This is a genomic window from Stenotrophomonas sp. MMGLT7 (genome assembly GCF_021168555.1).
Taxonomy (GTDB): Bacteria; Pseudomonadota; Gammaproteobacteria; order Xanthomonadales; family Xanthomonadaceae; genus MMGLT7.
Map to the genome: position 1 here is coordinate 1 of NZ_JAJOZS010000019.1, position 44,574 is coordinate 44,574.

34 protein-coding genes, 1 tRNA gene and 2 pseudogenes are annotated in these 44,574 nt (G+C 71.3%); 18 read left to right on the plus strand and 19 right to left on the minus strand.

All coding sequences use genetic code 11. The features are described from left to right. The first annotated feature begins 442 nt into the window (after positions 1–442). Positions 443–1,630, plus strand: a complete 1,188-nt coding sequence (locus LRX76_RS17265; RefSeq protein WP_231806870.1) for a benzoate/H(+) symporter BenE family transporter — start codon at positions 443–445, stop codon at positions 1,628–1,630. Between the two features lie 258 nt (positions 1,631–1,888). Here the strand turns inward: LRX76_RS17265 and LRX76_RS17270 are convergent, their stop codons facing one another. The 8 genes from LRX76_RS17270 to folE form a co-directional block, all read right to left on the minus strand. Next, complete coding sequence (locus tag LRX76_RS17270) at positions 1,889–4,081, minus strand: lytic murein transglycosylase (protein ID WP_231806871.1); 2,193 nt, start codon at positions 4,079–4,081, stop codon at positions 1,889–1,891. Continuing rightward, positions 4,071–4,322 carry an SHOCT domain-containing protein gene (locus LRX76_RS17275; RefSeq protein WP_231806872.1) on the minus strand — a complete coding sequence of 84 codons (252 nt, stop codon included), beginning with the start codon at positions 4,320–4,322 and terminating at the stop codon, positions 4,071–4,073. The genes LRX76_RS17270 and LRX76_RS17275 overlap by 11 nt, the downstream gene beginning before the upstream one ends. A gap of 95 nt (positions 4,323–4,417) precedes the next feature. Beyond that, positions 4,418–4,810, minus strand: a complete 393-nt coding sequence (locus tag LRX76_RS17280; RefSeq protein WP_231806873.1) for a YchJ family metal-binding protein — start codon at positions 4,808–4,810, stop codon at positions 4,418–4,420. 97 nt (positions 4,811–4,907) lie between these two features. After that, positions 4,908–6,095 (minus strand): DUF3322 and DUF2220 domain-containing protein, encoded by a 1,188-nt coding sequence (locus LRX76_RS17285; protein ID WP_231806874.1) that lies wholly within the window; start codon positions 6,093–6,095, stop codon positions 4,908–4,910. Between the two features lie 5 nt (positions 6,096–6,100). Beyond that, on the minus strand, positions 6,101–9,481 hold the full coding sequence (locus LRX76_RS17290) for an SbcC/MukB-like Walker B domain-containing protein (protein ID WP_231806875.1): 3,381 nt from the start codon (positions 9,479–9,481) through the stop codon (positions 6,101–6,103). A 328-nt stretch (positions 9,482–9,809) separates the two neighbouring features. Continuing rightward, positions 9,810–10,541, minus strand: coding sequence for a DUF4194 domain-containing protein (locus LRX76_RS17295; protein ID WP_231806876.1), 732 nt, complete (start codon positions 10,539–10,541; stop codon positions 9,810–9,812). Then, on the minus strand, positions 10,528–11,997 hold the full coding sequence (locus LRX76_RS17300; RefSeq protein WP_231806877.1) for a DUF3375 domain-containing protein: 1,470 nt from the start codon (positions 11,995–11,997) through the stop codon (positions 10,528–10,530). Before LRX76_RS17300 ends, LRX76_RS17295 begins: the two co-directional genes overlap by 14 nt. Positions 11,998–12,011: 14 nt before the next feature. Beyond that, positions 12,012–12,617 (minus strand): GTP cyclohydrolase I FolE, encoded by a 606-nt coding sequence (gene folE / locus LRX76_RS17305; RefSeq protein WP_231806878.1) that lies wholly within the window; start codon positions 12,615–12,617, stop codon positions 12,012–12,014. A 96-nt stretch (positions 12,618–12,713) separates the two neighbouring features. Here folE and LRX76_RS17310 point away from each other — a divergent pair, with 96 nt between their 5' ends. From LRX76_RS17310 to LRX76_RS17330, 5 genes are all read left to right on the plus strand, one after another. Continuing rightward, positions 12,714–13,157 (plus strand): MarR family transcriptional regulator, encoded by a 444-nt coding sequence (locus tag LRX76_RS17310; protein ID WP_231806879.1) that lies wholly within the window; start codon positions 12,714–12,716, stop codon positions 13,155–13,157. Between the two features lie 127 nt (positions 13,158–13,284). Beyond that, positions 13,285–13,494, plus strand: coding sequence for a DUF1656 domain-containing protein (locus tag LRX76_RS17315; RefSeq protein WP_231806880.1), 210 nt, complete (start codon positions 13,285–13,287; stop codon positions 13,492–13,494). Further along, positions 13,491–14,444: an HlyD family secretion protein gene (locus LRX76_RS17320; protein WP_231806881.1), complete on the plus strand. Its 954-nt coding sequence runs from the start codon at positions 13,491–13,493 to the stop codon at positions 14,442–14,444. The genes LRX76_RS17315 and LRX76_RS17320 overlap by 4 nt, the downstream gene beginning before the upstream one ends. Then, positions 14,441–15,880: an efflux transporter outer membrane subunit gene (locus tag LRX76_RS17325; RefSeq protein WP_231806882.1), complete on the plus strand. Its 1,440-nt coding sequence runs from the start codon at positions 14,441–14,443 to the stop codon at positions 15,878–15,880. Before LRX76_RS17320 ends, LRX76_RS17325 begins: the two co-directional genes overlap by 4 nt. A gap of 16 nt (positions 15,881–15,896) precedes the next feature. Continuing rightward, positions 15,897–17,942 carry an FUSC family protein gene (locus LRX76_RS17330; RefSeq protein ID WP_231806883.1) on the plus strand — a complete coding sequence of 682 codons (2,046 nt, stop codon included), beginning with the start codon at positions 15,897–15,899 and terminating at the stop codon, positions 17,940–17,942. A 117-nt stretch (positions 17,943–18,059) separates the two neighbouring features. Here LRX76_RS17330 and LRX76_RS17335 read toward each other — a convergent pair whose 3' ends face one another. Then, complete coding sequence (locus LRX76_RS17335) at positions 18,060–18,512, minus strand: DUF2501 domain-containing protein (protein ID WP_231806884.1); 453 nt, start codon at positions 18,510–18,512, stop codon at positions 18,060–18,062. A 323-nt stretch (positions 18,513–18,835) separates the two neighbouring features. On the opposite strand from LRX76_RS17335, the gene LRX76_RS17340 reads away from it, so the two are divergent. From LRX76_RS17340 to LRX76_RS17355, 4 genes are all read left to right on the plus strand, one after another. After that, entirely contained in the window at positions 18,836–20,914 is a 2,079-nt protein-coding gene (locus LRX76_RS17340) for a TonB-dependent receptor (RefSeq protein WP_231806885.1), read from the plus strand. Positions 20,915–20,984: 70 nt separating this feature from the next. Further along, positions 20,985–22,283, plus strand: coding sequence for a class I SAM-dependent methyltransferase (locus tag LRX76_RS17345; protein ID WP_231806886.1), 1,299 nt, complete (start codon positions 20,985–20,987; stop codon positions 22,281–22,283). Between the two features lie 324 nt (positions 22,284–22,607). Next, entirely contained in the window at positions 22,608–22,814 is a 207-nt protein-coding gene (locus LRX76_RS17350) for a hypothetical protein (protein WP_231806887.1), read from the plus strand. After that, positions 22,801–23,862 carry a type II toxin-antitoxin system RelE/ParE family toxin gene (locus tag LRX76_RS17355; RefSeq protein WP_231806888.1) on the plus strand — a complete coding sequence of 354 codons (1,062 nt, stop codon included), beginning with the start codon at positions 22,801–22,803 and terminating at the stop codon, positions 23,860–23,862. Before LRX76_RS17350 ends, LRX76_RS17355 begins: the two co-directional genes overlap by 14 nt. Before the next feature lie 111 nt (positions 23,863–23,973). On the opposite strand, the gene LRX76_RS17360 is transcribed toward LRX76_RS17355, so the two are convergent. Beyond that, complete coding sequence (locus tag LRX76_RS17360) at positions 23,974–24,867, minus strand: SDR family oxidoreductase (RefSeq protein ID WP_231806889.1); 894 nt, start codon at positions 24,865–24,867, stop codon at positions 23,974–23,976. A 77-nt stretch (positions 24,868–24,944) separates the two neighbouring features. On the opposite strand from LRX76_RS17360, the gene LRX76_RS17365 reads away from it, so the two are divergent. Further along, the gene (locus tag LRX76_RS17365; RefSeq protein ID WP_231806890.1) at positions 24,945–25,508 is read left to right on the plus strand and encodes a TetR family transcriptional regulator; all 564 of its coding nucleotides are present in this window, start codon (positions 24,945–24,947) and stop codon (positions 25,506–25,508) included. Positions 25,509–25,517: 9 nt separating this feature from the next. Beyond that, positions 25,518–25,781 (plus strand): annotated as a pseudogene (locus LRX76_RS17370) (AraC family transcriptional regulator); the annotation flags it as partial. 218 nt (positions 25,782–25,999) lie between these two features. On the opposite strand, the pseudogene LRX76_RS17375 reads toward LRX76_RS17370, so the two are convergent. Both LRX76_RS17375 and LRX76_RS17380 read right to left on the minus strand, forming a co-directional pair. Beyond that, positions 26,000–26,330: pseudogene (locus LRX76_RS17375) on the minus strand (IS481 family transposase); the annotation flags it as partial. A 60-nt stretch (positions 26,331–26,390) separates the two neighbouring features. Then, a complete protein-coding gene (locus tag LRX76_RS17380) occupies positions 26,391–27,998 on the minus strand; it encodes a glycoside hydrolase family 32 protein (protein ID WP_231806892.1) in 1,608 nt (535 codons plus the stop codon). A gap of 233 nt (positions 27,999–28,231) precedes the next feature. Between LRX76_RS17380 and LRX76_RS17385 the strand changes: the two genes are divergently transcribed. Then, positions 28,232–29,845, plus strand: coding sequence for a glycoside hydrolase family 68 protein (locus LRX76_RS17385; RefSeq protein ID WP_231806893.1), 1,614 nt, complete (start codon positions 28,232–28,234; stop codon positions 29,843–29,845). A 322-nt stretch (positions 29,846–30,167) separates the two neighbouring features. On the opposite strand, the gene LRX76_RS17390 is transcribed toward LRX76_RS17385, so the two are convergent. The 5 genes from LRX76_RS17390 to LRX76_RS17410 form a co-directional block, all read right to left on the minus strand. Further along, on the minus strand, positions 30,168–33,425 hold the full coding sequence (locus LRX76_RS17390) for an error-prone DNA polymerase (RefSeq protein ID WP_231806894.1): 3,258 nt from the start codon (positions 33,423–33,425) through the stop codon (positions 30,168–30,170). Further along, positions 33,422–34,840: a DNA polymerase Y family protein gene (locus tag LRX76_RS17395; protein WP_231806895.1), complete on the minus strand. Its 1,419-nt coding sequence runs from the start codon at positions 34,838–34,840 to the stop codon at positions 33,422–33,424. The genes LRX76_RS17390 and LRX76_RS17395 overlap by 4 nt, the downstream gene beginning before the upstream one ends. Before the next feature lie 9 nt (positions 34,841–34,849). Beyond that, positions 34,850–35,464 carry a translesion DNA synthesis-associated protein ImuA gene (gene imuA, locus LRX76_RS17400; protein WP_231806896.1) on the minus strand — a complete coding sequence of 205 codons (615 nt, stop codon included), beginning with the start codon at positions 35,462–35,464 and terminating at the stop codon, positions 34,850–34,852. A 163-nt stretch (positions 35,465–35,627) separates the two neighbouring features. Continuing rightward, entirely contained in the window at positions 35,628–36,230 is a 603-nt protein-coding gene (gene lexA, locus LRX76_RS17405; protein ID WP_231806897.1) for a transcriptional repressor LexA, read from the minus strand. A gap of 398 nt (positions 36,231–36,628) precedes the next feature. Then, a tRNA-Arg gene (locus tag LRX76_RS17410) sits at positions 36,629–36,705 on the minus strand. A gap of 101 nt (positions 36,706–36,806) precedes the next feature. Here LRX76_RS17410 and ubiA point away from each other — a divergent pair. Together ubiA and LRX76_RS17420 are read left to right on the plus strand one after the other, a co-directional pair. Continuing rightward, positions 36,807–37,700: a 4-hydroxybenzoate octaprenyltransferase gene (gene ubiA / locus LRX76_RS17415; RefSeq protein ID WP_231806898.1), complete on the plus strand. Its 894-nt coding sequence runs from the start codon at positions 36,807–36,809 to the stop codon at positions 37,698–37,700. 186 nt (positions 37,701–37,886) lie between these two features. Then, positions 37,887–39,281, plus strand: coding sequence for a TIGR00366 family protein (locus LRX76_RS17420; RefSeq protein WP_231806904.1), 1,395 nt, complete (start codon positions 37,887–37,889; stop codon positions 39,279–39,281). 55 nt (positions 39,282–39,336) lie between these two features. Here the strand turns inward: LRX76_RS17420 and LRX76_RS17425 are convergent, their stop codons facing one another. Next, positions 39,337–39,888, minus strand: a complete 552-nt coding sequence (locus LRX76_RS17425; protein ID WP_231806899.1) for a DUF308 domain-containing protein — start codon at positions 39,886–39,888, stop codon at positions 39,337–39,339. A 236-nt stretch (positions 39,889–40,124) separates the two neighbouring features. Further along, positions 40,125–40,826 carry a ComF family protein gene (locus LRX76_RS17430; protein WP_231806900.1) on the minus strand — a complete coding sequence of 234 codons (702 nt, stop codon included), beginning with the start codon at positions 40,824–40,826 and terminating at the stop codon, positions 40,125–40,127. 79 nt (positions 40,827–40,905) lie between these two features. Between LRX76_RS17430 and bioB the strand changes: the two genes are divergently transcribed. The 3 genes from bioB (at position 40,906) to bioH (ending at position 44,482) form a co-directional block, all read left to right on the plus strand. After that, positions 40,906–41,937, plus strand: coding sequence for a biotin synthase BioB (gene bioB / locus LRX76_RS17435; protein ID WP_231806901.1), 1,032 nt, complete (start codon positions 40,906–40,908; stop codon positions 41,935–41,937). A 323-nt stretch (positions 41,938–42,260) separates the two neighbouring features. Next, positions 42,261–43,469, plus strand: a complete 1,209-nt coding sequence (gene bioF, locus LRX76_RS17440) for an 8-amino-7-oxononanoate synthase (protein ID WP_231806902.1) — start codon at positions 42,261–42,263, stop codon at positions 43,467–43,469. Positions 43,470–43,705: 236 nt separating this feature from the next. Then, positions 43,706–44,482 carry a pimeloyl-ACP methyl ester esterase BioH gene (bioH, locus tag LRX76_RS17445; protein ID WP_231806903.1) on the plus strand — a complete coding sequence of 259 codons (777 nt, stop codon included), beginning with the start codon at positions 43,706–43,708 and terminating at the stop codon, positions 44,480–44,482. Positions 44,483–44,574 lie beyond the last annotated feature (92 nt).

The following is a 44,574-nucleotide window of genomic DNA, read 5'->3' on the forward strand; positions in this document are numbered from 1 at the left end:
TCGAAGCGAGCCGCCCATAATAGCGGACTTTTCCGTTTCGTCAACACCTCGTTTCGAGGTATTTCCAAAATCCCTTCGCCGTACAACCCGTAGGCCTTCCGTCGAAGCGAGCCGCCCATTATAGCCGGCTTTTCCTGCCCGTCAATACCCGATCAACTGGGTGGTGACGCTTGCCAGCTCCGTCGCGGTGCCTTGCGGCGCGCAGCTCGTTGGCGAGGCCGCGCAGTCTATACCCTTGGCTGAATACGTCAACACTTTTTTCACGGCGGCCTCATTTGCCCCTGCAATCGGCGTGCGCACGCCACGCCGCGTTCGCCCCGCTCATGCGGCGCGGACACCGATGCGCGGGTGACCCGACGCCGGTCCAACCAAGGGGCAGCGGGCGCGACGCGCGCCTGGGTTCGGCGAGAATGCCGGACGCGACTCCCACACGAGGACATCCATGTCTGCTTCTCCTGCGCGCCCTTCGCTGCTGCACGACTTCTCGCTGCCCGCGGTGATCGCGGGCTTCGTCACGGTGCTGGTGGGCTTTGCCAGTTCTGCGGTGATCGTGTTCGAGGCGGCCCGGACGATGGGCGCTTCGCAGGCGCAGATCGGCTCGTGGATGTGGGCGCTGGGCATCGGCATGGGGGTGACCTGCATCGGGTTGTCGCTGCGCTACCGGGTGCCGGTGGTGACGGCGTGGTCGACGCCGGGCGCGGCGATGCTGATCGGCAGCGGCAGCGCCGGCATTGCGCTGTCCGATGCGATCGGTGCGTTCGTGCTGGCGGCCGTGCTCGGCGCGCTGGCCGGCTTCTCCGGCATCTTCGAGAAGGCGATACGGCGCATTCCGGTATCGCTGGCCTCGGGCATGCTGGCCGGCGTGCTGCTGCGCTTCGGGCTGGACGTGTTCGTGTCGATGCAGACGCAGCTGGGCATGGCGCTAGCGATGTTCGCGACCTACCTGGGCTGCCGCCGGCTGCTGCCGCGCTATGCGGTGATCGCGACGCTGGCGGTGGGCATCGCCATCGCCGCGGGCAGGGGGCTGATGCACTTCGAGGGCGTGAACCTGCGGCTGGCCGCGCCGGTGTGGGTGACGCCGACGCTGTCGTGGCAGGCGCTGTTCGGCATCGCGCTGCCGCTGTTCCTGGTGACGATGGCCTCGCAGAACCTGCCGGGCGTGGCGGTGATCCGCGCCAGCGGCTACGACACGCCGGTGTCGCCGACGATCGGCTGGATCGGCGTGGTGAACACGCTGCTGGCGCCGTTCGGCGCCTATGCGCTGAACCTGGCGGCGATCACCGCGGCGATCTGCATGGGCCGCGAGGCCAGCGAGGACCCGGCGCGGCGCTACGTGGCCGCGGTCAGTGCCGGGGGGTTCTACCTGGTGGTGGGGCTGTTCGGGGCGACGGTGGCGGCGGTGTTCGCGGCGTTCCCGCGCGAGCTGGTGATGGCGATCGCCGGCATCGCGCTGCTGGGCACGATCGGCAACAGCCTGGCGACGGCGCTGAAGGAGGAACGCGAGCGCGAGCCGGCGCTGATCGCGTTCCTGGTGACCGCCTCGGGGCTGACGCTGGGCGGGGTCGGTTCGGCGTTCTGGGGCCTGCTGGCCGGTTCGCTGACGCTGCTGATCTGGCGGCAGCGGCGCTAGAGATTTTCGGGCCACGTGGACCCCGTCTCGCCGTTCACGCACATGCGGGAGTCCTGCGGCCTTGCCACAACCCGGACGAAAGGCACTGGGTCCCCGCCTACGCGGGGACGACGAACTGAAGCTTCCCGAGCGTAAGCACCGCCGCTTCGGCTGACGTCTGTTCGGCCTGCGTTCCTCGGAATATGGTGTGCCTGCGCAGCGACAACCGCATTCCAGGCATTGCCAGCAAGATGCCCTACGGTGCTCGCCAAAATTGGATCAGCGCAGCGGCAGGACCTCGAAGCTCTGCCTGAGCACATGCGTCTTGCCGGGTGCGAGCACCACCACGTCGGGCCCGGCGTTGGCCGCTTCCAGGCAAACGTAGTGACGCCAGCCGTCGCCGACGTCGGCCATGCCGCGGCCGCCCTGCTCGCCCGGGTTCCAGGCCACCAGCGATCGGCTGCCCTCGGTGACGATGCGGATGCGGCGGCCGAGCACCGGGTCGACGAGCGTGTAGTCGCCGCCGGCCGCGGTGTAGATGCGGTCGCTGCGGCCGGGATCGCGCGGGTCGCGCAGGCTCCAGTCGCCATTTTGGCGATGGGCGCTGGCGTAGTTCTCGAACTTGTCCAGGTAGTCGAGCCCGTCCAGGCCGGTGGCGCTGGCCTGCAGGGCGTCGCCGACCCGGAAGTAGTTGTGCAATGCCTGGGTGAAGGTGACTTCGGTGGCGCCCTCGTTGCGGGTTTCCAGCCGCTGTTCGAGGGTGCGGCCGATGCGCACGGTCATGCGCAGCGACAGCGCGATCTGGTCGAGCGGCGGCGGCGCCAGCACTAGGGTGACGGTGCCGTCGCCATCGCGCCGCGCATCGAGCAGGCGCCACGGCAGCGTGCGCACGAAGCCGTGCGCGGGGACATCCTCGCCCTGTCCCTGGCGGCCGAAGTAGGGCCAGCACACGGGGGTGCCGCCGCGGATCGGCGTGGGCGGCTGCTTGGCCAATGGCGACAGCCACAGCACGTCCTCGCCGCCGGCCGGCACGAACGACAGCAGCTGGCCGCCGAACAGGCTGATGGCGGCGGTGGAGTACGGCGTGCTGACCAGCAGCGAGGGGAAACCGTGGAAATCGCCTGTGGCCAGGCCTTCGATGTCGGGCATCTTGCTGTTCCGTGGAACGGTGGACTGGAGAAGCGCGGGATGGTTGCCGGGCAGCTTGAAGCGCGTGGGCACAGGAAGCGCCGGTGGCGTAGTGGCCGGCGCATCGCGCAGGGCCTGGAGGATGCGGCGGCCGGCGCGGCCGTCGGCCGGCTGCAGGCCCAGGCGCTGCTGCTCGGCCTGGATCGCGCGGCGGCTGGCGCTGCCGATGAGGCCGTCGGCCTGGCCGATGTCGTAGCCGCGGGCGAGCAGCAGGGTCTGCAGTTCGCGGCGCTCGGCGCGGCCGAGGCCGGGATCGTCGGTGGGCCACGGCGTGGCCAGCCCGCCGCCGCCGCGCAGGCGGTCGGACAGGGTGGCGATCGCCAGCGCGTAGCTCTCGGCGGCGTTGTAGGCGTAGATGGCGTCGTAGTTGCGGAACACCAGCAGCGCCGGGCCGGAGGCGCCGGCCGGGAGCAGCAGTGCGGCGGCGGCATCCGCCGGCAGCGACGACGGCGCGACCGGGCTGCCGTCCAGCTGGCGCACGCCGCGCGCGTTCCATTCGGACAGCGGCCGGCGCTGCGTGCGCCCGGCCAGCGCCGGATCGAAACCGGCCGGCAGTTTCACCTCCACGCCCCACGGCTGGCCGCTGCGCCAGCCGGCGCGCTTGAGGTAGTTGGCGGTGGAGGCGAGCGCGTCGGGAATGCTGGCGACCAGGTCGCGACGGCCGTCGCCGTCGCCATCCACGGCGATGCGGGCGTAGGTCGAGGGCATGAACTGGGTATGGCCGAACGCGCCGGCCCAGGAGCCGGTAAGGCCGTCGGCCTGCACGTCGCCGGACTGCAGCAGCTTGAGCAGGGCGATGAACTCGCCGCGGAAGAACGGCTGGCGGCGGCCGGCGCACGAGAGCGTGGCCAGCGAGGTCAGCAGCGGGCGCTTGCCGAACACGCGGCCGTAGTCGCTCTCCACGCCCCATACCGCGACCACGGTGGCCGGATCCACGCCGTACTCCGAGGCGACGCGCTGCAGCAGTTCGCGGTGACGGGCGAGCATGGCGCGGCCGTCGGCCACGCGCTCCTCGTCGACCAGCGCGGCCAGGTAGTCCCAGATCGGGGTGGTGAACTCCGGCTGGGCGTCGAGCAGCGGCAGCACCCCGGGATCCGGCTGCAGGCCTGCGGTGAAGCGCTGGAAACCGTCGGCGGTCACGCCCTGCGCCGCGGCGGCCTGGCGCAGCCCGGACAGGCAGCGCTCGAAACCGGCGTCCTGCGCCAGCGCCGGCATCGCGCACGCGAGCAGCGGCAACAGCCAGGGCCGCCATCGGCGCGCAGCTGCGTGCGCCCTATCCCGCATCGACGATCTCGGCCCGCCGCGACGCGTACTCGTCGGCGTCGATCAGGCCCTGGTCGCGCAGTTCGGACAGCTGCCTGAGCCGCTCCGCGACGGCGCCCCGTTCCCCCTCCCGCGCACGCCGGCGCCAGAGCAGCCAGGCCGCCAGCGCCACCAGCAATGCCGGCACCAGCACCATCGCGATGGGCCACAGCACCACCATGAGCTGCGGCAGCACGACCTGTGGGGCATCCGGGCTTTGCATGGACGTTTCTCAGCATTCCGGCGAGGGTTCGCCGCCTCCGATGTTAGAGCACCCGGCCGCGGGCGTCGCCCGCCGGCGATACCGGCCGGCGATGCTCAGCGTGCGTCGAGGTAGTACCAGCGCCCGTCCTCGCGGACGAAGCGGCTGTGCTCGACCATGCGCACGGCGCGGCCGCCGCCGATGCGGTAGCGCGCGACGAACACCACCTCGGCGGCATCGGCACCGGTCTGCGATGCCTGCTGCACGTCCAGCCCCAGCCACACCGTGCGGCCGCCGGGCGCATCGTCCAGGCTCAGTTCGGCCGGGCGGGTGGAGGGATGCCAGCTGGCCAGCAGGTAGTCGGCGTCGTGGCGCACGTAGGCGCTGTAGCGCGAACGCATCAGCGCCTCGGCATCGGGCGCCGGCTCGCCGGCGTGGTAGCGGCCGCAGCAGCGGGCGTAGTCGCGCGGCAGGCCGCAGGGGCAGGGATCGGTCGGACGTGGCTTCATCGGGGTATTGTCGCCGCCGCGGCGGGCCCATGTCGCGCCGTTCCTCGGGTGAAGGATATCGGTGTGCTGCATCGACCTCACACGATCGGCCATCGCGCTACCCGGCAGCGATCACTGCCGTCTGGATCCGCGGCCAGGCATCGTCCCAGGCGATTCTCTCCTGTTCCAACCGCAGGTTCAGGCCGAAACGGTGCCGTTTGAGCGCATCGTACAGGTGCTGTTCTTCGGCATTCAGCCCCGACAGACGCTGCGCGCGGTGCTGGCGCGGTTCGCTGCCGCACAGTGCGCGGTAGCGCAGCAAGGTGGCCTCGTCCATGAGCACGGTGCGCGCCCGCGGGGCGTACTGGCGCAGGCGGTGGAGGATAACCAGGCCGTGCGTGTCCAGGTCGCCCCAGTACAGCAGCGGCAGCTCGCGCAGCCAGCCGATGCGTTCGATGCAGTCCACCGCGTAGCCGCGCGCCATCAGCAACACCGTACCCGGCAGGTCGTCGAACGCCAGGCCGGTCTCCAGGTTCTCCACCATCACCACCCGGCGTGCCGGCAGGCGCAGCGCCGCGAGTTGCCCGATCGGCGCGGAGATGTCCTCCAGCCCGCCGACGGCGGCGCGCAGCGCCGGGTCGAGCAGGCGCAGGCGCAAGCGCCCGGGGGCGCGGCGCAGGCCGGAGAGGCGCTCGAAACCGCTGCCCGGCGGCAGTCCGCGCAGGGCCGCCAGCCAGTCGGCCAGCACCTGCCGGCGCGGCTCGATCCACTTGCTGTCGATGCCGGCGATCGGCAGCTGGCGCAGGAACAGGTCGCTGCGGGGATGCCGCTGCAGCCAGTCCAGCACCGCCATCAGGCGCAAATGATCGTCCTCGGGCAGGTCGGCGAGCAGGTCGAAATGGCGCGGCAACCGCGCATGCAGCGCGACGGCCTCGGGCCAGCGCCGCCGCAGTTCGCCGCTGCGCCGGCAGGCCTGGCGCCAGCGTGCGCCTTCGCCGAGCAGATCGGCCACGGTATCGGCATCGGGCAGCTGCCAGTTCTGCGGCAGGCGCTGCTCGCCGAGCCGCGACCAGCGCAGGGTGCGCGGCTGCACCGTCCCCGGCCGCGCCTCGTCCTGCCAGGCGCGCAGCCACTGGCCGAAGCGTGTCCATGCCTGCTCGGCCTGCTCCTGGGTGGGCGGCCTGAGAGGAATCGGCAGCGGCCACTCGCCGCCGCCGAGCAGCCAGTCGCCGCGCCGACGCCGCCAGATGCCGCGCAGTACCGCCAATGCATCGTCCGGCAGCAGCATCGGCGCGGCGGCGGCCATCGCGATCAGTCCCGCGTGGCCGGCCGGCTGCGCTCGGGCAGCTTGAGCCGCCGGCCTTGCTCGTCGTACTCGATCATCAGCACGCCCGAGTCGTGGCGGCCGCTGATCTCGACGAAGCAGGCGCCGCCGATGAACGGCTCCAGCGTCATCACCGACTTGAGCGGGGTGGCCACCACCATCTGGAAGCCGAAGTTCTCGAAGATGTTCATCGCCAGCGCGGTGAACTCGTTGTCGGCCTTGTCGAAGGCCTCGTCCAGCACCACCGCGCAGTACTGCGGCAGTTCGCCGTCCTCGCCGCCGAGCTGGTAGCGCAGGGCCGCGGCCAGGCAGGTGGTGGCCAGCTTCTGCCGCTGGCCGCCGGACTTGCCGGCACCGCTGCGGTAGATCTCGACCTGTTCGCCGCTGGCGGCGTCGAGTTCGACGCCGACGAACTCCACGTGCAGGCGCACGTCCAGCACCAATTCGCGCCAGCGGCGGTCCTCGCCCTCCTGCGAGCCGAGCCGGCGCACCAGCTCGCGCAGCACCGCGAACTGCGCCTCGGCGACGTCGCGCTGTTCGGTCTGGTGGTGGCCGAGCACGTCGCGCAGGTGCTGGTGGAACTCCACCACCTCCGGCAGGCGGCGGTCGGACAACTCGATGCTGAGCACGGTGCCGCGGTTGAACGGCACCTGCTCGAGGCTGGCGTTGACCTCGTCCAGGCGCTGGGCGATGGACTTGCGCGCCTCGGCGGTATGGCGCTGCAGCGCCAGCAGGTTGTTCTTGCTCTGGCTCTGCAGCAGTTCGAAGAAGCGCGCCTCGTGCTGCGGCAGGCCATCGCGCTCCAGCCGTTCCAGGCGGGCGAGGAAGTCGTCGGCCGCCGGCAGGCTGACGGTGAAGTCGCCGCTGTCCTGCGGCCACTGCTGGCAGTAGCGGCGGAAGCAGCCGAGCAGCAGCTGTTCGAGCCGGTTGTGCTCGGCCTGGGTCTCGGACAGTTGCTCGGTGATGGTCCGGGTGACCTCGCGGAAATGCGCCTCCAGGTTGTCCAGGCCGAGCGGGCCCAGCGCCGCCAGGCGTTCGCCCAGGCCCTGCGCCTGCAGCGGGGTGATCGCGCGGTCGGCGGCATCGGCGCAGCCCTCGCGCTGCCGTTCCAGGCGCTCGCGGTCGCGGGCGAGGATGCCGCGCTCGCGGCGCACGTCCTCGTAGGTGCGCCGGGCCTGCTCGACGTCGGCGCGGGCGCGCTCGATCGCCTCGCCGAGCTGGCGCAGGTTGGCGTCGCCGTCGCGCAGCTGGCGCAAGGCGGCGGCGATGTCGTCCAGCCGCTGCAGGCGCGCGGATACGTCGATCTCGTCCCAGTCCAGGTTGGCCAGGGTGTTGCCGGCCAGGCGCCGCGCGCCGTCCTGCTCGCGGGCGGCGCGCAGCGCGGCGATGTCGGCGTCGCAGCCGGCGATGCGCTGCGCCAGCTCGATGCCCTCGCGCTCGTACAGCGCCAGCTTGTCGCGGTTGTCGAAGCCCAGCAGCCAGCGCTTGCGGTCGCCGATGGCGTGGCGGTCGTCCTTCTCGTAGCGTTCGCCCGGGTGCTTGACCTGGCCCTCGCGGGTGATGCCGCGCTCGGCGCTGCGCAACGCCTTGGCGCTGTCCACGCACTCGTAGTCGAAGCGCCGCGCCAGCTCGCGGCGCAGCCAGCCGGCGAAGGCGTGCTCGCGCAGTTCGAGCTTGTGCGGCAGCGAACGCGGCGAGGCTTGGCGCATGGCCAGGGCGTCGTCGTTGCGGCGCACGCGGTAGTAGACCAGGCGCATGCCCAGGTGGCTGCGGTTGACCCAGTCGGCGACCTCGGCGTAGTGGCGCTCGTCCACCAGCAGCGCCTGCGCGAAGCCGTGCAGCACGCGTTCGATGGCGCCACGCCAGGCCTGCTCGCCGTCGCGCACCTGCAGCAGTTCGCCGACGAACGGCAACGCCGCCGCGGCCACGCCGGTCTCGGCGGCGATGCGCGCGCGCAGTGCCTGCAGCGGTGCCGGGATGCTGGACGGGTTGCGCTGCAGCGCCTCGATCTCGGCGCGCACCTCGGCGAAGCGCTTCTCGTCCTCGCGCCTGCCGGCCATGCGCTCGGCGATGGCCTCGTCGCGCTCGGCGGCAGCGCGCTGGCCGTCCTCGAGCAGCCGCTGCGCCTGCTCCACCTGCGCGGCGAAGCCGTGGGCGTTGTCGGCCAGTACCAGGCCGAGCTGGCGCGCGGCCTGCTCGGCCTGCGCGCGCTTGGCGAGGCGGCGATCGCGCTCGGTCTCGACGCGGGCGCGTTCGCGCTCCAGTTCGTCGATGCGCTCGCCGCCCTGCTCGCGGCGCGCGCGTTCCAGTTCGGCCAGCCGGGCTTCGTGGTTGTCCAGGTGGTTGCGGCGCTGGCCTTCCTCGCCGGCCAGGCCGCGGTCCTCGGTATCGATCTCGCGCAGGCGTGCGTCGAGCAGCTGCAGCCGAAGCTGCTCGCGGTAGCCGTCCAGGCCCAGCCGCAGCTCCTGCAGCTCGCCGCGCTGGCGCCACAGCGCCACCAGCTCGGCGTGGTAGCCGCGCGCGGGCAACAGCGTCTCCACCTGGCGCCGCGCGGTGACCACCGCCTGGTGGGCGCCGTCGAGCTCGGCGAAATCGGCCACCAGCCGCTCGGCGGCATCGAAGGTCTTCGGCTCGTCGAGCATGAAGCCGCGCAGGAAGGCGTTCAGATCGCCCAGGTTCTTGGCCGACTGGGTCTTGTGCAGCAGCCGCAGCGCCATCTCGTTGCCGATGCCGAGCAGGTGGCGGAAGCGCTCGGCATAGCCGGCGAAGCTGTCGAAGTGCTGCACGCCCTCGCCCAGGCGCTGCTTGAGCTTGCGCAGGTCCAGGTCGAAGCCGGACAGCTCGGTGGCGATGTCGAAGTTGCGCTCGGCGACCATGTAGTGCTTGCGCACGTCGGCGGCGACGGTGCCGCTGCCGGCGATCCAGAACAGCCGCACCAGGCTGACCACGCGGCCCTCGTCGCTGCGGTACTCCAGCACCAGGGCGCTCCAGGTGGCGCCCTTGCGCAGGTACTGGGTGGCGATCTCGCCCGATTCGCTGTCGTGCTGGTCGGCCCAGGCACCGCGCACGTAGGACACCAGGTTGCGGTCGCGGCCGCTGCGCTCGGCCTCGCGCGCGGCGGCGTTGAAGTCGACCAGGCTGGGCGGCACCAGCAGTGCCGACATGGCGTCGAGCAGGGTGGACTTGCCCGAGCCGGAACGGCCGACGAACAGGAAGCCGCGCGCGGCGATCGGCACCTCGGTCAGGCCGGAGAAGGTGCCCCAGTTGTGCACCTGCAGCCGGCGCATGCGCATCTGCCGCGCGCGCGGGTCCGGCAGTTCGTCGGCGAACAGGGCGGTGGACTTGGCGGTGGCGCGGGTGGGTTTCATGCGGGAGGGTGCGGGCGCGGGACTGGACGTCGGTGGTTGCGGGGGATGGGGGGTACTGCGGGCATCGGCAGGTATGCAGCCGTCGTCCCTGGGCAGGCCTGTTTCTTCAGCACATCTGAAGTTCCCCGGATCCCCTTCTCCCACTTGCGGGGGAAGGTGCCCGAAGGGCGGATGGGGGCTGCCTGGAGCATGGGAAAACGACAGCAACAGCAAAAGCCCCCCATCCGGCGCTGCGCGCCACCTTCCCCCGCAAGCGGGAGAAGGGAGTTGCCTGTTGCTTTCTCGCGGTGAAGAGACAGGCGTGCGGGGGGGACGACTGATTCGGGTTTCATGGCGCGGCCTCCGCTTCATCCCCGCCCTCGTCCTGCTCGCGCAGCTGGCGGTAGACCTGTGCCAGCGCGGCCACGTCCTCGGCCGAGAACAGCAGCTTGAGCGCCGGCGAGACCTCGTAGCGCTCGTCCTCGCCGCGCAGGCGGGAGAGGACGTGGTTGTCCTTCATCTTCTGCACCGCGGCGGCGACGCGGCGCACGAAGCCGGCGCGGTCGGTGGACAGGTTCTTCTCGTACACCGCCAGCGCCTCGGTCAGCTGCGCTTCCTCGACCACCGCGCGCAGGCCGCGGGCGTCGGCCTCGGCCAGTTGCTGGCGCAGGTACAGCAGCAGCACCGAGTCGATGAAGGTCAGCGGCGCGGTGCGCAGCAGCACCGGCGTCTCCAGTTCGCCGGTGTCGGCCTGGCGGGTGAAGGCGATGCCGGCCTCGCGGTCGAGCACCAGCTCCAGGAACAGCTCGGACAAGGCGCTGCGGATCGCCGCCTCGCTGCGCAGCAGCGCCGGCCACAGGCGGCCGTGGCGCTGGGCGTCGATGCTGGGGCCGGCCAGCAGCTGGCACAGCGCGCGCCGCGCCTCGACCGGCAGGCGGCCGCTGTCGCCGGGAAACAGGGCGGTGGCCGCATCGATGGATGCATCGTCATCCGAGGCGAGGCCGGCGTCGAATTCCGGTTCGTCGAATGCAGGCGACGGATCGCGCTCGTGCCCGGGTCCGCTCCATTCAGGCAAGTTCATCGCGTTTCTCCTGGGTGAACCAGACCAGCGGGATACGCGCGCGGCGCAGCTGGCCGTCGCCGCCGCGCCACTGCGCCAGTTCGTATTCGTCGGCGGCGACGATGCCGTGGCGGGTGCCCAGCGACAGGTAGCCGATCACGCTGCCCAGGCCCTGCGGTGCGGCGCGCTGCTGCAGCGCCTGGGCGATGGACAGCCGCGGCTGCGCCTCGAGCAGTTCGTACAGGTCGCGGCGCAGGCCGCGGAAGTCGATCTCCGAGGCCGCCACCAGCTCGCCGACGCTGTCCAGCGAGATCGCCGCGGTATCGTTGCGGACGATGCCGCCGTCCACCCGCTGCTGGCGCGGATCGTGCAGCCGCCACTGCGACAGCGAGCGCAGCCGGCTGGTGCTGAGCATCAGCTCGCGGCCGATGCCGCGCTGCGCCGGCAACCGGTCGCGCAGCTGCAGCGCCTCGGCCTGGGCCTGCTTGAGCAGCTGGTTGAGCCGGCGCTGCTCCAGGTAGCCGCGGCTCTGCACGAAGCCGCGCAGGCTGCGGGCGAAGTGCTGCAGCACGTCGTGGACCTGGCCGCCGCGCTCGAGCATGGTGGCGGTGAGCCCGCGCAGGAAGCCGCGCTCGCGGCGGTCGAGCCGGCGGGCGAAGCCGCGCGCCAGCACCGTCTCCAGCGCGGCGTCGAGCTGCGCGCTCTGCTCGGCGTCGTTGAGCAGCGCCCAGAACGCCTGGAAGCTGCGCCCGGCGTCGCTGTCGCCGATCACGTCCACGCCGGCGAACAGCCGCGCCAGCACCTCGCCGCGCTCGCCCTCGTCGTCGATGATGCGCTCGCGGAACTCGCGGTTCAGCCGCTCGAAGTCGTCGCGCACGCGGCGGAAGTCCTCGGTCAGCTCGTCGGCCAGGGCGATCACCTGGCGGGCGCGTTCCAGCGCGCGCTTGCCGTCCAGCGCGGCGACCCTGCCGGCGGCCACGCGGGCGATCTCGGCATCGATGCGGTCGCGCTCGTCGCGCAGCGCCGACAGCCGCGCGTCGGGATCGGACTCGGTCAGCGCGGCCAGCTGCGACAGCTGCTGGATCACCAGCGCCAGGCGGCTCTCGGTGGCCGCGCTGCGCGCCTGCTCCAGGCCGTTGACGAAGCGGATCGCCTGCGTGGCCTGGGTGGACAGCTCGTATTCCTCCTGCGCCGCGCCCTCGGGCAGGCGCCGCTCCAGCCAGCCCTGCGCCAGCCAGTGGGCGACGTAGGCCTGGGCGGTGCGCGGCAGCTCGCGCAGCAGCTGGTCGGCGTTGAGCTCGTCGAGCATCTGCTGCAGGCGCGCGTGCAGCACCGCCGCCGGCAGCCGCCGCTCGCCCTCCAGCAGCAGCGTGTGCAGCAGGCCCGCCACCTCGGGTGCCTGGTCGGCGGCCAGCAGCTTCCACAGCGGCTGCTCGCGCAGCAGGCGGTAGCGGGCGATGCGGGCGCGGTGCTTCATAGGCGAAGCGCGCTTCAGCGGCGGTGGTTGCCGGCCTCGATGAAGCGCAGGAACTCGTGGCGGGTGCGCGCGTCCTGGCGGAAGCTGCCGAGCATCTTGGAGGTCACCATGCTGACCCCGCGCTTGTGGATGCCGCGGGTGGTCATGCACTCGTGCGCGCCCTCGACCACCACGCCTACGCCCAGCGGCTGCAGCACGTCCTGGATGCACTGGGCGATCTGCGCGGTCATCTTCTCCTGCACCTGGAAGCGGCGCGCGTAGGCCTCCACCACCCGCGCCAGCTTGCTGATGCCGACCACCTTGCCGTCGGGCAGGTAGCCGACGTGGACCTTGCCCAGGATCGGCGCCATGTGGTGCTCGCAGTGGCTTTCGTACTCGATGTCGCGCAGCACGATCAGCTCGTCGTAGCCGGCCACCTCCTCGAAGGTGCGCTCCAGGTACTCGCGCGGATCCTCGCGGTAGCCGCTGAACCAGTCGCCGTAGGCCTCGGCCACGCGCCGCGGGGTGTCGAGCAGGCCCTCGCGCGCCGGGTCCTCGCCGGCCCAGCGCAGCAGCGTGCGCACGGCATCTTCGGCCTGGGCCTGGGTGACGGGGGAGTTGGAGGAATCGTGCTGGCTCATGTTCGCGGAAAACGGACCCGTACAGGGGGCTGCATGGTACTCGCTCCCTTTCCGCTAATTGCTTAGCCAGGAAATTAGTAGTAACCTAACTAAATGATGGATCAGCCACAGACCCGCCTGCTCAACCTCACCTCCGGGCTGTTCCCGGCGGCGCGGCAATGGCAGCGCCTGGCCGGCGCGCGCCTGGCCGGCTACGGCATCAGCAGCGGCTGCGTCGGCCCGCTGCTGATGATCGGCCGCTCCGGCGGCGGCATCCGCCAGGTGGCGCTTGCCCAGCAGCTGGGCATGGAAGGCCCCTCGCTGGTACGCCTGCTCGACAAGCTGGCCACCAGCGAATTGATCCGCCGCGAATGCGACGCCAGCGACCGCCGCGCGAACCTGCTGTGGCTGACCGACAAGGGCCAGGCGCTGTTCGTGCAGCTGGAACAGGAATTGATCGCGCTGCGCGCCGAAGTGCTGTCCGGCTTGCCGGACAAGGACATCGAGGCGGTGCTGCGGGTCTACCAGATGCTCGCGGAGGCTGTGTCCCGGCTCCCCTGATCCACCGCGCTCCCAGTCCGGCGACGGGCCGCCATGGCGGCCCGTCTCCCGTTACGGGTGCCTCCCACCCGCGGCCACCGGCCGCGAACCGGCAGGCACTCGCCCCACCCCAGCCAAAGCCATCGCCATGTTCGGAGAATTCAACCTCTACGGGGTCTTCATCCCCACCCTGCTGCTGCTGATGCTCATCGCCTACCTGCTGATGAGCGGACTGCAACTGCTGTTGTCGCGCGCGGGCGCCTACCGCCACGTGTGGCACCCGCCGCTGTTCAACCTGGCGGTCTACGTGCTGCTGCTGGGCGGCCTGTTCGCATTGATGCAGGAGCTGCGCGCATGAACCGCCTCGCCCGCCATGCCCTGCCGGTCGCCCTGACCCTGCTCGCGGTCATCGCCGCCGCGTTCGTGCTGAGCCATCTCTGGCATTACTACATGGATGCGCCGTGGACGCGCGACGCCCACATCAACGCAGACGTGGTGCAGGTGGCGGCTGACGTCTCCGGCCTGGTCACCGAGGTGAAGGCCCACGACAACGAGCCGGTCAAGCGCGGCCAGCCGCTGTTCGTGGTCGATCCGGCGCGCTACCGCATCGCCCTGGAGCAGGCGCAGGCGGCGCTGGCCGAGCGCCGCGCCGCCGTGGCCGAGGCCGAATCCTCGGCGGCGCAGCTGCGCCGGGAGATCGCCCGCGACCGCAGCCTGCAGGACCTGGTGGCGGCCGAGGACGCCGAGGTGCGCCGCGCCAGGCTGCAGGCCGCCGAGTCCACGCTGCAGGCGGCGCGCTCGGCGGTGCAGACCGCGCAGGCGGCGGTGGACCTGGCCGCGCTCAACCTGCAGCGCACCGTGGTGCTGAGCCCGGCCGACGGCACTCTCACCGACCGCATCGTGCGCAATGGCGACTACGTGACCGCCGGCAAGCCGGTCACCGCCGTGCTCGACGCCGGCTCGTACCGGGTGGACGGCTACTTCGAGGAGACCCGCCTGCGCCGCGTGCGCCCCGGCCAGCGCGTGGAGATCCACCTGATGGGCGACGACCGCCCGCTGCAGGGCCACGTGGCCAGCATCGCCGCCGGCATCGAGGACCGCTACCGCAGCAACGGCGACAGCCTGCTGCCGAACGTGACCCCGGCCTTCGACTGGGTGCGGCTGGCCCAGCGCATCCCGGTGCGCATCGCCATCGACACGATGCCCGCCGACGTGCGCCTGATCGCCGGGCGCACCGCCACGGTCAGCATCCGCGACGACGGCGCCGGCGACACCCGCGGCGACGCGGACCAGGCGGCGCGGCCATGACCGCCCGCCTTCCGCGAATCGCGCTGGTGCTGGCACTGGGCGCGCTGAGCGCCTGCGCCACGGTCGGCCCGGACTACCGGCTGCCGGACGCGGCGGCGGCCAATCGCAGCGAGGCCCAGGGCGCCTTCCTCGACACCGGCAACGCCGAGGTCGCGCCCGGCCAGCCGCTGCCCGAGCGCTGGTGGTCGCTGTACCAGGACCCGCTGCTCGACCGCCTGGTCGAGCAGGCCCTGGGCGCCAACGCCGGCCTGCGCGCGGCCAGCGCCAACCTGGAACGCGCCACCGCGGTGTACGAGCAGGCGATGGACGCCGGCGGCTTCGACTACGAGGTCGAGGCCGAAGCGCAGCGCGCGCAGGTCTCGGCCGAATCGTTCCTGCTCAGCGAGAAGCTGCCGGTATTCAACCTCGGCAGTGGCGGGCTGAAGATCTCCTACGACTTCGACCTGTTCGGCAAGCTGCGCCGGGCCAGCGAGGCCGCCCGCGCCGACGCGCAGGCGACCCAGGCGGCACTGGACCTGGCCCGGGTGAGCGTGGCCGCGCAGGTGGCCGGCAGCTACCTGGAGATCTGCAACGCAAACCACGAGCTGGCCATCGCCCGGCATTCGGTGGAGCTGCAGCAGCATGGCCAGCAGGTCGCCCAACGCCTGTTCGACGCCGGCCGCGGCACGCGCGTGGACGTGACCCGGGCGCAGGCCCAGGTCGCCGCGCTGCAAGCGGCGCTGCCGCCGCTGCAGGCGCACAAGCGCGCGGCCGAGTACTCGCTGGCGGCGCTGCTGGGCAACACCCCGGGGCAGTTGCCCGAGGGGGTGGACGACTGCGCCCAGGCACCGCAGCCGAGCCGGCCGATCCCGCTCGGCGACGGCCGCGCGCTGCTGGCGCGCCGGCCCGACGTGCGCGCGGCCGAACGCACGCTGGCGGCCGCCACCGCCCGCATCGGCGTGGCCACCGCCGAGCTGTACCCGGACATCCGCCTCGGTGCCTCGGCCGGCGCCGCCGGCCTGCTCGAGGACTTCGGCCAGCCGGCGACCCAACAATGGTCGGTCGGCCCGCTGATCTCCTGGTCGATCCCGTCCGCCGGTGCCCGCGCCCGCGTACACGCCAGCGAGGCCGGGGCGCAGGCGGCGCTGGCCCACTTCGACCAGACCGTGCTCGACGCGCTGCGCGAGACCCAGACCGTGCTCGACGGCTACGCCCAGGACCTGCAGCGGCTGCAGGCGCTGCGTGCCTCGCGCGATGCCGCGCAACTGGCCGCCGAGCAGAACCGGCGCCTGTACCAGGGCGGCCGCGCGCCGTACCTGGCCAGCCTGGACGCGGACCGCACCCAGGCCGGCTCGGACGCGCAGGTGGCTGCGGCGCAGGCCCAGGTCTCGCAGGACCAGGTGAAGCTGTTCCTCGCCCTGGGCGGCGGCTGGCAGCAGGCCGCGGCCACGCCGTGAGCGCAGGAGCACCGCGATGCTGCTGACCGACAAGCGCGCCTGGCTGTTCTCGGCCAAGCTGTACGTGGCCGCGGTGGCCACGCTGGGCATCAGCCTGCTCGGCAACCTGTCGCGCCCGTACTGGGCCATGGCCACCGTGTACGTGGTCTCGCAGCCGGTGCTGGGCATGACCCGCGCGCGCGGCATCTACCGCATCCTCGGCACGCTGCTGGCGGCCGCGGCGGTGGTGTTCGCGATGAACTACGTGCAGACCCCGCTGCTGATGAGCGCGATGCTGGCGATCTGGCTCAGCGGCTGCCTGTTCGTCGCGCTGCTGCACCGCGGGCCGTCCGGCTACACCTTCATGCTGGCCAGCTACACCGCCGCGTTCATCGGCTTCCAGGCCGTCGCCACGCCCGACCAGATCTTCGACATCGCGGTGGCGCGCAGCGAGGAGATCATCCTCGGCTCGCTGTGCGCGGTGATCGTGGCCTCGCTGGTGTTCCCGGCCTCGGCCAAGCCGGCGATCAACAGCCGCATCGGCAGCTGGATGGACGATGCCGCACTGTGGGCGCAGCAGGTGCTGGTGGGCCGCAAGGGCCAGGACGGCAACACCTCGCGGCGCTCGCTGCTGGCCGCCGACCTGGCCCAGTTCGACGCGCTGATCACCATGGCCCGCTACGACGATCCGCGCCATGCCGAGGCGCACGTGCAGATGCAGGAACTGCGCATGCGCATGCTGGCGCTGCTGCCGGTGCTGGGCTGGATCGGCGACCGCCTGGGCAACCTGCGTGCGCACCGGGCCGACCACGCCGGGCAGGGCCAGCTGCTGCAGGACATCGCCGACTGGATCGGGCACAAGGACGCGCCCGATGCGGCCGCGGTCGCGCAGCTGCGGGCGCGCCTGCGCGCCCTGCGCCCGGAGCCCTCCTCGGACATCGACACCCTGCTGGCCAACAGCCTGCTGCTGCGCCTGGACGAGCTGGTCGAGCTGTGGAGCGACTGCCGCACGCTGCAGCACGCCATCGCCCAGGGGCATTCGGGCAGCCGTCCGCGCAACTTCTTCCGCATCGACCTGGGCCGCATGAACGTGCTGCGCGAGCGCCACGTCGATTTCCCGATGATCGGCTTTGCCGCGCTCAGCGCCGGCGCCAGCCTGTTCTGCTACTGCGTGCTGTGGATCGGCATCGGCTGGCCGGGCGGCGCATACGGGGCGATGCTCGGCGCGGTGGTGTCCGCGTTCTTCGCCGCCCAGGACGACCCGGTGCCGAGCATGCTGCGGATGTTCGCGTCCACGCTGGTCTCGCTGGTGCTGGTGGCCTTCTACGAATTCGGCGTGCTGCCGGCGGTGCACGATTTCGGCTCGCTGGTGCTGGTGCTGGCACCGGCCTTCCTGCTGCTGGGACGGCTGGTCTACGATCCCAAGACGATGCCGTTCGCGCTGCCGATGACGGTCAACCTGGCCACCCTGCTCAACCTGCGCAACACCTACAACGGCGACGTCCAGTCCTTCCTCAATTCCAGCGTGTCGATCGTGATCGGCGTCGGCTTCGCCATCGTCATGACCCGGCTGTTCCGCTCGGTGGGCGCGGAATGGAGCGCGCGCCGGCTGGTGCGGCGGGCGTGGACGGTGATCGCCGAGGCCGCCGCCGGGCACGGCCTGCAGGACCGCGAACTGTTCACCGCGCGCATGCTCGACCTGCTCGGCCAGCTGGCCCCGCGCATGGCCGCGGTGTCGGCCAGCAGCGGCCTGGCCGCCGTGGACCTGCTCGACGAGATCCGCGTCGGCCTGAACGTGATGGAGTTGCGCCGTGCCCGCCGCCTGCTGCCGGCCGCCAACGGCACGGTGATCGACCGCTTGCTCGAACAGGTCTCGGCGCACTACCGGCAACAGGCCGCGCAGGCGAGCAGGCTGCCGATCGCCGAGACCCTGCGCCGGGACCTGGATGCCTCGTTGGCGCGGGTGCGCTCGCTGCCGGCCGGGCAGGGCCGCGACGAAGGCCTGCTCGGCCTGGTCGGACTGCGCCAGTCACTCGCCGGCGCACCGGCAACGGAGCTGGACCCGGCGGCCAGCACCTCCTGAGCCCGGCCGGCACGGCCGCGCAGGCGCCGGGGCTCTTCGTTACCGGGATTCATCGAATCCGGCAGGGCGCCGGATCGGTCTTGTCGTCTGCATGCCACGCGCGCCGCGGCGGCCGGGTCACACCAGCGAGGACGCGTGCTCGAGCACGTAGTCGCAGGCCTTGTCCTTGACCTTGCCGGACACCGAATCCAGGTTGAAGGACTTGCCGTCCCCGCCCTGCAGCACGCCTTGCAGGCCGCTCTGGTAGCCGGTGTCCTGCTGCGCCTCGCCGGTGCCGCCCACGCCATACCTGGACAGCAGCTTGTCCTTGACCGAGGCCACCGCGTCGCCGGACAGGTACTTGCGCTTGACGCAGTACTCGAGCACGCCGGCCGCGTTGCCGGCGCTGTCGCCGCTGATGGCGGGCAGCGACAGCCCGCCCAGCGCCCCCAGCCCGGCGCCCTGGCTGCCGGACTGGCCGGTCGCCTGCGAGCCGTTGCCCAGGGAATCCTTCAACCCCTTCAGGTCGATCGCGGATGCGGAAGCGGCCAGGCCCAGCAGGGCGAAGGCGATCGGGATGCGTGGATGCATGCAGTGTTCTCCTGGTGGACGGCGGGAACCCCTGGTCCCGGATGGATCATGGCCACCATGACATATGTGGCACGGGGCCAGGTACCGCGCGCGGCGATCGCTTACCTGTAGAGCTGCGGCCGGGAGGCAATCGGCAAGCTTGGCCGGCCTTTCATTAATTTGCCGTGTTGTTACCGATAAAGATTCGTATTAACATTTATGACCGAGTCAGCCAGCCGGCGCTCGCCCGGGCATCGCCAGCGAGCATCCCAATCCAGCAACCCGTCACGTACTCCAGCCGTCGCCAGAGTGCCTAGCTTCCTCACACACTCCGGAGACATTACGTGTCCAGCGCAACCCCCTATTCCCGTCGCGTCCCTGCCTCCAGCCTGCTGGCTTCGGCCATCGCGCTGACCCTGTCCGTCCCGGCCCTTGCCCAGGACCGCGGCGACAGGTCCGCCACCACGCTGGATACCGTGACCGTCACCGCCGCCGGCTACGAACAGAACATCAAGGAAGCGCCGGCGACCATCACCGTGATCTCCGCCGAGGAGATCAAGAAGAAGTCCTATACCGACATCACCGACGTGCTCAAGAACGTGCCGGGCGTCCACGTCCAGGGCGGCGGCGTCGAGCAGTCGATCATGATCCGCGGCATGAGCGCGGACTACACCCTGTTCCTGATCGACGGCAGGCCGATGCAGGACAACCAGGCGTTCGGCCTCAACGGCGCCCAGGCCGGCACCCCGATCAACTTCCTGCCGCCGCTGGAATCCATCGAGCGCGTCGAGGTGATCCGCGGCCCGGCATCGTCGCTGTACGGTTCGGACGCGATGGGCGGCGTGATCAACATCATCACCAAGAAGGTGGTGAACGAGATCGGCGGCAGCATCACGTCGGAATACATCAAGTCCGGCCCCGGCAACGAAGTCACCAACGACGGCTTCCAGACCAGCATGGCATTGAACCTGCCGATGGTGGAGGACGTGCTGTCGATGCAGCTCACCGGGGCGTTCCGCAACCAGGACGAGGCCGATTTCGTCGGCGGCGGGGACAGCGCCGCGGCCGATCCCGAGTTCAAGCGCAAGAACCTCGGCGCCAAGATCAGCTGGAAGCTCGACGACAGCAATTCCTTCACCTTCGGCGGCGGCCGCACCACGCAGGAGCGCTGGCACAGCCCCGGCAGGAGCCTGGCCATCGACGAGGAGGCCACCTACAGCAAGTCGCTGCGCGACAACTACTTCGTCACCCACGACGGCCGCTACGACCAGCTGTCGTGGAGCACCTACCTGGACTACGACACCTCGGAGAATCCGACCCGGGTGAACGCCACCACCGGCAACGGCATCGACTTCGATACCTTCAACGCCAACACGCAGGCGACCTGGTTCCTGGACAGGCACACGCTGGTCGCCGGCGCCACCTACAAGAAGGAAAAGCTCGAGGACGGCGCCACCAACGGCATCAACCTGCCCGGGATCGTGGTCCCCACCGACGTCGTCAAGATGGAGCGCTCGCAGTACTCGGTGTTCGCCGAGGACAACTGGCACCTGACCGACGCCCTCTCGCTGCTGCTCAGCGGCCGCTACGACGACAGCGACGACTTCGGCAGCCAGTTCAGCCCGAAGGTCTATGCGGTCTACAACATGACCGACAGCCTGACCATCAAGGGCGGCGTCACCTCCGGCTACAAGACCCCCAGCCTGCGCATGGCCGCGACCGATTTCGGCAGCACCTCGATGGGCGGCGTGATCATCGGCAACCCGGCGCTCAAGCCGGAAACCACCCTGAACTATGAGGTCGGGCTGAGCTACACCAACGACCCGGGCGGCATTTCCGGCAGCCTGACGGTGTACAAGACCGACTTCGAGGACAAGATCCTGCGCACCGGCCGCGTCTGCCTGCAGAACGTGGAGTGCGTCTACAAGGGCGTGACGTACCCGGCCCACCAGTACGGCTACACCTCCTACGAGAACATCGACACCGCCAAGCTGAAGGGCCTGGAGTTCACCCTGGACTGGAAGATCCTGGACACCCTGACCTACCGGCACAGCTACACCTATGCCGAGACCGAGCAGACCTCCGGCACCTACAAGGGCAGCCCGCTCAACGACATTCCCGAGCACATGTTCAACGCCCTGCTGGACTGGCAGACCACCGACAAGCTGGGGCTGTGGGCACAGGGCAACTATCGCGGCAAGACCTCCGGGCGTTCCGTGGCGGCCAGCGGTTCCGGCACCAACGACGTCAAGTATCCGGCCTACACCTTCTTCGACGTGGGCATGGTCTATGCCGCTTCGGACAAGCTCAGGCTCAAGCTGGGGCTGTACAACGTGGCCAACAAGACGGTCACGCCCGAGGACGGCTTTGCCTACGTGCTGGACGGCCGCCGCTACAGTGCGTCGATCAGCCTGGACTTCTGACAGCCGGCGCGTACGCGGTCCGGCGGGCGCCTGCCCGCCGGGCCACGACGCGTCGCGCGCCGGGTAACGCATGGCCACCAACAGGACCGACGGCTACACCACCGACGTCAGCTACCCTGCATTCTTCTACAAGGAGATGCAGCCGCTATGGCTCACCTCCGTGGCGCGCCTGCTGGGCCTTGCCGCGCCCGACCCGGCCCTGCCGTTCACCTTCTGCGAACTGGGCTGCGGGATCGGCATCAACCTGCTGGTGGCCGCCGCCAGCCACCCGGACGCGCGTTTCGTCGGCGTCGATTTCAACCCGGCGCACCTGCAGACCGCCCGCGATGCGGCACGTGCCGGCGGCCTGGAGAACATCGAGTTCGTCCATTCCGGCTTCGCGGATTTTTCCAGCAGCAACCGCACACAGTTCGATTTCATCGCCACGCACGGCGTGTGGTCGTGGATCGCGCCGGCGCACCGGGCCAGCCTGCTGGCCTGCGTGGCCGCCAGCCTGAAGCCCGGCGGGCTCTTCTACCTGCACTACATGTGCCATCCCGGCTCCACCGACATGCTGGCGGTGCAGCACTTCCTCAACGTGTTCTCCCATCACGTCCCGGGCACGTCGGCCCAGCAGGCGCGGACCGGGCTGGAGCTGTTGCGCCAGCTCGGCGAGGCGGGCCTGTTCGTCGACAAGCCGGCGGTGCTGGCGCGGCTGCGCAAGCTGGGCGAGCTGGACCCGAGCCACCTGGCGCACGAATTCCTCACCGACCACTGGCATCCGCAGCATTCGGTGGAGGTGCACCGGCAGGTGGGCGCGGCCGGCCTGAGCTACCTGGGCAGCGCCGACGTATTCAACAACCTCGATCCCCAGCTTTCCATCCCCGGCAGGCTGCAGGGCGTGGTCAACCGGATCGCCGCGCCCGCCCTGGCCGAGACGGTCAAGGACATGGCCCGCAACAGCCACCAGCGCATGGACCTGTTCCAGCGCGAGCCCCGGCCCCTGGGCCGGGAAGCACGCCTGGCGCAGCTGGACGCGATCGTGTTCAAGCTGCTGCCCGGTGCACCGACGCAGGGGCCGTTCTCGTTCGCCACGCCGATCGGAAACATCGAGGGACCGGCGGAAATCCTCGCCCCGCTGCTGCAGCGGCTGGCGGCAGGCCCGGCCTCCTTCGCCGAGCTGGCGCGACTGCCGGCCCTGGCGGGACAACCGGGGCTGTTGCTGCAGTCGCTGCAGCTGCTGATGTTCCGCGAGATCGTCCACCCCGTGAAGCCGGTGCCGACGCCCGGCAACCCCCATGCGCAGAAGCTGGCGCAATGGTTCGAACGGCACGGGATCTCCCTGCGCCTGGTGGACGAATGCGCCACGGCGGTCGGAAACCCGTCATGAGGCCGCTGCCGGCTTCGTTGCCGCGGCAAGCCGGATGCGCCTGCCGCCGGGTGCCGCTGCGCGAACGCGCGGCGCCTGCCGGCGCTGCAGGACACGAGCGATTCCAGACGACCTGACCGGCGTCGAACGCCAGTCCGCATCGAACCCTGCCTCGTCCGCGCGAAGGCGGGAACCGGGCGACTTGCAGGGCAGCCGCGCCGCTTTCGCGGGCACGGCGCATGGACGATCGGGAGCAGGTACGGCCGCCCCTCGACGACGAGCGGGTTAACTGAAGCCGGTGCCATACCCGCTAGACTTGAGGGCAGTGATCCACGAAGCCGTGCCATGCCCCCCATCAAGCAAGAAGCGCACACGCTGATCGACGCGCTGCCCGAGGCCGCCGGCTGGGACGACGTGGCACGCGTCGTCGACGATGCCCGGTTCCGCGAAGCGGTCCGGGAAGGGATTGAGGCCGCGGACGGGGGCGCATTCGCCGGCCCGGAGCGGGTGAAGGCGATGTTCGCCAGATGGGGCATCGATGTTGCGGCGTGAGTGGACCGTCGCGGCCGCCCACCAGTTCGAACACGCCCAGGATCGCTACCACACCCTCAATACGGCCGCGGCCGCGGCGATGGCCCGGCGGGTCCTGCAGGCGACACGCAAGCTGGGCGATCAGCCCGGGCTGGGTCGACAGGGCCGGGTGCCGGGGACGCGGGAATGGATGGTCGGCCAGACGCCGTACCTGCTCGTGTACCGCGTGCAGGGCGATGTGCTGCAGCTGCTGCACGTCCACGTCCAGGACTGGGTGTACACGGCCGAGCCCACGATCGAACGCCTGGAGCCGTGGCTCGCCGCGCTGATCAGCCTGCTGCTGCACCTGCTGATGGTGTTCGCCCTGCTGTTCGCCTCCAAGCCCACCATCAGCACGCCGCAGGGCACCGCCAGCGGCGGCAGGATGAAGGTGGATTTCATCGGCGAGACGTCCCAGCCCGAGCAGCCCGCGCCGCCGAGTCCGCCGCCAACACCCGCGGCCTCGCCCGTGCAGTCCACGCTGGTCGAGCAGGCCAAGAACCCGCTGCCGCCCGACGCGGCGCCGAGGCCCGACCGCGTGACGCCGCCGCGCCCCACCCGGCCCCAGCAACGCCCGAGCACGCCACAGCCGCCCGCACCCGCCCCGCGCCGCCCCGAGACCTGGACCGGCCGGCCACCGGGCATGATCGAGCAAGACATCGGCGCCGCGGACGACGGCCTGGCCGACACCTCCACCATCAGCCAGGGCTACCGCAACGACCGCAGATCCGGCGAGCCCAGCATGGAAGTGGGCGGCTACCAGGTCTACTACGACCTGCGCAGCCAGACCCAGCTGCGCGCATGGAAGGAGCAGGGCATGGAGGAGATCGCCATCATCCTGCCCGGCACCCAGTACCGCATGGTCTGCCCGCTGCAGATCGCACTGGACCGCGGCTCCGGCAGCTGCCGCCTGCTGCCGCCGGACTCGCCGGAACTGCAGGCCATCGGCGATGCCCGCGAGGTCATCAACATGATGGAGGTCTACCGGCGCGGCGAGCCGGTCTGGCGCGGACCGGGGCCGTACCGGTAAGCCCGCCGGGCGAAACGGGGAGCGGAACGAGTGCCCCTCGGACATCGGGCAGTTGAGGGCCGGGATGGCCCGCTTCGCCCCCTGCCCCCTGCACGGCCGACCACTGCGGACTCAGGTGCCGGGATAGTGGCCCGCGGCGATGTCCTCCAGTAGCGTCGCCTGCCGCGGCTCCCAGCCCAGCAGCGCACGCGTGCGTGCGCTGGAGGCCGGCGCGTCGGCGGCGAAGAACATGCCCAGCCAGCCGAAGTGCAGCTGCGCGCGTTCGGGCGGGATCGATTCCACCGGCACGTCGAGGAAGCGGCCCAGCGCGGCCGCGATGTCGCGCGTGGCGATGCCCTCTTCGGCCACCGCGTGCAGCACGCTGCCCGGCGTCGCGGTGTCGATGGCCAGCTGCACCAGCTTGCCGGCGTCGAGACGATGCACCGCCGGCCAGCGGTTGCGGCCCTCGCCGATGTAGCCCGAGACGCCCTTCTCGCGCGCGATGCGCGCCAGCACCGCGACGAAGCCGTGGTCGCCGCCGGCGCCGTGCACCGTCGGCGCGAAACGCACCACCATCGAGCGGATGCCGCGCTCGGCCAGGCCCAGCGTGTAGGCCGCGTTGGCGTTGCGCGGATGGCTCTGCGCGCCCGGCATGTCCTGCTCGGTGCCCACGCGCCCGGCCGCCAGCCCGAGGGTGCCGCCGGCGATCAGCAGCGGGCCGCCCGTGCCCTGCAGCACGTCGGCGAACGCCTCGATGGCGGCGCGGTCGGTCTGCGCCGCGGCGGCCATCTGCGAGAAGTCGTGGTTGTAGCCCAGATGCACGACGCCCTCGGCCTGCGCCGCGGCACTGCGCAGGCTGGCCGGATCGTCCAGGCTGCCGCGCACCGCCTCGGCGCCCAGCGCGACGATCCGCTCGGCGGACGCGTCGCTGCGGGCCAGGCCGAGCACGTGGTGCCCGGCGGCAATGAGTTCCTTGACGCTGGCCGAGCCGATCCAGCCCGAGGCGCCGGTGACGAGAATGCGCATGACTGCTCCAGTTATGTCATCGAGTGACTTCACTATACGCCTATGATGTCACTCAGTGTCAACACCAAAGGAAACGCATGGCTCGCTGGAAGCCCGATGCCGAAAGCCGCTTCCGCGCCGCGGCGCTCGAACTGTTCGCGGAGATCGGCTACGAGCAGACCACCGTGGCCGCCATCGCCGAGCGTGCGGGGCTGACCGCGCGCACGTTCTTCCGCTATTTCAGCGACAAGCGCGAAGTCCTGTTCAACGGTTCCGAACGGCTGCAGCGGACGATGGTCGACGCGCTGGCCCAGGCCCCGGCCGAGGCGTCGGCGGTGGAGGCGGTCGCCACCGCCCTGGTCCGCGCCGGCGACTTCTTCGACGACGAACACCGCCCCTACGCGCGCCTGCGCAGCACGGTGATTGCAGCCAACGCGGAGCTGCGCGAGCGCGAGTTGATCAAGATGGCCACGCTGTCGGCCGCGCTCGCGCAGGCGCTGCGCGAACGCGGCGTCGGCGAACCGGACGCGAGTCTCGTCGCGGAAGTAGGCATCGCCGTGTTCCGGATCGCGTTCGCGCAATGGGTCGGCGAATCCGAGCGACGCAGCTACCGCGAGATCGTGAGCGGATCGCTGGCGCGGCTGCGGGCGCTTGCGGCTTGAGTCGCCGAAGCCGGCATGAGCGTCTCGTCCTTCCACCAGCATTTCAAGGCCATCACCTCGCTGTCGCCGTTGCAGTTCCAGAAACACCTGCGCCTGCTCGAAGCGCGCCGGCTGATGCAATCGCAGGGCAGCAACGCCAGCAGTGCTGCCTACGCCGTCGGCTACCAGAGCGTGCCCCAGTTCACCCGCGAATACGGGCGGCTATTCGGCCGCCCGCCCGTGGCGGATACCCGTGCGGCCATGGCAAAAACGGAGGTTGGAGCCGAGTTATGAAGAGAGGGGTTCTGCTCTGACTCCTGCTTTCCAAGCCAACGTCGAGAGGTTGGCGCACAGACTGCGTGCGGTAGTCTTGGTGTCCACCCTGACATCGACAGTCATCAAGGAAATGGCGGCATACGCCCGCTAAGTCCATCGACAGTTTGTGGGCCTTGGCCGTGTACTTATCGGGTGGTGGTTCTCCCACCACGGTGGCCTACTGCCGCAGTGTGGACCATCCCATGCCGCTGGAGGCAGCGATGGAGGGCGCTGCGACTGAGATGGGGATGGTGTCCTTCAGGCACCCCAGCAAATCGTCGAGCGGCAGCAATGTCTTCTGACGGAATGCCACCACGATGGCCTCCTTGGCCGGTGGCAGCCCCGTACTCTTGGGCACACCGTGAGTCCCATTGAGGCATCGACTGTTGTGGTCCGCCTCCTCCATTTGGCTACGGTCTTCGGATTTCCGTAGCGGGCGGCAAGGGCCCGGGTGTTTTCTTGCGACGCTTGGAACTCGGCTCGAATACACGGCGTCGTACGGGCGCTACCGTGAAGAACACTTCCCACAGGGCATCCTTCTCTTGACGACTTAGGGATGATGCACCACTACAAGTTGGGACTACACACCTAGGACCCGGGCTCCCCCTGCAGCGAAGTGATGCGGATGTCCTCGAAGCTCGCTGCGCCCTGCTCGGCGAAGACGGCGACGCGGTCGTCGTCCAGGGCCGGGAAGATCAGGTCGGTGACCACGGCACGGCCGCCGCCGGCGAAGACTTCCACCGAACCGCGGTCCACCACCACGCGCAGCCGCAGCGTGCCCTCCTCCAGCGGCAGGTACACGACGTGCTGCTTGCTGAAGGCCGGCGAGAAGCCGGTGTCGCCGGATCGGGCGCGGTCCACGGTCAGCGTGCCTTCGGCGGTGTCGTAGAAGATCCGCGTGCCCACCGTGCCATCGGCCGAGCCGCGTACCACCAGGCCGGCGCGCCGCGCCGCGCCGGGGCGGATCGCCAGCGCGATGTCCTGCACGGTGCCGCGTGCGCGAGGGCCCAGGTCCTCGGACGCCGCCTCCACCGTCACCGTGCCGAAGCTTTCCCCGTGTCCACGCTGTACCCGGCGCGCGTACTCGTCCACTGGCGCGTGGACCAGCCGCGGCGTGCCGTCGATGGTCTTGAGCGCGAGCTGGCGCGGCAGCGTCATCGCACCCCGCCACGGCGCGGTCGGCACCTGCGCGGCGTAGTCCCAGTTGCCCATCCAGGCGATGGCCACGGTCCTGCCGTCGGGGACGTGGGCGAACGTGCCCGCAGCGTAGAAGTCCGCGCCGTGGTCCAGCCACAGGTAGCGCGACGGATCCGAGTCCGGCGGCGGCACGTTCTCGGCGGTGAAGACGGTGCCGTCGAAGCGGCCGACGAAGTACTGCGCGCCGCTGCCGCCGGCGATCGACCACGGATTGACGTTGACGATCATCACCCACTTCACGTTGCCGGGGTCGCCGTCCAGCGGCAGCGGGAACAGGTCCGGCATCTCCCACAGCATGCCCGGCTTCCGGATGCCGAGCGGGCCGAAATCGCTGAGGAATTCCCAGTCGATCAGGTTCCTCGAACGGTAGATCTTCACCACCTGCGCGTCGGCCACCACGGTGGTCATCAGCCAGTAGCCGCCCGCGGCGTACCAGCTCACCTTGGGGTCGCGGAAGTTGCGCGACTCCGGCTGCAGCGTCAGCACCGGGTTGCGGGCGTATGCGTGCCAGCTGGCGCCGCCGTCGGTGCTGTAGGCCAGCGATTGCGCCTGGATGCCCGCCTCGTGTCCGGAGCCGGCCTTGTAGGCGCTGGTGTACAGCGCCACCAGCGCCGGGGCGTCGGCCGAACCCAGTCCGGAGGTATTGTCCCGGTCGACCACGATCGACCCGGAGAAGATCTCTTCGGTGGCGGTCGCGGGCATGGCCACGGCGTGTTCCTGCCAGTGCAGCAGGTCGGCGCTGCTGGCATGCCCCCAGGACATGTTGCCCCAGTCGTTGCCGTGGGGGTTGTACTGGTAGAACAGGTGGTAGCGGCCCTGGAAGTACACCAGGCCGTTCGGGTCGTTCATCCAGTTGCGCTGCGGGGTGTAGTGCAGCAGCGGACGCCATTGCGGGGTGCCGCCGGCATCGGCGGTCGGCGCATCGCCGGCCGCCGAGCATGCGCCAGCCGAGGCCTGCACCGCACAAATCAACAGCATCCGGGTCAAAGCCTGATTCACGGCGCAATACCTCGTTTTCATCGGCCGCTAACGAAAATACGGAACATTAATTCCGCGCGCCCATTAATTTCATCGAGCCTGAACCTTCCGGGGCCCGCCAATTACGGCTGCGTGAAGACGTTTACCTCTTGTTTTCGTTAACAAATCTCCGCTTGCCAGGCAATTGCAGCCGGTGCTAGCACTGGTTCGCGCCGTGCAGCGAGCGGCGCGCCCATCCCACCCGGAGGTGCGTCATGGAGAGAACGTCCCTTAGATACCAGAATGGATATCCACACAATGTCTGCAAATGGATATCGGGCTTCACGATAGCCGGCCTCGCCTGCGTCGCATCGGCGCAGGATGGATTCCCCGCACCGACGCCGCACAGCCAGCAGGCCTACCACCCGGAGGCCGCGTTCACCTCGCGCTGGACCCGTGCCGACGCGCGCCAGATCGAGGCGATGTCCGACCCCACGGTGGCGCCCGGGCAGAACTCGATGCCGCCCTGGCTGACGATGCCGGACATCCGCGCCGACTTCCCGCAGACCGATCCGAACGTGTGGGTGTGGGACACCTGGCCGCTGGCCGACATGAAGGCCGACCAGATCAGCTTCAACGGCTGGGAGGTCATCTTCACCCTGACCGCCGACCCGAACGCCGGCTACCTGTTCGACGACCGCCACACCAACGCGCGCATCGGCTACTTCTACCGGCGTGCGGGGATCCCGGCATGGCTGCGCCCGGCCAACGGCGGCTGGACCTATGGCGGCCACCTGTTCCCCGATGGCTCCAGCGTGCAGATCTTCGGCGATACCCCGCTGACCCAGAACGCGGAGTGGTCCGGTTCGGCGCGGCTGATCAACAACCAGGGCGGCGTGAGCCTGTACTACACCGCGATGGCCTTCAACCGCACGCCCCAGGGGCAGGACATCACCCCTGCGGTGGCGATCATCGCCCGCACCGACGGCCGCCTGCACAGCAACGGCCAGCGCGTGTGGTTCAGCGGCTTCGACCAGCACCGCGCGCTGCTGCAGCCGGACGGGGTGTACTACCAGACCGGCGCGCAGAACCCGTTCTACAACTTCCGCGACCCGTTCCCGTTCACCGACCCTGCCCATCCGGGCAAGGTGTACATGGTGTTCGAGGGCAACACCGCGGTGACGCGCGGCGCGCGCGCCTGCACCGAGGCCGACCTGGGCTACGCCGCCGACGATCCCTACCGCGAGGACCTGGAGCAGGTGATGGATTCGGGCGCGACGTTCCAGATGGCCAACGTCGGCCTGGCGGTGGCCACCAACGCCGCGCTGACGCAATGGAAGTTCCTGCCGCCGATCCTGTCGGCCAACTGCGTCACCGACCAGACCGAGCGCCCGCAGATCTATCTCAAGAACGGCAAGTACTACCTGTTCACCATCACCCATCGCTCGACCTACGCGGCCGGCGTGGACGGGCCCGATGGCGTGATGGGCTTCGTCGGCAACGGCATCCGCAGCGATTTCCTGCCGCTCAACGGCGGCAGCGGGCTGGTGCTGGGCAACCCCACCGACCTCAACGGTCCCATCGGTGCGCCGTTCGCGCTGGATCCGGCGCAGAATCCACGCGCGTTCCAGTCGTACTCGCACTACGTGATGCCGCACGGCCTGGTGACCTCGTTCATCGACGCCATCGGCCCGCGCCGCGGCGGTGCCGAGGCGCCGACGGTGCGCATCTGGATCAATCCGACCACCACCGCGCTGGACCAGCACTACGGCCGGGAAGGCCTGGGCGGCTATGGCGATCTCCCTGCCAACCGGCACGTGCTGTGGGGCATCTCGATCGGTCCGTTCGATGCGACCGCCCCGGTCGACAGCCTGGCGGCCGCGGACTGATCGTGGCGGCAGGCAAGGTCCCGTCTCCGAGCCGGGCGGGACCTGTCGGGAATCCCGATGCCCCACCCTGCTCCTCGCAGAGCCGAGCTTGTGCGCGCATCCCCTTTTCGCGGGCTCGGCCGGGGCCGTGCCGGGAAAGCCCCAGCCGAGCAAGCTCGGCTCTACGGCCATCCCGCCTCTGCAAGCAGTGCACCTCGCCTCGCGCGCGGCGTGGCACGTCCGGCGTTCCAGCGTGCGGGCCGGGGAACACGCAAGCTGGGACGCCTTCATCCGGACCGAGAAAAGACGCCTGCCGGCGACCGGGTCCCCGGGCCGGACCGGCTCAATGGAAATCCCGCGACTCCACCTGCAGCTCGCCCAGCAGTTCGCTCAGGTCGTATAGGTCGCCGGCGACCAGGTGCTCGACGCCATCCACGCGCTCCCAGCGGCCGCGCACCGCCAGCAGCCGCGACTCCAGCAGCGCGCGCCGGCACCGCAGCGTCAGCTGCGGCCAGACGATCACGTTGATCATGCCGTGCTCGTCCTCCAGGGTGACGAAGACCGTGCCCTTGGCGGTGCCCGGGCGCTGGCGCTGGGTGACCAGCCCGGCGACGTGCACGCCGCAGCCGTGGTGGCGCGTGCGCAGTTCGCGCAGGCCGAGGATGCGGCGTTTGCGCATCTGCGGGCGAAGCAGCGCCATCGGATGCCGCTGCAGGGTCAGCCCGGTGCTGCGGTAGTCGGCGAGGATCTCCTGGCCGACGCGCGGCGCCGGCAGTACCGCCTCGGCCTCGCGCGGGCTGCCCTGCAGCAGCGGCCGGCGCGGCTCGACGCCGGCCACCGCCCAGCGCGCGGCGTTGCGGTTGCCGGCCAGCGCCTGCAGCGCGCCCGCCTCGGCCAGCGCGCTGCGCGCCTTGCCGTCCAGCCCGGCGCGCAGGCACAGGTCGGCCACGCTGGCGAACGGCGCCTGCGCGCGCGCCTGCACCACCGCCGCGGCCGCCGCCTCGGACAGGCCCGCGACCTGGCGCAGGCCCAGGCGGATGGCCGGCTGCGCGCCCGGCTCATCATCGCTGCGCCAGCGCCGCCCGCCCACCAGGGCGTTGTCCCAGTGGCTGTGCATCACGTCCACCGGCAGCACCTCGACCGCCGCCCGCGCGCCGTTGCCGCGGCGCGCGTCCTGCACGATCTGGCTGGCCGAGTAGAACCCCATCGGCTGCGCGTTGAGCAGGCCGCAGTAGAACGCCGCCGGCTCGTGGCGCTTGAGCCAGCAGCTGGCGTAGACCAGCTTGGCGAAGGAGGCGGCATGGCTCTGCGGGAAGCCGTAGGAGCCGAACCCTTTGATCTGCTCGAAGATCTGGTCGATGAAGGCCGAGGCATAGCCCTTGCCCTCCATCAGTTCGCGGATCCGCTTGCGGTGCGGCTCCATGTCGCCGCCGCGGCGCCAGGCCGCCATCGAACGGCGCAGCGCATCGGCTTCGTCGGGCTTGTAGCCGGCATGCATCACCAGCTCCATCACCTGCTCCTGGAACAGCGGGATGCCCAGGGTCTTGCCGAGGATCGCCTTCACCCCGTCGGAGGGATAGCTCACCGGTTCCTGGCCCTGCCGCCGGCGCAGGTAGGGATGCACCATGTCGCCCTGGATCGGCCCGGGGCGCACGATCGCCACCTCGATCACCAGGTCGTAGAAGGTCGCCGGCTTCAGCCGCGGCAGCATCGCCATCTGCGCGCGCGATTCGATCTGGAACACGCCCACGGTGTCGGCGCGCTGGATCATCGCGTAGGTCGCCGGGTCCTCGGCCGGGATGCCGGCCAGGTCGAAGTCGCGGCCGCGGTGCGTGCGCACCAGGTCCAGCGCCTTGCGGATGCAGGTCAGCATGCCCAGCGCCAGGCAATCGACCTTGAGCAGGCCCATCGTCTCCAGGTCGTCCTTGTCCCACTGGATGATGGTGCGCTCGGCCATGGCCGCGTTCTCCACCGGCACCACGGTGGACAGCGGCGCGTCGGAGATGACGAAGCCGCCCACGTGCTGGGACAGGTGGCGCGGGTGGTCGACCAGCCGCGCGGTGATCGCCAGCACCCGCGCGATCAGCGGGTTGTCCAGGTCGAAGCCAGCCTCGGCGATGCGCTGCTGCATCGGCGTGTCGCCGTTGCCCCAGCCGTAGCAGTTGGCCAGCAGCGCGATCTGGTCCGGCGGCAGGCCGAAGGCCTTGGCCACGTCGCGCACCGCGCTCTTGCCGCGGTAGCGGATGACCGTGGCCGCCAGCGCGGCGCGGCCGCGGCCGTACTTGGCGTAGACGTACTGCAGCACCTCCTCGCGCCGCTCGTGCTCGAAATCGACGTCGATGTCCGGCGGCTCGTCGCGCGCCTTGGACAGGAAGCGCGCGATCAGCAGCCGGTTCTCGCCCGGGTCCACCGCGGTGATACCCAGCGCGTAGCACACCGCCGAGTTGGCCGAGGAGCCGCGCCCCTGGCAGAGGATGCCGCGCGAGCGGGCGAACGCCACCACGTCGTGCACGGTGAGGAAGAACGCCTCGTACTTCAGCTCGGCGATCAGCGCCAGCTCGTGCTCGATGTCGGCGCGCACCTTCGGCGGCGGCGCGCCGGGCCAGCGGCGGGCGATGCCCGCCTCGACCAGCACGCGCAGCCAGCTGGTCGGGGTGTGGCCGTCGGGCACCAGTTCCACCGGGTAGGCGTAGTGCAGGTCGTGCTTGAGATCGAAGCGGCAGCGCCGCGCCAGATCCACCGCGGCCTGCAGCAGCGGCGCCGGGTAGATGTTGCCCAGCGCGCGGCGCATGCGCAGGTGGCGCTCGCCGTTGCGGAACAGCTGCGCGCCGGCCTCGGCCAGCGGCACGCCGTGGCGGATGGCGGCGAGCGTGTCCTGCACGATGCGCTCGCGGCGCGTGGCCATGTGCACGTCGCCGCTGGCCAGCGGCGCCAGTTGCAGCCGGCCGGCCAGCGCCAGCAACGCCGACAGGCGCGCGGCATCGTCGCATTCGCGGTGCAGCTCCACCGCCAGAAAGGCGCGCTCGCCGAACAGCCCCTTCAGCCAGCGGCCCTCGCCCTCGTCCGGCTCGGCCGCCGGCAGCCACAGCGCGAACAGGCCGGCGGCCTGCCCGCGCAACTGCGCCTCCAGGTCGGCGCGGAGCAGCCGGTAGCGGCCCTTGGCCGCGGCGCGGCGGGCGGTGGTGATCAGCGCGCACAGCCGGCCGTAGCCGGCGGCATCCTCGACCAGCAGCACCAGCCGCGGGCCGTCGGCCAGGGCGAACTCGCTGCCGACGACCAGCTTCAGCCCGGTCGCCTGCGCCGCCTCCCAGGCGCGCACGATGCCGGCCAGCGAGCATTCGTCGGTGATCGCCAGCGCCTCGTAGCCGCAAGCGCGGGCGCGCGCGAACAGCGCCTCGGCGCTGGAGGCACCGCGCAGGAACGAGAAGTCGGACAGGCAGTGCAGCTCGGCGTAGGCCGGCCATCCGTCGCCGGCGGCGGCCTCGTGGACGACCGCGTCGTTGGCCGCGGCCTGCAGCCGCGCCCTGACGCCCCAGGAGCGCGGCGCACGGCCGCCGGGGGTGTCGCGGTCCACGCCGTCGGGCACATCGTCCCAGCTCATGCGAACCACCCGTGCAGCATCCAGCCCTCGCGCTCGCCCGGCGGCACGAACGCCCAGGCGCGCTGGCCGTGCGCGGTCTCCACCACGTAGTAGTCGCGGCGCGCCTCCTCGCCGTCCCACCAGCCGCTCTCCAGCCGCTCCGGGCCGGAGACGATGCGCAGCCGGCGATCGCGCAGCGGCACCGGCTGCGGCAGCAGCCAGGCCGGGCGCGGCGGCCGCGGCGGGGCCTGCGCCGGGTCCAGCGCGTCGCCGACGCTGCGGCGCCAGGCGCGTTCCGGGCGCGGGTCGGCGGCCGGCTGCACCCGGTACACCGCCTCGTCGCCCAGGCGTGCGCGCAGCCGCTCGCGCAGCTGCGGCCAGTCCAGCGCCTGCTGCGGGCGCGCATCGAACAGGTCGCGACTGGCCGGCACGAACGGCGGCAGCTGCCGCGCCAGCAGCCGCAGCCCGGTCACCGCGCGCGGGATCTGCGCCCGCTCCAGGCGGTTGCGCGCCAGTTCGAACAGCATCGCCGGCGAACGCTCGGCCGCCAGCAGCCCGACCTCGATGTCGGTATGGCCCTGCTCGTGCTCCAGCCGCAGCAGGAAGCGCTGCACGCCGCCGTCGCGGATCGACAGGCAGGTGCACAGGTCGCCGATCAGCCGCCGCAGCGGGAACAGCAGCGCGGTGTGCGTCTCCACCTCGTAGTCCATCTCCAGCCGCGCATCGAAGCGGTCCGGCGGCGAATAGCACGGCAGCGGGTCGTCGGCCTCGCCGTAGAGCCGGCGCAGGTGCTCGGCCAGGCCGGCGCCGAAGCGGCGGCGCACGCCGTCGCCGGGCAGCGCGCGCAATGCGCCCAGGGTAGCGATGCCCATCCGCTGCAGGCGCTCGCCGGCATCGTCGGGCAGCGCGGCGCGGCGCACCGGCACCGCATCCAGCAGCGCGCGCAGCGCCGCCGGCTGGGTCACCGCCAGCCCGTCCTTCAGCCCGGCGAGCACGCGCGCGGCGCGCGGCGTCGGCGCCAGCGCGAGGCGATGGCCGAACCCCAGCAGCGCCAGTTCCTCGCGCAGGCGCCGCTCGAAGCGCGGCCACGGCCCGAACAGGCGGAAGCTGGCCTGCACCTCCAACACGATGGCGCGCGGCCACTGCGCGCTGACCAGCGAACTGTGGCGGTAGGCCCAGGCCGCCAGGAAGTGCTGCCAGTGCGCCTCGGCCTGCGGCTGGTGCTCGACAGTGCGCAGGCCGGCCAGCAGCGCGTGCGCGGCCGACAGGCGCATGCCCGGCCGCAGTCCCGCCTGCGCCGCCGCGTCATTGACCGCATGCAGGCGGCGCAGCTGCGCCGGCCCTTCCACCAGCGCCAGCGGCGCGGACGGATCGGGCAGGCGGCGCAGGACCGCGTCCAGCGCCAGCTGCGGCAGCACGATGCAGGCCCAGAGCATCGCCGCGCCTCACCGCGCCAGCCGCAGCGGCCGCGACGGCAGCTGCCCGCCGCGGCACTTGTGCACCCGCCACGCATCCTGCTCGGCCAGGTATTCCAGCCGCAGCGCGGCCGGCGAGGCATTGACCGCGTGGCGGCGGTCGCGCAGGGCGAAGCCGCAGCAGTCGCCGCTGTCGGCCGCCACCTGCAGCCGGCGCAGCACGCGCGCATCGGCGGTCTGCGGCCAGCCGAGCACGGCGGCGCAGCAGCCGCTGCGCAGGCACTGCTCGAATGCCCACAGCGCATCGAGCGGCTCGGCCTGGATCACCTCCATCGCCGCCAGCTCCACCCCGCCGGCCTGCCAGGCCGGCGCATACGGGATGTACGGCGGCGCCACCAGCACCACGCGGCCGCCGCCGGCGGTCATCCGCGCCAGCGCGGGCAGCAGCAGGGCGATCTCGCCGACGCCGTCGGCCGGCAGCAGCAGCTCGGTCAGCGCCTTGCGCGGCCAGCCGCCGTCCGGCAGCGCCGCGTCGAGCGCGGCATGGCCGGTCGGCTCGCCGCCGTCGGCATGCGTACCGCCGCGTCCGGCGCGCCAGACCGTGCGCGCCGCCAGCAGCTCGTCCAGGGCCGGTATCGCGCCCATGCTCACGGTCGGTCCTGCGCGCCGCCATCGGCCTGCTGCGCAAGGCGCCGGCCGCCGCCAGGACTGGCCGTCCTGGCAAGGTCGGCAACGCGGCGATGCGGGTCGGGGGCAAGTGCAGTGCCGACACGCGGGCGTGGGCGCGATAGCGAGACTCCGGCCATCGTCAGCCCTGGCGGATCAGGCCGCAGTAGAGCCCTTCGATGGCGAAGTCGGCATCGGCCGGCACCACGATCGGCGCATGCGCCGGGTTGCGCGGCAGCAGGCGGATGCCGTCGCGCCCGCGCTCGAGCCGCTTGATGGTGATCTCCTCGTCCAGCCGCGCCACCACGATCTGGCCGTCGCGGGCATCGCCGCTGCGGTGCACGCCGACCAGGTCGCCGTCGAGGATGCCGTCGTCGACCATCGAGTCGCCCTGCACCTGCAGCAGGTAGTCCGGGCGCAGCGAGAACAGGCCGCGGTCCAGCCACAGCTGGCGGTCCAGGCCGATGTCGGCACCGATCGGGCGGCCGGCGGCCACCCGCCCCAGCACCGGCAGCATCAGCGGCGGCTCCTGCCCGCTGCCGGGCAGGCGGATGCCGCGCTTCTGCCCGGGACGAAGCTCGACCAGCCCGGCCTCGGCCAGCGCCTGCACGTGCTTGTGCGCGGAATTGCGCGAGGCGAAGCCGAACTCGGCGGCGATCTCGGCCAGGCTGGGCGCCGCGCCGCGGGCGATGCGCTCGCGCACGAAGGCCAGGATCGCCGCGCGCGGGGAAGGAAGGTCGCTCATGGTGTACATATGTACACCGATGCCAGGGCAAAAGCGAGCCGCCGATCCGAGCGCCGGCACAGGCCATGGACGTCGTGCGACGAGCCGATCGCGGGGCCGTGTCCGGGCGGGGCAAGGCGGGTACCGGGGCCCTCCTGATGGAGCAAGGCGTGGTCACGGCGCGCGACCCGAGACGCGCTTCGCCCGCCGGGCCAGCGGGCCGCGTGGATCATGGATCATGAGGACGGCCGGGAGCATGCCCGCCGATGCAGGATGCGCGGGCCGCAGCGCATCGGACGAAGCCGCCGCTCAGCGTTCCTGTCCGCCGGTGCGAGATTCTCGTTGCCATGGACAGCAAAAAAGCCGGAAGCCTCGATCTCGGCGTTCCGGCCTTCCTTGGGTCTTCCCTGCAGGGAAGCTGGTGCGCCTGGAGGGATTCGAACCCCCGACCAATGGCTTCGGAAGCCACTACTCTATCCGGCTGAGCTACAGGCGCATCGGACGCGCATTCTAACGGCAAAACGCCGTCGCGGTCTGCCCCCGGTCCGATCGCCGCGCCGGCGCGCGCGGCGGCGGCGGGCTGCTAACCTTTCACGCATGGACCAGGAACGCTACGAAACACGCGCCGCCGAGCCGCCCGGCCGCTGGCGGCTGTACTGGAAGCTGATGCGCGCCGATCGCCCGATCGGCACGCTGCTGCTGCTGTGGCCCACCTGGTGGGCGCTGTGGCTGGCCGCCGACGGGCTGCCGCCGCTGTGGACGCTGCTGGTGTTCAGCGCCGGGGTGTGGCTGACCCGCTCGGCCGGCTGCGTGATCAACGACTACGCCGACCGCTGGCTGGACCCGCACGTGGAGCGCACCCGCGACCGCCCGCTGGCCAGCGGCGCGCTGTCCGGGCGCGAGGCGCTGTGGCTGTTCGCCGCGCTGATGCTCGTCGCCTTCGCGCTGGTGCTGACGATGAACCGGCTGACCATCGCCCTGAGCTTCGTCGGCCTGTTCCTGGCCGCCAGCTACCCCTATCTCAAGCGCCACACCTACCTGCCGCAGGTGTACCTGGGGATGGCGTTCGGCTGGAGCATCCCGATGGCCTTCGCCGCCGTGCAGGGCACGGTCCCGCCGCTGGCGTGGCTGCTGTACGCGGCCAACATCCTGTGGTCCACCGCCTACGACACCTGGTACGCCATGGTCGATCGCGAGGACGACCTGAAGATGGGCTCCCGCTCCACCGCCATCCTGTTCGGCGACATGGACCTGGTGGCGCAGGGCGTGCTGTACGGGCTGATGTTCCTCGCCCTGGCGCTGGTGGGCGCGCGCGCGCAGCTGGGGCCGTGGTACTGGCTGGGGCTGGCGGTGGCGGCGGTGCTGGTGGCCTACGAGTTCATGCTCGCGCGCCGGCGCGAGCGCGGGCCGTGCTTCCGCGCCTTCCTGCACAACAACTGGGTGGGCATGGCGGTGTTCGCCGGGCTCGCGGCGGCAGTGATGACGCGCTGACGCCGTGTCCACCGGCGCCGCGATTGCGCTGCCGAGATTGCAACCGGCCCGATCAAGAAACGGCCATTGCGTCCTAATACAAAGGTACAGCAGACGCTGATGACCCCCGACCGCAGAATCACTCGCTCGCAATCGCAAGGGGGCAACGCCACGATGGACTCGACGACGCCGGCGCAGAACGGCTGGATGGCACGCGCGGCGCTGCGCAGCGCCGCCTGGGCCGAGAGATGGTTCCCCGACGCCTACGTCTTCGCGGTCCTCGGGGTGGTCATCGTCGCGGCGGCGGCGATGGGTTTCGGCGCAAGCCCCACGGCCACCGCCGATGCCTTCGGCGACGGCTTCTGGAGCCTGATCCCGTTCACCATGCAGATGGCGTTCGTGGTCATCGGCGGCTACGCGGTGGCCACCGCGCCGGTGGTGTCGCGCTTCATCGACCTGCTGGCGCGGGTGCCCCGCAGCGGCCGTGGCGCGGTGGTCTACGTGGGCCTGGTCAGCATGCTGGCCTCGCTGCTGAGCTGGGGCTTCTCGCTGGTGTTCGGCGGGCTGCTGGTGCGGGCGCTGGCACGGCGCGAGGACCTGGGCATGGACTACCGTGCCGCCGGCGCCTCGGCCTACCTCGGCCTGGGCGCGGTGTGGGCGATGGGCCTGAGCTCCTCGGCCGCGCAGCTGCAGGCCAACCCGGCCAGCATGCCGCCGGGGCTGGTGGAGATCACCGGCGTGCTGCCGTTCACCGAGACGATCTTCCTGTGGCAGTCGATCGTGCTGACCGCGATCCTGATCCTCGTCTCGCTGCTGGTGGCATGGCTGACCGCGCCGACCGGGGCCTCGGCGCGCACCGCGCGCGACTTCGGGCAGGCCGCCGCCCAGGCCGAGACGCCGCCGCTGCAGCCGCGCACGCGACCGGGCGAATGGCTCGAATACAGCCCGCTGCTGACCGTGCTGCTGTCGCTGCTGGCGTTCGGCTGGCTGTTCGGCGAGTTCGCCAGCAAGCCGGTGGTCACCGCCATCGCCAACCTCAACACCTACAACTTCCTGTTCCTGTCGCTGGGCCTGCTGCTGCACTGGCGCCCGCGCAGCTTCCTCAACGCCGTGGCCAAGGCGGTGCCCAGCACCACCGGCGTGCTGATCCAGTTCCCGCTGTACGGCGGCATCGCCATGGTGCTCACCCACGCCACCGGCCACGGCGGGCAGACGCTGGCGCACCGGCTGTCGGAACTGTTCGTGCAGGTGGCCACCACCGACACCTTCGCCCTGGTGATGGGCGTGTACTCGGCGGTGCTGGGCTTCTTCGTGCCGTCCGGCGGCGGCAAGTGGCTGGTGGAAGCGCCGTACGTGATGCAGGCGGCCAACGAACTGCACGCGCACCTGGGCTGGGCGGTGCAGGTCTACAACGCGGCCGAGGCGCTGCCGAACCTGATCAACCCGTTCTGGATGCTGCCGCTGCTGGGCGTGCTGGGACTGAAGGCGCGCGACATCGTCGGCTTCACCTTCATCCAGCTGCTGGTGCACATCCCGCTGGTGCTGGGCCTGCTGTGGCTGCTGGGGATGACCCTGACCTACGTGCCGCCGGTGATGCCGTAGCCGAATGCTCGGCGCGCTGCGGCCCTGGGGCGGCAGCGCGCCGGAGCGGGGGCGGTCAGACGCCCTTGAGCAGGCTGCGCAGCCTGAAGCTGGCGACGATCTGCAGCACGCCATAGATCAGCGCGACCACGCCGATCCAGATCGCCGCGGTCAGCAGGCCGGCGGCCGGATACACCGCGAACAGCACCCCGAGCACGATCGCCAGCACGCCGCTGAGCGCGATCAGCCACTCGCCGGTGATCTCCTTGCGCACGCGGATGGCGAACACGATGCGGAAGATGCCGGCCACGACCAGCCAGGCCGCCAGCAGCACCAGCAGCACGCCGGCGGTGGCCACCGGGTTGATCACCGCCAGCACGCCGAACACGATCGAGGCCAGCGCATACAGCGCCAGCCAGCCCTTGGAAACCTGCACGTTCTTGTCGAACAGGGCGATCAGGCTGATCACGCCTTCCACCAGCGCGACGATGCCGAACGCCCACGCCAGCGCGAAGATCGCCTGGAACGGCCGCAGCAGCGCGAACACACCGAAAAAGGTGGTGACCAGCCCGTACAGCAGCAGCACCCACCAACTGCGGCCGAGTCCTGCGAATATCCCTGCGTTCATGACGTTCTCCTTGATGCGATAGAAGCGAATCCTGTCCGGGCAGCATTGCCCGGCTTGCGTGTTCATGCCGTCAAGCCAACGGCCGCAGGAATGCTTATGTAATGACCGAGGCGCCGGCCGGAGCATGGAAAAGCCGCGGCGGGAGCGCCCCTTCCGCCCTTCGGGCACCTTCCCCCGCAAGCGGGAGAAGGGAGACATCCCGGAATTTCGCCCACTGGCCCCTGCTGGTCCCGGCATCACGGCACCCGCGCGCACACCCACGCGTCCACCCGCGTCGCGCCGGCACGGCGCAGCGCCAGCGCCGCCGCCTGCAGCGTCGCGCCAGTGGTCATCACGTCGTCCACCAGGGCCACGTGCGCCGGTACCGGGCCGGCCACGCCGAAGGCCCCGCGCAGGTTGCGCCGGCGGCCGGGCGCATCCAGCCGCGACTGCGCCGCGGTCGGCCGTATCCGGCGCAGCGCATCGCAGCGCGGCAGCGACAACGCGGCGGCGATCGGCCGCGCCAGTTCCAGCGCCTGGTCGTAGCCGCGCTGGCGCAGCCGCGCACGATGCAGCGGTACCGGCACCAGCGCCTGCGGCCGCGGCAGGGCGGCACAGTGGGCGGCCATCAGCGTCGCCAGCACGCGGCCGGCGGCCAGGTCCTGGTGGAACTTGAAGCGCAGCAGCAGCCCCGCCACCGGCGCGGCATAGGCGAAAGCGGCCGACACCCGCTCCAGCGGCGGCCGCCGTTGCAGGCAACTGCCGCACAGCGGCGCGCCCGCGGCATCGCGTCCGGGCAGCGGGATCGCGCAGGCGCTGCAGGCGACGCCGTTCCAGGGCAGGGCCTCGCGGCAGCGGCGGCACAGGTCGCAGCCGTCCGCGCCCGGCTCGTCGCATACGGCACAGCGCGGCGGCAGCAGCCAGCGCCCGATATCGGCGACCCATCCGTAAACTTCCATCAATCACCCAAGGTTGACAGCAAGCGCATGCCTCACCAGACTGCCGCGCTTCCCAGCCGATCACCGTCAGGAAACCCCGATGTCCGCTGTCATCCGCCACGACTGGCAAGCGCAGGAACTGCACGCGCTGTTCGACCTGCCCTTCCCCGAGCTGCTGCACCGCGCCGCCAGCGTGCACCGCGAGCATTTCGACCCGGCGCAGGTGCAGGTCTCCACCCTGCTCTCGGTCAAGACCGGCGGCTGCCCGGAGGACTGCGCCTACTGCCCGCAGGCGCAGCGCTACGACACCGGCGTCGGCGCGCAGAAGCTGATGGACACCGAGGCGGTGGTGGCCAGGGCGCGCCAGGCCAAGGCCGCCGGCGCTTCGCGCTTCTGCATGGGCGCGGCCTGGCGCTCGCCCAAGGACCGCGACATCCCCAAGGTGGCGGCGATGATCCGCGAGGTGAAGGCGCTGGGGCTGGAGACCTGCGCCACCCTGGGCATGCTCGACGACGGCCAGGCGCACGCGCTCAAGGAAGCGGGGCTGGACTATTACAACCACAACCTCGACACCGCGCCGGACTACTACGACTCGATCATCCACACCCGCCAGTACCAGGACCGGCTGGACACGCTCGAGCGCGTGCGCGATGCCGGGCTGAAGACCTGCTGCGGCGGCATCGTCGGCATGGGCGAGACCCGCGCGCACCGTGTCGGCCTGCTGCTGGCGCTGGCCAACCTGCCGGCACATCCGGACTCGGTGCCGATCAACCGGCTGGTGCAGGTGGCCGGCACGCCGCTGCACGGCGCCGCCGAGCTGGATCCGTTCGAGTTCGTGCGCATGATCGCGGTGGCGCGCATCGCCATGCCGGCCTCAATGGTGCGGCTGTCGGCCGGGCGCGAGTCGATGAGCGACGAACTGCAGGCGCTGTGCTTCCTGGCCGGCGCCAACTCGATCTTCTACGGCGAGAAGCTGCTGACCACCGGCAACCCGGATACCGAACGCGACCTGGCGCTGTTCGCGCGCCTGGGGCTGCAGCCGATGCAGGTGAGCGTGGATGCCGAAGACCACGACCATGCCGGCACCGTGCACGCCGACATCACCGCGCCGGCCTGCGGCCGGGCCGCCTGACCATCCGTCGTGGCCGCGGTCGTGGCCGCGGCGATCGGCCGCCTGCGCCGCGGCCGCGGCGCCGCGCTACGCTAGGCGCCTGGGCGGCGGAAGCCGTCCGGGCTGCGAAGCCCGCTGCTGCGGTCCCTGCTCCATACGGGTATGTCTGCGCCGCTTCCTGGCCCGTAGCGCGGCTACAGGCCGGCGAAGCTTCACAAAACCGGCCCCGCACAGCGCAGCTTCGACCAGCTTCGCCGCGGTGAAGCGCTTCGCCTCGAATATTTCTGCCGCCCACGCTCCTAGGTTCGCCGACCCTCCCTGCCCGCCCCCAGCCCCGCACGCCCATGGCCAGACCCGACCTGCATGACCGCCTCCAGGCCCAGCGCGAGCTGCGCAGCGCGCAGGGCCGCATCCGCGTGCGCCGCAGCGTCGGCCGCCGCGACGGCGTGCGCCTGCAGCTCGATGGCCGCTGGCTGACCGGCTTCTGCTCCAACGACTACCTGGGCCTGTCGCAGCAGTTCGAGGTGGTGGCGGCGCTGCAGGATGCGGCCGCGCGCGAGGGCGCCGGCGCCGGCGCCTCGCACCTGGTCTGCGGCCACCACGCGCTGCACGAGGCGTTGGAGCGCGAAGTGGCCGACTGGCTCGGCTATCCGTCCGCGCTGCTGTTCGGCAGTGGCTTCCTCGCCAACCTGGCGGTGCAGCAGGCCCTGCTGGGCGAGGAAGGCGACGTGTGCGTGCAGGACCGGCTCAACCACGCCAGCCTGCTCGACGCCACCCGCCTGGCCGGCGCGCGGCTGCGCCGCTACCCGCACCTGGACGCCGAGGGCGCGAGGCGCCAGCTCGCCCACGCACCCGAAGGCGCGGCGATGCTGGCCACCGACGGCGTGTTCAGCATGGACGGCGACCTCGCCCCGCTGCGCTCGCTGACGCTGGTGGCGCGCATGCAGCAGGCGCTGATGTACGTGGACGACGCCCACGGCGTCGGCGTGCTCGGCCCGCAGGGCCGCGGCAGCGTCGCCGATGCCGGGCTGGGCGTGGCCGAGGTGCCGCTGCAACTGGTGACGCTGGGCAAGGCGCTCGGCGGCCACGGCGCGCTGGTGGTCGGCGAGGAGCGGCTGGTCCGCCACCTGGCCGAGACCGCGCGCCCGTACATCTACACCACCGCGATGCCGCCGGCGCAGGCCGCCGCCGCGCTGGCCGCGGTGAAGCTGGCGCGTCGCGACCAGTGGCGCCGCGAGCGCCTGGTCGAGTCGATCGCCGCCTTCCGCGAGGGCGCGCACCGCCGCGGACTGGCGCTGATGGCCTCGGAGACCCCGATCCAGCCGCTGCTCGGCGGCGACGAGGCGGCGGTGATGGCGATGTCGGCGGCACTGGAACAGGACGGCTACCTGGTCGGCGCGATCCGCCCGCCCACCGTGCCCGAGGGCAAGGCCCGGCTGCGCGTCACCCTGTCGGCGCTGCACACCGCCGAGCAGGTGGCGGGGCTGCTCGACGCGCTGGCGCGCGCGCGCGATGCGGTGGCCGCGGCCGCCGTCGCGACGGCCGCGGGCTAGGCTGGCGGAGGATCGGGCGTGGTCTTCGAGGATTGTCCGGGCCGGTCATCCGCGACCCCATCGGCGAAACATCCGCGGGCAGCGGTACGCAGTCCGAAGCCCGTTGCCTCCCGCCCGGATCACGCGCGCGTCGCCGGCGCCCACCGCGGCGGCGACGCCTTTTCCATCGAAGCCGCCTGCCTGCAAGCGCTGCATGGCCGGGCGGCCCCCTTTTCCTTCCCGATTCCCGTCCCCTCATGCATATCGAAGTAACCGGCCAGGGCCCGGCCCTGGTCCTGATCCACGGCTGGGCGCTCAACGGCGGCGTGTTCGCGCCGCTGGCCGAACGGCTCTCGCGGCATTTCCAGCTGCACATCGTCGACCTGCCCGGCCACGGCCACAGCCGCGACGACGACACCCCGCTGGCGCTGCCCTTCGTGGTCGGCGAGATCGCCGCGGCCACGCCGCCGGGAATCTGGCTCGGGTGGTCGCTGGGCGGGCTGTTCGCGCTGCACGGCGCCGCCACCCTGCCGCAGGTGCACGCACTGGCGATGATCGCCGCGACCCCGCGCTTCGTGCGCGCCGGCGACTGGCCGCACGCGGTCGAGCCGCAGGTGTTCGAGCAGTTCCGCCAGGACCTGGCCAGCGACTATCGCGGCACCCTGGAGCGCTTCCTGGCGCTGGACACGCTCGGCTCGGCGCATGCCCGCAGCGAGCTGCTTGCGCTGCGCGAGATGCTGGTCGCGCGCGGCGAGCCGTCGCCGCAGGCACTGCAGCAGGGCCTGCACCTGCTCGAGCGCAGCGACCTGCGCCGCGCATTGGCGGCACTGCGCAAGCCCAGCCTGTGGATCGCCGGCCAGCGCGACCGGCTGGTGCCGCCGGCCGGCATGCACGACGCCGCCGCGCTGACACCGGCGTCGCAGTCCGTCGCCCTGGCCGGCGCCGGCCATGCGCCGTTCCTCGGCCAGCCCGACGAGGTGACGCGGCTGCTGCGCGACTTCGCCGAAACCCTGCAACCCCAGCAGCACCCCTGACGGCACGGTAGGAGCGACTTCAGTCGCGATGGGGCCTTACCGGTAGAGCCCCATCGCGACTGAAGTCGCTCCTACAGTCCCGCCTGGTGATT

Bases quoted from the DNA above. Each gene is read 5' to 3' on its own strand.
- LRX76_RS17325 (WP_231806882.1), top strand. From the start codon at position 14,441: ATGACCGCCCGCCTTCCGCGAATCGCGCTGGTGCTGGCACTGGGCGCG.
- LRX76_RS17390 (WP_231806894.1), bottom strand. From the start codon at position 33,425: ATGAGCTGGGACGATGTGCCCGACGGCGTGGACCGCGACACCCCCGGC.
- LRX76_RS17310 (WP_231806879.1), top strand. From the start codon at position 12,714: ATGGATCAGCCACAGACCCGCCTGCTCAACCTCACCTCCGGGCTGTTC.
- LRX76_RS17270 (WP_231806871.1), bottom strand. From the start codon at position 4,081: ATGCGGGATAGGGCGCACGCAGCTGCGCGCCGATGGCGGCCCTGGCTG.
- imuA (WP_231806896.1), bottom strand. From the start codon at position 35,464: ATGGGCGCGATACCGGCCCTGGACGAGCTGCTGGCGGCGCGCACGGTC.
- LRX76_RS17330 (WP_231806883.1), top strand. From the start codon at position 15,897: ATGCTGCTGACCGACAAGCGCGCCTGGCTGTTCTCGGCCAAGCTGTAC.
- LRX76_RS17295 (WP_231806876.1), bottom strand. From the start codon at position 10,541: ATGAACTTGCCTGAATGGAGCGGACCCGGGCACGAGCGCGATCCGTCG.
- LRX76_RS17395 (WP_231806895.1), bottom strand. From the start codon at position 34,840: ATGCTCTGGGCCTGCATCGTGCTGCCGCAGCTGGCGCTGGACGCGGTC.
- LRX76_RS17265 (WP_231806870.1), top strand. From the start codon at position 443: ATGTCTGCTTCTCCTGCGCGCCCTTCGCTGCTGCACGACTTCTCGCTG.
- LRX76_RS17285 (WP_231806874.1), bottom strand. From the start codon at position 6,095: ATGGCCGCCGCCGCGCCGATGCTGCTGCCGGACGATGCATTGGCGGTA.
- bioH (WP_231806903.1), top strand. From the start codon at position 43,706: ATGCATATCGAAGTAACCGGCCAGGGCCCGGCCCTGGTCCTGATCCAC.
- LRX76_RS17300 (WP_231806877.1), bottom strand. From the start codon at position 11,997: ATGAAGCACCGCGCCCGCATCGCCCGCTACCGCCTGCTGCGCGAGCAG.
- lexA (WP_231806897.1), bottom strand. From the start codon at position 36,230: ATGAGCGACCTTCCTTCCCCGCGCGCGGCGATCCTGGCCTTCGTGCGC.
- LRX76_RS17365 (WP_231806890.1), top strand. From the start codon at position 24,945: ATGGCTCGCTGGAAGCCCGATGCCGAAAGCCGCTTCCGCGCCGCGGCG.
- LRX76_RS17315 (WP_231806880.1), top strand. From the start codon at position 13,285: ATGTTCGGAGAATTCAACCTCTACGGGGTCTTCATCCCCACCCTGCTG.
- LRX76_RS17320 (WP_231806881.1), top strand. From the start codon at position 13,491: ATGAACCGCCTCGCCCGCCATGCCCTGCCGGTCGCCCTGACCCTGCTC.
- LRX76_RS17425 (WP_231806899.1), bottom strand. From the start codon at position 39,888: ATGAACGCAGGGATATTCGCAGGACTCGGCCGCAGTTGGTGGGTGCTG.
- LRX76_RS17350 (WP_231806887.1), top strand. From the start codon at position 22,608: ATGCCCCCCATCAAGCAAGAAGCGCACACGCTGATCGACGCGCTGCCC.
- LRX76_RS17420 (WP_231806904.1), top strand. From the start codon at position 37,887: ATGGCACGCGCGGCGCTGCGCAGCGCCGCCTGGGCCGAGAGATGGTTC.
- folE (WP_231806878.1), bottom strand. From the start codon at position 12,617: ATGAGCCAGCACGATTCCTCCAACTCCCCCGTCACCCAGGCCCAGGCC.
- LRX76_RS17385 (WP_231806893.1), top strand. From the start codon at position 28,232: ATGGAGAGAACGTCCCTTAGATACCAGAATGGATATCCACACAATGTC.
- bioB (WP_231806901.1), top strand. From the start codon at position 40,906: ATGTCCGCTGTCATCCGCCACGACTGGCAAGCGCAGGAACTGCACGCG.
- LRX76_RS17280 (WP_231806873.1), bottom strand. From the start codon at position 4,810: ATGAAGCCACGTCCGACCGATCCCTGCCCCTGCGGCCTGCCGCGCGAC.
- LRX76_RS17290 (WP_231806875.1), bottom strand. From the start codon at position 9,481: ATGAAACCCACCCGCGCCACCGCCAAGTCCACCGCCCTGTTCGCCGAC.
- LRX76_RS17275 (WP_231806872.1), bottom strand. From the start codon at position 4,322: ATGCAAAGCCCGGATGCCCCACAGGTCGTGCTGCCGCAGCTCATGGTG.
- bioF (WP_231806902.1), top strand. From the start codon at position 42,261: ATGGCCAGACCCGACCTGCATGACCGCCTCCAGGCCCAGCGCGAGCTG.
- ubiA (WP_231806898.1), top strand. From the start codon at position 36,807: ATGGACCAGGAACGCTACGAAACACGCGCCGCCGAGCCGCCCGGCCGC.
- LRX76_RS17430 (WP_231806900.1), bottom strand. From the start codon at position 40,826: ATGGAAGTTTACGGATGGGTCGCCGATATCGGGCGCTGGCTGCTGCCG.
- LRX76_RS17335 (WP_231806884.1), bottom strand. From the start codon at position 18,512: ATGCATCCACGCATCCCGATCGCCTTCGCCCTGCTGGGCCTGGCCGCT.
- LRX76_RS17355 (WP_231806888.1), top strand. From the start codon at position 22,801: ATGTTGCGGCGTGAGTGGACCGTCGCGGCCGCCCACCAGTTCGAACAC.
- LRX76_RS17360 (WP_231806889.1), bottom strand. From the start codon at position 24,867: ATGCGCATTCTCGTCACCGGCGCCTCGGGCTGGATCGGCTCGGCCAGC.
- LRX76_RS17345 (WP_231806886.1), top strand. From the start codon at position 20,985: ATGGCCACCAACAGGACCGACGGCTACACCACCGACGTCAGCTACCCT.